Raw genomic sequence first — 55,876 nt, 5'->3', positions numbered from 1 at the left:
AAATGAAAATCTTGTAATTAATAAAATAGCAAACAATGTTATACCGACAGGGAAGCCACCATAAAGCGTACCTACTATAACCGGTATTTGTCTTAAATCATGAATACAATTTTCATCCATATAGATAGGATAGCGCATACATAAAATAAGAGGGATACTCGTACAAAGTATAATAAGTAGTTTTTTATATTTCTTCAAATTGCGCCCGCTATCATATATAAAATAAAAAATAAATATGCTACTTAAAATGTATAGAAGGTTATTTAACACGTGTTGATTGATATACACAAAGTTCATAATATTTGCCTCGTTATTTTTAATTTCCTTTTCATATATATTATCATGATAATAGTATAAACTATATATTTGTTTGAATAATATAGATTTATATCTTTTTAGTATTCGACACGTTTACCCACTCTTCATAAAATTCTTTAACTGATGCATATCGTTCGGTTCGATTTTCATTTACTGCGCGATACGCTATTTCATATAAATCCCTACTTGCTTCCCATTTTGTAAAGGAGCGATCTTTTCCACCACCTAAAATCGCGAAAGCCATTGCCCCCATATTAAATACATTTGTTCTCGAATCAATTATAGCGTTTAGCTCAAATTCTTCAGGAGACATAAAACGTGAGGAACCCCATAATCTTCCCATTTTATTTACGTATGGTTTTTTAGAATATAAATCAATATCACAAATTTTCGTTTCATTTGTATTAAAATTATACATAATACTACCATCATAAAAATCTATCGCTACATATTTTTTCTTTTCGACATATGTATGGAAAGAAAAAATGGAATTTAAGGATTGAACTCGTTTTCTAACAGGTAAATGCTTAAATTTATAAAATGGAGAGTTTGGATTTTTATATTTTTCAGGAGGCGGGAAACTCCAGTGCGAATGAAGACATTCACCATCAAACCAATCGAAAATTAATACATATCCAGATTGAACTGGAAAGTGTTCAATTAGTTTTATAAGCGAGTTGTGTTTTAATTCCTCGTATAGGAAAACTGAATTTTTCAAACGTTCAATAGCGTCGTTTATTGTTCCTTCGTATGCAATTGTTTGTGCCCCTGCGTATTTAATGAATTTTTTATGGCCATTTTTTTCAACACCAAAACTTATATTACCTGAATCTTGCTGGTCAAAAACTGCAAATACGGTTCCTAATTTCAATAGCCAATCAAAATTATGATGTTCTTTTAACTGGAATGTAACTTGATTTAACTGAATTTCAACTGGAATATCTTTCATATTATACCTCGCATTTATTATAATTAAGTTATATATTTCAGTATTCGACACGTTTTGTAAAAATCCTATGTGAATCACATGAAATTTATATAAATATAATAATAAATAATTATAAAAAGGTGGATAAAATGGAACAACAAATCGTTATTAAACCATATGAAAAAGAGTGGCACGAAGAGTATTTAATAGAAAAAGAGAAATTTATTTCTTTATTCGGGGAAGATTGTATTGCTATTGAACATATAGGGAGCACATCTGTACAAGGGTTAGGAGCGAAACCTTTAATTGATATGATGATTGGCGTAACAGATTTGCAAATTATCGAAAAGTGGATTGATGATCTATTAAAAATCGGATATGAGTATGTTCCAAAAGAAACACCTAATTGGCGTTTTTTTAGAAAGGGAAAATGGAGAGCAGGTACTCATCATTTACATGTTTATATTTATAATAGTGACGAATGGAAAAACAATCTTTTATTTCGAGACTTTCTAATAAAGCATGAATGGGCACGTAAAGAATATAGAGAACTAAAAGAGAGACTTGCAGCTACATATCCTTTTGATCGTGTTTCTTATACAAATGCAAAAGCACCATTTATTCAAAAGATATTAGAATTAGCTAAAACTCAAAAGAATTAACATTACAGATTTTTATCTGAAAAAATTTAAAAAATCCCTTCCTGCGTTATTTATAGGGAGGGATTTTTTCTTTTGTCATAACGATATACATCTAATTATTAGAGACAGATTAGTTTATTTATTTCGATATTTCTAGTACATTGAAAATATTAAGGGGGAATGAAGCAATGAAAGCTATTGTACATCAATATAAAAAAGGGGTAGAGGGATTAGAATATAAACTTTCATCTGAAACAAATCCTAATGCCGGGGAAGTAAAAGTAAAGTTAAAAGCAGCAGGATTAAATCATAGGGATTTATTTATTATAAACAATAGAAAAGAAATGGATCTACCGTTAGTAATAGGGTCAGATGGTGCAGGTATTGTTACAGAAATAGGAGAAGGTGTTTCAGCTGATTTATTACAAACCGAGGTCATTATTAATCCTAGTATTGGATGGGATAATATTGCCGAAGTACCAGAGTTACCAGAGGTGTTAGGGGGACCAAAAGATGGAACGTTTGCTGAATATGTAATAGTGCCCGCTGAAAATGTAGTAGGAAAACCGTCATATCTTACTTGGGAAGAGTCTGGCGTTCTATCTTTATCGGCACTAACTGCATATAGAGCGCTTTTTACAAAGGGTAGATTAAAGCGTGGGGAACATGTTTTAATTCCTGGGATAGGCGGCGGTGTAGCGACATTTGCTATGTTATTTGCAAAAGCAATTGGCGCAAAAGTAAGTGTTACTTCAAGGGTAGAGAACAAAAGAAAATTTGCCGAAGCATATGGCGCAGATTTTTCTTTTAATAGTTCTGGAAATTGGGAAGAGAGTTTATGCGAAAGAAAAGTAGATTTAATAATTGATAGTATAGGTCCAGCAACATTCTTAAAATACTTTGATGTATTAAAACCGAATGGGAGAATTGTTAATTTTGGTGCAAGCTCCGGAGATAAAATTGAATTACCTTTACGAGCGTTATTTTATAATCAAATCGATATTATGGGGACATCTATGGGTAGCAGTGAAGAATTTAATGAAATGATTAAGTTTATAGAGAAATATAAGATTAAACCAATTATGGATAAAGTTTATTCGTTGGAAGAAGCGATTCAAGCGTTAAGACGTATGGAGCAGGGAGAACAGTTTGGTAATATCGCTCTACGTATGGAATAAAAATATGATTTAATAACCTATGTTTTTATATGTATATGTTATGTAATATATACACTTTTAGTTAGTGGGTTATATGATTTTAAAGGTTTTTCCATCATATATATTTTTAATGCGTGTAAATAGTTACATAATTGTCAAATGAAAAATAGTAACATGAATAAAGTGAAAATCTAAATGTGTGTAAATGTTGTATACTGTGTAAATCAAGTAAACTTGTATCTTAATTTCAAGTGAAATAAGAAATTATAAGGAGAGAGTAATGTGAATTACCAGTATTTCAATGGATAAACAATTTAGCAGGTACATCTGTACTCTTAGATAAGGTAATGATTGCTATTACAAATAGTGCTGCATATGTGGCTATTCTATTCATGCTTATCTTATGGTTTCATAACGGAAAGAAAGAGAATGCGATAAGAAAACAATATACAGTGTTGTATACGACACTTTCAGTAATAATTGCATTGCTAGTAAATGTTTTTATTCATTTAGTATACTATCATCCACGTCCTTTTGTATCATATGATGTGAATCAATTAGTACCCCACGCAGAAAACTCATCCTTTGTTAGTGATCATTCTGTACTTGTATTATCGATTGCATTCATGTTTATTCTTAGAGGAGAAAAGTTAAGATATATCGCACTTTTGTGGGCAGTATTAGTTTGTATATCACGTTTGTATGTAGGTGTTCATTTTCCTTTAGATGTAATGGGTGCGGCTGTCATAACGATTTTAACAAGCTGTTTATTATTGCAGAAAAAACGTATTTTTGAACCAATAGCAAAACTTGTTTTCAAAATGTATGCATTCGTAGCGAAACGAATTCGTTTTTTAGAGAAATATAACCATGTAGCTTAAATTTCATAACTAGCCTTTTATAGTTTAGGAAAAAATCCCCCTTTGGAAATTCAGAGGAGGATTTTTTGTTGTATACAAGTGAATAGATTACTTGCAATAACAATTTGAGTGTTATGCAAAAAAAGAATGAATATTCTTAAATTTCACGTACTGTATTTTAAGTATTTAAATAACTGACAATAACTATAACTAGTTTCACACTGTTTTAAAGGAATTCATACGAAAACTTCGAAACATATAGTATTGAAAGTAAAAACTACATATTTTGTAGCACATCTTTGTAGTAATTAATGGTGAAAGAAAGGAGCGAAATATGCATAAACTTCAAACGAATAAAGGCGCGCGGTATTTTATGATTGCTTTTATTGTTTTGTTTCTTATTATGCTTTTGCGTTTTTTCTATATTCAAGCAGTAGGGGTCGTGCATAATGTGAATGTAAAGGATCTTGCAACTGAACAACATAATAAAAATGGTGTTTTGGAAGCGAATCGTGGCACGATTTATGATCAAACTGGAAAAGTGCTCGTTCAAGATTCAACAACGTATCGTGTTGTTGTGAATTTGAAAGGTAATGGCAAATTGAAAAATAAAGATGAAACCGCAGCGCAATTAGCTGATGCGCTTGAAATTAATAAAGAAGATGTGTTAAAGAATTTCCATGAAGGGCGTACGCAAGTTGAAATCGGAAAAGTTGGCCGGAATTTGTCTAGGGAAAAGAAAGAACAAATTAAAAAATTGAAAATCCCAGGTGTTTCTTTTATGCCTGAGAAAGCAAGAGTGTATCCAAATGAAGATTTTGCATCTTATATACTTGGTTTTGCTAGACCAGACGATAAAGGAAATACAGAAGGGAAGTTTGGGCTTGAAAAAAGTTTAGATAAATATTTGCGCTCGACAAATGGGAATATAGAATATGTGGGAGCGCGAGGAAGTATCCCGCTTACAAATGATATAGGAAAAATTGAACCCGCTAAACATGGAAATAACGTATATCTTACGCTCGATAAACAAATTAATAGTTTTTTAGAAGAAGCGATGAATAAGGCGCAAGAGCACTATGACCCTTCTATGTTAGTAGGTATTATAGCGGATCCAAAGACGGGGAAAGTTTTAGCTATGTCTAGTAAACCTAGTTTTAATCCTAATAAAGGGGATATTGAATACTTTTTAAATGATCCAATCGCAAATGCATATGAACCAGGTTCAACGATGAAAGTATTTACGTTAGCTGCAGCAATCAATGAAGGTGTATATAACGGGAAAGAATATTTTCAATCCGGCAAGTATTCAGTAGGTTCATCGGATATAAAAGATCATAATGGTGGGTTTGGATGGGGATCTATAACATTTGATGAAGGTTTTGAAAGGTCATCAAACGTAGCTTTTTCTATTTTAGAAGATCAGTTATTAAAACCAAATAAATTTAAGCAATATATGAATAAATTTGGTTTTAACCAAAAAACGGGAATAGATTTACCTGGTGAAAGTAAAAATACTTTATTATTAAATACACAAATTCAACAAGTAACAACTTCTTTCGGACAAGGTTCTACAGTAACTCCAATTCAATTAATCCAAGCTGCAACCGCTATAGCAAATGACGGGAAAATGATGCAACCATATATCGTTGACAAAGTTGTAAATCCAACAAACAAGCAAGTTATTATGGAAAATCAACCGAAAGAAGTTGGCAATCCGATAAAAAAAGAGACTGCGGACAAGGTAAGAGACTTAATGGAGCGTGTTATTACGTCTTCAAAAGGTACAGGTACAATGTATAAAGTCGATGGTTACCCAATAGGAGGCAAGACAGGAACAGCGCAAATTCCGAATCCTGAAAATGGACGATATATGGAAGGAAAAGAAAATTATATTTTTTCATTTTTAGGTATGGCTCCAATTGATGACCCAGAGTTAATTGTATACTTAGCTATTAAGCAGCCAAAGTTAAAGGGAGATGAATATGGAGCTCAGCCGCTCGCTGAAATATTTAAACCAGTTGTGAAAAATAGCCTTGAATATTTAAAGGTGAAACCATATACAGAACAACAAATGACCGATGCAACGAAAAAATCCCAATTAAAAGTGCAAAACTATGTGAATCAATCAATAGATACGGTAGAGAATAATGTAAAAAAAGAGAAACTCCAACCGATAATTTTAGGAGAAGGAAAAATTAAAAAACAATATCCGCAGTCTGGTGAAGTAATGAGTGAAGGTGATCGTATATTTTTATTAGGAAACAACGCAACAATGCCCAATTTACAAGGTTGGTCCATGCGTGATGTTATGTATTTTTCTAAACTATTAAAATTAGATTTAAAAACTTCAGGTACGGGTTATGTAACAAATCAAAGTATTGAAAAAGGACAAGCTATACAAGAAGGCGATATATTAGAACTAGAATTAGAACCACCGTTACAACCGTTAGCAGAGGCAAATACAAATTAATTCAGGAAATATGAAGGGTCTATATATAATAGACTCTTTTTTATGATTCAAGTAATTTCACGCACCGTAATTTTTAGGAGAAATAATAAACTTAACAGTTACTAAAACAGAAAAACCTACATATATTGAAATTAGAACGACTGTTCAAATTTTTGTATGAAACGACGGAAGGAGTCTACATTGAATAAAAGACGATACGATAGCGATTTAGCCAAAGAAATAATAGCAGAGAAGGCGACAGAATTATTTTCCTTAAAAGGATATACAAGAACTTCAATTGATAACATTGCAAAAGCCTCTGGTTATAGTAAAGGACATATATATTACCATTATAAAAATAAAGAAGAATTATTTGTTTATTTAGCTAAAGACAGTATGAGAAATTGGCACGATAAATGGGAAATAGCAGAAAAACAGTATACAAACGCTACTGGGAAATTATATGGGATAGCTAAATTTGTACTTTATAATTACAAAACGCCATTATTAAGAGCAGGACAAGAACTTGCCTCTGATCCGAGCGCGAACCCTTCTACAATTCAACAACTCTATGGTTTAGCTGTTATCCCTTTAAAAACATATCAAAAAATTTTGGATGAAGGTATACAAAGTGGTGAATTTTATATAGAAAATGTTGAGGATTCAAGTCTTTTATTAGGTTCATGGCTAGGTGGATTATGTCAATTCATTCATTCATTTGAAACAGAGAAATTAGAAGTTTTATTTAATGAAGCCATTACGATTTTTTTACTTTCTATTTCAAACAAACATGCGTAGCATTACAAGCGAATTAGAACGATTGTTCAAATCTTTACACTCGTCCGTTTTCATTATATGTATTAACAACAGGAGGTTTTTTATATGGGTGAACAAAGAGTCGCAATTATAACTGGCGGAGCTTCTGGTATCGGTAAAGCTTTAGCTATTCAATTAGCAAATAAAGATATATTTGTAATTATCGCAGATATTAATGAAACAAGTGGTCAAGAGCTTGTGAATAATATAAAAAATAATAATCAACTAGCTAGGTTCGAATATTTAGATGTTACTAACGCTGAATCCGTAGAGGAACTTATTATAAAAATAGTTAATGAGTTTGGTAGAATTGATTATATGTTTAATAATGCTGGGATTGCTATGTATGGAGAAGTATTCGATATGTCTTTAGATAATTGGAAACATATTATTGAAATAAATTTATTAGGAGTAATTTACGGGACACAATTGGCTTACCAATTCATGAAAAAACAAGGATTTGGTCATATCATTAATACTGCGTCTGCAACAGGTTTAGGACCTGCTCCACTTTGTACCGCGTACGCAACAACAAAACATGCTATCGTCGGTTTAACAACGTCATTACATTATGAGGCAGAAGAATACGGTGTAAATGTAAGTGTACTTTGTCCAACTTTTGTAGATACACCCATATTTGAAAAATCAATTGCAATTAATATGAATAAGGGCCAAATTATAAAACAACTAAAAACAAATAAGCCGATTTCAGCAGACAAGTTTGCTGAAATTGCACTGAAAGCTATTCATAAAAATAAATTAGTTATATGTCCAATGCCGTTTAAAAAAACAATGGACGTATTCTTTACCTTATTTCCTTATCTTCATAAAAAGCTAATGCGTTTCATATGCCGAATTGGTCGAAAAGCAAAAATGAGGCAACTATAAATATCTGATTATTTTGTATTTACAGTTAAAGTAAATTGTGATAATATGGAAAAAATCAAATGCAGTGAAGAGAAGAGTAAATAAGATGAATTTTTCACAGAGAGCTCCATTTAGCTGAAAAGGAGTAAAAATTCTTTATTGAACCAAGCCTCTGAGCAGCGCATCGGAATCTATTAATAGAGGGTGGTGTGACGGGAGCTCCCGTTATAGAGCTATGGTATAAGCATGAATGAAAATGCAGTACCAGATAAGGTTAATATGGTGACATATTAACAAACTAGGGTGGCACCGCGATAATAAATCTCGTCCCTAAGATTAAAAGTCTTGGGGGTGGGATTTTTTTATTGGTTTAAAACAATTTGGAAAGCGGGGGCCAAAAATGAAAAACTTACTTAAAGATTGGAAATATCCTTTATTACTACTGTCCGGAGTTGGTATTGCAAATTTAGGGGCATGGATTTACTTAATAGCACTGAATGTACTTGTCTATCATATGGGTGGCTCAGCCTTAGCTGTTGCTACTTTATATGTAATTAAACCATTAGCTACTCTATTTACAAACGCTTGGTCAGGAAGTATGATTGATCGTTTAAATAAACGAAAATTAATGATTCACCTCGATATATATCGCGCGGTATTTATCGCTATTTTACCATTACTTCCATCACTTTGGATCGTTTATGTATTCGTATTCTTTATTAGTATGCCCAATGCAATTTATGAGCCAACTGCGATGACGTATATGACGAAATTAATACCAGTTGAACAAAGACAACGTTTCAACTCATTGCGTAGTTTAATAGGGTCTGGTGCCTCTGTAATTGGTCCATCGATAGCGGGAGCATTGTTAATAGCAAGTACACCAGAGTTTGCTATATATATGAATGCCATAGCATTTCTCTTATCAGGAGTAATTACCTTGCTACTACCTAATCTTGATAAAAAACCTGATATTCATACATCAAATGACAGGTTGTCTCTAGCTGTACTAAAAAAAGATTGGACCATCGTTTTAAATTTCAGTAAAAAATCTTTGTATATCGTTTTCGTGTACTTCTTATTTCAAGGGATGATAGTGTTAACTGCCGCAAATGATTCACTTGAATTGTCATTTGCGAAAGAAGTTTTATTGTTAACAGATAGTGAATATGGTTTTTTAGTTAGTATTGCTGGAGCCGGATTTATTTTAGGAGCAATAACAAATACAATTTTATCAAAAAAATTAACACCTTCATTTTTAATTGGAATAGGATCATTTTTCATCGCAATCGGTTATATAATTTATGCTTTTTCAAATGGGTTTTTAATAGCTGCTATCGGATTTTTTATTTTATCTTTCTCTATGGCATATGCAAATACAGGGTTTAATACCTTTTATCAAAATAATGTCCCTGTCCATATAATGGGACGGATTGGGAGCATATATGGATTATTTATTGCAGGTATCACCATTTTAATTACGATTTTGTTCGGAGTTGCCACTCAATTTATTTCTATACAACTTGTGGTTATTATAGGTTCTTTAGTAATGTTATTTATTACTATCATCTTGTGTGTGTTTACTTTATTGCCATCACATTCTAAAGTGCATTCTTCTGAATCAATACATTCGAAATAATTCTCTTAGTTTTGATTTAAATCTTACGATGTTCAATAGGAGGGTTATCCCTCCTATATATGGAAATATAAGAAAGGAGAACAATATTGATAAACGAGGGTGATTTTTGTAATGAAAACAAAAGATCAAATAGATAACATTGTAAAAGAAACATATCGTCATATAGATTTCTCTGGGGTAATTTTAGTGAAAGAAAAAAAGGGCATAGTTTATGAAGAAGCGTTTGGTTATGCAAATCGAAATGAGTGTATAAACAATACGCTACAAACTAGGTTTGGAATTGCCTCTGGGTGTAAAATATTCACAGCTATCGGTGTCTGTCAACTTGTTGAAAATGGGGTAATTACTTTTCAAACAAAGTTAAAAGAGTGTTTAAGTGTTAACTTTCCAAACTTTAATGAAGATATTACAATACATCACCTTTTGACGCATAGTTCGGGTATTCCAGATTATTTTGATGAAAGTATTATGGATAACTTCGAAGATCTTTGGAAACAAACACCTATGTATTTATTAAAAAGTTTAAAAGACTTTTTACCATTATTTCAAAACAGAGATATGATGTATGCACCAGGAAGTAAGTTTCACTACAACAATGCAGGTTTTATCATACTGGGATTAATAATCGAAGAACAGACAGGACTTAAATTTACGGAGTATATAGAAAAAAACATATTTAATCCAATTGGTATGAATCATTCGGGCTATTTTTCTTTAGATAGATTACCAAGGCAGACAGCTCTCGGATATATAAAAGATGAAATTAGCCAGACATGGAGAACAAATGCTTACTCTATTCCGATAAAAGGTGGTTCGGATGGTGGAGCTTTTATTACTGCGTCAGACATGCTGAAGTTTTGGGAAGCGTTATTTAACTATGAAATTATAAGCCAAGAATATACAAAAATACTTTTAACTCCTCACATCCAAGTAAATAATAATCAATCTTATGGCTATGGAATATGGATTGAAACAAGAGAAAACAAGATATTCAAATATCATGTAATGGGATATGACCCAGGCGTCAGTTTTCGTTCGGCCGTATATCCAGACTTAGGAATTACATTAGTTATTCCATCAAATAAAGAAGCAGGACCCGAAAAATTAATGATAGAAATAGAAGGAGGTTTTTAATTATATGGATATAGAAATTAGAGCGTATAGAAAAGAGGATGAAACCGGTTGGGTACGTTGCCGTGTGTTATCTTTTTTAGATACAGCTTATTACGATAATGTATTTAGAGAAAAGGAAAGATATGAACATCCGGCTATTGAACTAGTAGCTGTATATGAAAATCAAATTGTAGGTTTAATAGATATCGAATATGAATTAGAAGAACGTACAGTTTGTTCAAGAGGAACTGGTCTTGGTGGTATGATTTGGCATATTGCAGTTCATCCGGATTTCCGTAGAATGAAAATTGGTAATCAGCTATTAAAGGAAGCGGAGAAGTTAGCGAATGAACGTAACCTAAATCGCCTAGAAGCATGGACTAGGGACAATCTATGGGTACATGGATGGTATGAAAAGAACGGATTTGTAAAAGTAGATTCCTATTTACACGTATATAGCGATCATACAGACGAGATAAAAGGTGTAATGAAAAGTAATATAGATCAGTTATATCCAGTTCAAACATTTGCTCATTATACAGGTGAAAATAAAGAAGACATAAGAAAACAATTTAAACGAGTGCATGATTGTTTTTGTTTTGAAAAGTATTTTAGTTAACGAGAAACCCTTTATTTACTAAATAAAGGGTTTTCTAATTCTGTACGATTACATATGGATATATGGATTTTTAAATTAAAAAACATTACTATATAGTTATAAATTTTAATTATTAATTCATATGAAAGGATGTGTTAACAATTTGTATATGATCAACGGTAGCTTGTTTATTATTTTAGGGGTTATTTGTTATTTAATTGTACGTGGAATATTAATTGGTATCAAAAATAAAAAACATGTGATTTGGTGGAAAGAAATAATAAGTTTTTTATTCTTGGTCTACATTTGTATGGTTGTTGCAGTAACTTTATTCCCTTTACCAATCGGTTTTCCTTCTAATATTGAAAATCTGAATCGCTCGGTCAATATAATACCATTTGCATCAATTATTAAAGACATCAATCAAATTGGTAGTGCTTATGATGGAGATGCCCTATTTATGATTGGTCTAATTATAAGAAATGTAGGCGGAAATATTTTATTATTAATGCCTTTAGGATTTTTAGCACCAATCCTATGGGATAAATATAAAAAATTCAAAAATACAATTTTATTAGGATTTTCTATATCAACTAGTATTGAATTGCTACAATTAATTCAGTCTTTATTTAGTGGAGTGGGACGAGTTACTGATATTGATGATGTAATATGTAACGTTATAGGTTGTATTCTTGGATACTTTATTTATAAAATCACTATTATGCTAGCTGCTAAATTTAAAATTCAAGTATTTAATGAGACGGATTCTAAAAGAATAGAAACTATTGATAACTAACAATTCATACGTGTTAAAGTATACATTTATTTTGAATAAAGATGATAAAAGACGTACGAGTCAAAAGTACGTCTTTTTACTTTTATAAATAAGCTTATGGCTATTACATGGTGTAACATAATAAATAGACAATAGTATAATCGGAAATGAATAATACATTAATAAAAAAGTATAAATACATTCATCCCTTGTTTATCAATGCTGTGAACGGTAATACTAAATAACATTGAACTTTTATAACAAGGGATGATCATATGATATTCATTTACACGGATTTCGGCGGAACGCATTCAACTGCACTTGCAGCAGCTTATCATTTAAATAAATTACCAACGGATCGTAAGCTAACAAAAGAAGAAATATTAAATGTGGATTACTTTAATAAATTGAAAACTGAAGATATGGGGAAAATTATTTTTCATGGAGTAGATGAAAATGGTAACCCGGTTTATACGATTGGATGCGGCGCATCAAAAATCGTTGTACCTGCGATGAAGCATTTAGGAGAGATTCTGCAAAAACATTATCAAAGTCATGAAAAGATTGTTTTTTCTAATACATCACCAACAGTACCTTTACCAATGACTTTTGGCGGTCTGTTTTCTAGAAGGTTTCACATCGACTTTATCGGTGTACCATTACTCGTATGGGGTGCAAAACTTAGCTGTGATAATGTACAAAGACTTGTTAGTTATACGAAAGAAGCCGGACGATTAACAAATGATTATGTTGTGATTTTAGATAATGAAACTTTTAAATAATGTAGGATAAAAGGAAAATCAAGCTAATTTCTTGATTTTCTTTTTAATTTGTGAAAAAGACAAGAAATATTCACATTTATCATCTATCTACTATAGCCAAAACAATAAAGTCCTGTTACTATTACAGGGATATTCTCTTTTCATAACATAAATATATAGAAAAATTAGAAAAGAGGAATTGAATTAAGGGAGGAACAACATGAAGCGTGTTGCTTGGATTACTGATAGTACAACTGCGAGTTTTACAACAGAAGGAGATAACTTTGTTATCCCAATTGAAGTTATTATTGATGGTGTGTCGTACAAAGATTGTGAAGAAGGTGTGCGTGAGCGCGTTTATAATGCTTTAAACGAAGGTAAAACTGTCACTACATCACAACCTAACATAGGGGAAATGGTAGAGTTATTTTCGAAATGCAAAGAAGAATATGAAGAAGGATTTGCAGTTGCTATTAGCGGAAAAGTAAGTGGAACCTATCAAAACATGAAGTTAGCTGCAGAAATGGCAGGTTTCCCATTAACGGTATTAGATAGTGAAACAACAAGTTATCCAATGGACGAACTAATTAGAAAAGCAAAATCGTTATACAATGATGGTATGACTTTACAAGATATACACACAACATTAGTAGATGAAAAAAGAAGACCTTTCCACGTATTCCCGAAAAGTTTAAAAGGCCTTTATGCAAGTGGACGTGTAAAGGGAGTTCAATTTTTACTTGGAAGTTTATTAAGTGTCAACTTAATATTAGAAGTAAAAGGTGGAGAGCTTTTACTTGAAAAGAAAGTACGTAAAATCCAAAAATGTCGAGAATACATTAAAAATGAACTTGAAAAAGAATTACCAAAAGTACTTCACATGTTCCATGCTAACGATAAAGATGGAGCTGAAGAATGGATTTCAGATATTAGACAAGCATTCCCTGAAATGGATTTCAAATTATATCCATTACCAATTTCATTTGCGGTACATGCAGGTGAAGGTACAATAGCAATTAGTTATTAAGAAGAAAACCCGTGAATGATACGCGGGTTTTTTTATTTATAAATGGTGCATACCACGCCACCATCAAGTTGAAGTTTTATAGCACTCTAGAACGAAATTTGTGTTAACTCGAAACAAAAATCTTATTTTATCATTTTTGGGGAGCAACCACAATTTCTTGACTTGATTTGAGATTAAAAATATAAACCTTTTCCTACTGGCTGAACAGTTTCTAGTACAATATCAACCATTTCTTCATTAAGTAGGGTCCTTATAATCCAAGCCGATAGTTCTTGAGCAGCAAAACAACTCGCAGCAGTCGATATATTTCCTTCGTTTACGAAACTTTTCTCAATAACGTCTACACCAAATTCTTTTAGCTGTTCTACTGCTGAGGGATATGTAGTAGCTTTTTTACCAGTTAGTAATTTTTTAGCTCCTAATAGTAGTGAACCAGAACACATAGATCCTATTAATTGTCTTTGAGGATCTACATGAATGCTATTAATATATTGTTGATTTTTATATAAATCCTTTACACCTTTACCACTCGCAAAAATTACAGCGTCGGCAAAAGGGATATCAGATATGCTTCCTGTCATGGGAATACGCAAGCCAGACATAGATATATGAGATTGTTCCGTCCCTAAAAGCTGGACATCCCAATCGGAAATACCACCGACTAAACGTACACGATTTAATAAATCCCATGGTAGAAAAACATCTATATCGGTAAAGTTATCGAAACAGACTATTGCAATTTTCATTTTCTAACCCTCCACTTATGTATATCATTTTATTAATAATATAAACATCTCTTTTTTATGTTCTATATCCAGTTATAAATCCCTGTATATTACACGTATATGAAGGAGGTGTAGTAATTTTTTAACGCCTCTAAACATAAAAAGATATAAAATCTTTTTCTTGGTTTCTATCGGTTTTTTGTACAAAACCAAGATCTGTAGCAATAACTCGTAAGGTATTGGGGATGAGAATCTTTAAAATTCTCAAGGAAATAGGTGTAATTTATTACACATACAAATAGAAATAAAAACGTCATTATTTTTTATAAATTCTCAGATAGAAACACGTTTTTCGGTTTTAGGAGGGCATTTTTTCATTAGCTTGTTAATCTATATATAATATGATTTTTATAATTTCCCTAAAATAATTTTGACGTATTTATTTTTTCAATATAAAATAATATTCATCCAAATTTAACCAATACCATATAAAAGATGTATCTTTTTATATGCATAGGTATAAATCTCTTTAGTTTTAAGGGGAAAGGTTAATATGAAAGTAAAGAAACTAGTTACGCTTGTAGTACCATTTACACTATTATACGTGTCAGTTCAATTAACCGAAATTCTTCAAGGCCATTTCAGCAACTGAACGAAATCGGAATGGATATTAATTTGAAGGAAAAGTCCCCAGAGAAACGAAAGATTGTAAGAAACCCCCAAAAATGTTACATGGTATACAAGAAGGTGACATCATTTATGTTACGGACTTAACTCGAATTACTCGTAGTACAAAAGATTTATTTGAATTAATCGATAACATACGGAGTAAAAAGGCAAATTTAATATCCTTAAAAGATACATGGCTAGATTTATCAGAAGATAATCCCTACAGCTAATTCTTAATTACTGTTATGGCGGGTGTAAACCGATTAGAACGTGATCTTATCCGTATGCGATAGCGCGAAGGAATTGAACGAAAGAAAGTTTAAAGGTCGGTCAAAGAAGTACCATAAAAATCATGCAGGAATGAATTATGCAGTAAAGCTTTATAAAGAGGGAGATATGACTGTAAATAAAAAACTTATGAAATTACAAATGTGTCTAGGGCTTATTATATAGAAAGCTATCGGAAAGGAACAGTTGATGAGTTATACCAAAGATCGGAAATATATAATAGAAAATAAGTTTCATATAGAGGTGAAATTATATGCCTAAAATTGACAATATGCTAGCAATTCTATGGATGCTTCGTTCAGGTGAAAAAATCACTGCAAAACAAATTTCAGAAAAGTTAGAGATAAATATAAGGACTGTGTATCGTTATATTGATACAATTTCAACTAGTGGCGTACCTATAATTTCAGAACCAGGACATAACGGTGGATACACTTTATTGAACAATTTTGTAGAGGCTCCTCTTTTTTTGATTTTGAGGAGCAAACTTCACTATTTCACGCTGCTGTTTTTGCAGAAGAAGCCGGATATTATGGAGGTGAAGCATTAAATAGGGCCATTTCAAAACTAAGTAAATACTCAAATCAAGATCAAGAAACAAAGATAAACCAACATTTAACTAGTCTTGAAGTAATAAGTCGATTAAGTTCACTTTCTATAAAAACTTTTTTGAAGGAGTTGGAGCAGGCCGTAGCTAACGGGTATTCAGTAAAAATTCTTTACCATAAAAGTGGCGAAAAGCAATTAAATTATAGATCGGTCGATCCATACAGAATTATCTATTGGAATAATAAATGGTATGTAATTGGATTTTGTCATCTTAGGAATGATATCCGTAGTTTTAAAGTAGATCGAATTGAAAGTTTAATACAAACCGAAAATAAGTTTAACCGGCCAGACAATTTTTCAGCAAGTGATTTTTTTATAAAAAGTCTTCTTCCAACTATAGAAGATAAGGAAAGTATTATTTCTTTGGTTATTAATGGGGATAAAAATGTATTGGCTGATATTTGCCAACATTGGTTTTTAGGACATTATTTACAAGAACGGACTTCAAATCAAGCAGTTTTTCTTCTTGAAAAAGATATGATACATAAATATGTACCTTATTTACTTTTACCGTACAATAAATCTATTAAAGTTATTGAGCCAGTAAGTCTTAAGAATAGAATTATTGAAGTTCTGTCTGAATTAATAAAATTTCATCAAGTATGATAACTTCCCTGACGTTAACTGTCAGGGAAGTTATATTATAATAGCTATATAAATTGTGATTGGAGTGTTATTAGATGCAAACAAAAAAAGCTTTTTTATATGTATTTAATACAATGTCGGACTGGGAATATGGATATTTAATTGCTGAACTAAACTCAGGAAGATATTTCAAAAAAGATTTAGCACCTTTAAAAGTAATTACAGTAGGAGCTAATAAAGAAATGATAACTACTATGGGAGGACTGAGGATAAAACCAGATATTTCCCTTGATGAATGTACTCTTGAGAGTAAAGATCTTTTAATTTTACCAGGAGGGACTACTTGGAGTGAAGAAATTCATCAACCTATCTTGGAAAAAATTGACCAAGCTTTAAAGCGTGGCACTATTGTTGCTGCAATTTGTGGTGCAACTGATGCCCTTGCGAATATGGGATACTTGGATACTAGAAAGCATACAAGTAATAACTTAGAATATACTAAAATGGTATGTCCTAACTATAAAGGAGAAAAGTTCTATGAGTTGGGACCAGCGGTATCTGATGCGAATTTAGTTACTGCCTCAGGAATAGCTCCTCTGGAATTTGCAAGGGAGGTACTGAAAAAAATAGATGTATTTACACCAGATACATTACATTCATGGTATAACCTAAATAAGACTCATAAACCTAAATACTTCTTCCAGTTAATGAATTCAATAAAAAAATGAAATAACTAAAAAGCTCAATTTCTCTATTTTGATTTGCAGAGAAGTTAGGCTTTTTAATTTGGAATTCCCTTATCGATAACGATAAAAATGAACTTCGGTGTTATAAAAAACAAAATTCCCGTTTAGAGGATACGATAAAATCTTAGCTTGATAGGTATGTATTTGTACCCCTAGTATGTCAATTTTAATCTGTTATGAGAAAACACACGGATTTGTATCATCTTATGGTAAAATAAAGTTAAATATTCAGAAAATTCATTGTTTAAAACAAGCAGGATGATAATTAAATAAGATTTAAGTGATGGGGGTATAGTTAATACATGAGTAATGTACATTTTAGAGATATAGATGATACTAATGAATTCAAAGTTAGAAATATAAAATTAAGGTCTGGACAAGAAAAATTTATTGAAACCATAGATGAATGTTTAAATGAAGCTAATACCTATCATGAATGGCATCCGGTAGCTATATATTATGATGAAGAAATTATCGGATTTGCTATGTACGGTTCTTTTGGTCCTAATAAGGATACTTGGATTGATAGAATAATGATAGATGAAAAATATCAAGGCAAAGGCTATGGGAAAATTGCTATGATGAAACTTATTAATATAGTTTCAAAAGAATATGGGGTAAACGTTATATATTTAAGTGTCACTGAGGAAAACAGAACAGCTTATAACTTATACGAAAGTATAGGATTCGAGTTTATGAATGAAAGAGACCTAAATAATGGAGAACTCTTATTTAAGTACGCAATTAAATGAGAGCCATTTGAAATCGATTATTTCTTTACCAAAAGGTAAAGAAATGTTTACTATTCAACTCTTATAGGAGTAGCTCCCCATTGCTATTAAGATAGCAGAACAAAATTTCCTTAAATTAAAAATTACGCTATTCTATTTTTAGAATCATAGGAAAGGATGGCGTTTTTGTATGTTTATTCCTGTATCTGATGAATTACAATTATTTGCACAGGAGATTCAAAGTTTTTTATCTCCAAATGCCTTACGGGATCTTGCTAGAGATGTTGGTTTTGTATAACGAACCAGTAAGTATCCTTTGGTTAGTGGTTTATTAAGAATAAGCTTTTTATACAGAATATCTTTGATGTTCGAGATAATATATTTAGATTTATTTAATTCTAAAGAGTCCATTTCCCACCTCATAAATTATAAAATAAAGTAAATTCCCACTTAATTATATCATCATCCTAATTGAAGATTTCGCCTTTTCCTTGCTACCGATAATGAGACGTTATGTGAGCATTATACAACCTAAAATACAGAACATATCACTTTTCACTTTACCCCTATGTAATCTTCTACAGTAATCCTACTCCAATAGTTCACCGTTTATAGGTACATTTCATTAAGTAGAAATTAATAAATTTATTGAGGTTTAATAATTCTAATACTGATAATTTGACATACATTAAACCAAAAGTTGCATGTTATATTACTAGGCACAACAATATAAATGATACCATTTGTTTATTCCGTAAATATTGTTGATAAAAAAGGTGAAAGGATTTTTAAAGATAAAAATAGAAATCTATATAAAAAAATATTTAAATGGTAGGGATACTATGAAAATCAGTAAGTTTGGAGAAGTAAATAACTTAAGTATTGATACAATTAGACATTATATGGATCTCAGTCTCATTATTCCTGAAAAAAAGGGGGGACACTATTTTTTTGATGAGTATTGTCAAACAGATTTAGAACTTATTTTACATTACAAAGATTTAGAATTTAGTTTGAATGAAATTAAAGAACTATTTTTTTATAAAAATTTAGCAAAATCTATGAATTACGAAAAAGATACTTTTTACCAATCTTTATTTAAAATGAAATATGACAAGGTGGAACAGGAAATAAAACTTTTGGAGAAGAAACGGAATAAATTAAAGGCAGTGCTACATGATTTATTAGTAACAAATGAAACTTCTAATTCAATTATTGGGGTAGATTTAAGTATATTACATTTACTTATATGTTCTAAGTGCAGCAAAAAATTAATTCTTCAAGATGGAATTATTAATAACAATCAAATTACCGAGGGAAAGTTAATTTGTAATTGTGGAGAAGAATACATTATTACTTCAGGAATTATATCTGCTGGTAAATTATTTAAAGCAAATGAGCAAACGTCACTTGAAAATATTATTTCGGATTATATTCATGAAACTGATAATGCATATTTGGAAAATATGCATAGAGAAGGGGAATGGGCGAAAAAGAAACTAATACATTTAGATTTAAATAACAAATTAATACTAGATATAGGATCAGGGCTTGGGTTCTTTTTGAGGAGCATTTATGAAGAACTACCCGAAGATTGCCTATACATCGCAGTAGATAGAGATTTCAATAAACTTTTATTTTTAAAAGACGTATTAGCGAGAAAAAATCCGAGAAGAAATATTCTCTTTATCTGTGCGGATTTTTTACTTCACGAATTAAACCCACTTTTTAAATCCAATTGTTATTTATTAAGTTTATTTATTTTATTTAAAAATTTCAGCTTAAATAGCCAAATTACAAATAATTTTCGAGCAAATTTTACACTTTCAAAAATAAAGAAAGAACTCCAAAATCTACAGTTTCAATCCATTGATGAAAGTACTTCAAATTATTTGAAACGAGGCGGAAAGTACGAGGATTTCTTTGTTCAAGGTGAAGAAATTTATACATATTCATTTTTCGGAAAAAGATGGGGTTAACCCCATCTTTTATTTATTTCCCCTTAAAATTATTCAAATCGTACATATTGCGATTGGGTTGACCCAAGAACTTACAATGTACGTAACACAAAATTAGGCAGGGGGAAAAGTTATGACAAGTTTACGGTTACATATAGAAAATAAAAAAAGAAACCAAGAACTAAGGAATATTTGTTTATATTCAATTGCAAAAACAGTATCAATATTCGGTAGCTCTATTTATAGTTTCGCATTAGGATTGTATGTATTACAAATAACCGGATCTGCTTTAAATTTCGCGATTACGCTTATTTTAGGAACGATTCCAATGATTGTTATGAATCCATTTGCCGGTGTAATTGTTGATAAGGTTGATAAAAAGAAACTCGTCGTTTGTATGGATGTACTAAGCGGATGCTTATTAATAACTGTTTATATAGTAAGCAACTATTATGGGTTAAACTTATTCATCATTTATACTACTACCTTTCTGATGACAGTATTTACAACATTTTTTGTAATAGGTTTAGAGGCTGCAAAACCAAATATCGTCTCTAAAGAGAGACTAATGAGTCTTAACTCTATAAGCAAAATTATCGATTCTATATCTTTAATTCTAGGGCCTATGTTAGGGGGCATTGTTTTTGCAGTCTTTGAGATGAACACTTTTATAATCATTAACGGTATTTCATTTATCCTTTCGGCTATATCCATATTGTTTATCAACTTTAAATTGTGCGAGCAATACATAAATAAGGAATGTTCAATAAGGGAAATTAATTTTATGAAAGATATAAAGGCGGGATACTCTTACTTAATGGAGCGGGAGAGCTTAAAAAATACGTTTCGTATTTTAATTTCACTTAATTTTTTTCTAGGATTTTCTGTAACTGTTCCATTGCCATACATTATGAATACAGTTCTCAACATTAGTTCTAAACAATTTGGTTTGATCCAAGGGACTTTTCCAATAGGTATGATAGTTGGTGCAATAATAGTAAAAAAGATAACGAATCGTTTTTCTTATTCCTATCTATTGAAAAAAACAAGTTTTATGATGGCAATTTTTATGATAGTTTCAGGTGCACCTGTTCTATTCAAAAGTATTGAAGTGAATAAAATTGTATTTGTGACCATGTACTGCGCCATTATGTTCTTTTTAGGGTTAATGATAGCATTAATCGATATCCCTTTAATTTATTTTATGCAAAGAGAGATTCCAGATGAATATAGGGGCAGAGTGCTTAGTATTGGATTAAGTTTAGGTAAAATGATGCAGCCGATAGCACTGGCATTATCAGGTCTATTATTAAATCATATTCCATCCTACACGCTTCCAATTGGAGGAGGAATCGTATTTCTTATTTTAAATCAGGCTTACTCAAATAAATTGAATTTAGAAATTCATTCAAAAGGGTATAGTGTTGAACGTAATTAAATAATATCGAAATAGCGCAGGATCATCATCCTGCGCTTATCTATCGTAATTCAGCTGTTTTTCTAATAACAATCTTATCAATATCGTCTTCTTCATCACCAATAAATAACCCGCGTTCTTTTAAATACGCCTCAAAATATAAATCTGCTTCTGCACGTTCATCATATGGTTTTACAGATAGAACGAAACCTAATTTGTTTTGTTCCTCTAGATGAGAAGTGGAAATGTATGCCGGTACATTGTGGCGTAAAAAGAGTTCTTTAACCGGAATAATCATATCTTTCATTAATTTCGTTAACATACCCATTTCAAACTCGAAATTAAAACGATCTATACTACATAAATCGGCGAATACTACACCAATAAAACCTGTATTATATACTTCTTGATATTCTACTTCCTCGTTACCGTAAAAATTCTTTTCGATTAAATAATTTATAAAGTAAGCAACACCGTCACTTTGTTCAAAAGGCTTCGTTGAAAGAACAAATCCGATTTTCTTTTGTTTATGTAAATATACACATGACATGTATGCTGAAATGTTATGCTCTTTAAATAGAGAGCTTGTTGCCCCAGATAGACCATCTAATACGTGATGAACAATTTGAAGTTTTTTACGGGCGAAATAATAGGATTTCTTTTGTAACTCCAATGTATCAATAAAGACAGAGCCGATAAAGCCTGTATTTGAAATAATAGGTGTTTGCTTTTTTCTTCCTCTGCGCTTTGCTTGAGCCATTGTAAAAATCATCCCTTCATGTACAAGTAAAATAAAAAGAACGTTTGTTCGTATATTTATATTTTACTATTAAAACGCTATAAAGTAAAGGGTTTTTGACGAAAAAAACAACAAAAAAGACACCTGTAAAAGGTGTCTTAAACGCTGTAGGGAAGAGGGTTCATCCATACAATTTATATTATGATACAGAAACAATTTCTTCTGTATCTTCTACATCTAAATGACAGTCCATTGTACGAACATCTTGATCTTCATGACTTCCGAAATAAATAGTAATTTTCATATGTATCGCTCCTTTATTCTAGGAATACCTAAAATAATTACTAGTAATGTTAATATTTATTATATACCACTTTTTTCATTCCGACAACGTTATATCATATTTAATTCTTTAAGGAGACAAAGAGTGATTTATAGAGATATTTTTATAGAAATAGGTATATTTCTTATATGTTATATTTAATACTGAAAGATTCGAATTTGAATTTTTATGAAAGGGGCAAAATGAATGAATTTTAAAAAGTTACTAATAGATAATTTTACATATAAAACTTCATATATTGCGCGGCAGGCACAGGGAATGAATGTAAAAGAAACGAAGGGTTACATTGCTGTTGACTGTGGTTTACCTGCAGATACATTTAATATCATTACTTTACTAAACAATAATGTAACGGAAAATATCGAGAAATTATATAAGGAGGTAGCGTACTATAATCAAAAGAAATATCCAATGAGTGTTTGGTTTTGGGATGAGAAGCTAGAGGGTAATATAAAGAATGAATTAATAAAGCTTGGATTAAAAGAAGCAGAACAAAATATCGCGATGGTAGCAAACTTACATACAATACATCCAACAACAAACTTGCCAGAAGGTTTTACGATACAAAAAGCATCTTCGTCAGGACAAATTAAAAAGTTTGGAGAAGCGTTAGCTAGTCTATTTGGTACATCCGAGGAAGGTATACATGTACAAGCATTCTACAATCAAACTGCTTCTTTCCATTTATGGAATAGTGAAAATATGAAACTATACTTAGGGTTTTATAAAGATGAAGTCGTATCGGTTGGTTCATTAGTGTGTACACAAGATAGTATTGGTATTTATGATATAGCAACGAAAGAAGAAATGAGAGGAAAAGGATTTGGTTCTACTATGTTTCATTACTTGCTGCAAGAAGCAAAGGAATTAAACGTTGCTCAATGTGTATTACAAGCTTCACCTGATGGGATTACTATTTATAAAAAGGCTGGTTTTCAATCTGTTGGACAAATGACGGTATTTGAAAATCGACATTTATTTGAATAAATTATCCAAGCCAAATTGCTTTCATGTAGGGGTTAATACATTATTATGAAAAAGATATATATCGTTACAATCATTTGTACATTTATAGTAATAGGTACTTTTGTTTTTCATAAAGTAAATGAACTTAAGTACACAAAAGCTATTAATCAATCGAATTATATAAAAAACATTGCACATAGAGGGGCTTCGGCGTATGCACCGGAACATACAATTGCTGCGTATAAATTGGGACAACAATTAAAAGGCGATTATATAGAAATAGATCTTCAAATGACAAAAGATGGACATTTAGTAGCTATGCATGATGAAACAGTAAATCGTACTACAAACGGTACGGGGCTAGTTAAGGAACATACATTAGAGGAATTAAAGCAATTAAATGCAGGTTCTACTTACAATAAAAAGTATCCAAATTTAGCAAAGAAAGAATATGAAAATGCTAAAGTTCCAACACTCGAAGAAGTAATTGAAGTGTTTGGGCATGACGCGAACTATTATATTGAAACAAAATCACCTGATGAATATTCAGGAATGGAAGAAAAGTTATTAGAAATTATCAATCACTATGAAATACAGGATAAAGTTATTATTCAATCATTTAGTGAAGAAAGTTTGCAAAAGCTACATAGTTTACATGTTAATATACCTCTAGTCCAATTACTATCTTACAAAAAAGCAGTTCAATTAACTGAATCAGAAATAGAGAAGTATAGTACATATTGCATAGGTCTTGGTATGAACTACAAATATATTGATGCAGCTTATGTAAAGAAAATAAAGAAACACGGATTAGAAGTTCATCCATTTACTGTAGATAATGAAGCAGACATGAAAAAGTTAATATTATGGGGAGTTGACGGGATGTTTACGAATTATCCGGATCGATTACATTCAGTTTTGAAGTTTAATTAAAAGATACTATTTTTAACGTAATAGTTTATAGAAATTTTCGATTAATATATAATTAATCTAGTTAAAATAAAAAGGAGTGTAAGTAGGATGAATATATTAGCTGTTGTTCCACGCCTCTATGTTTCAGACTTACAAACTCATCTAGAATTTTACAAAATACTATTAAAGCAAGAAAAACCACAGGAATTTCAAATGAATGGAACGCATGTAATTAGATTTACAAATTTACTTTTAATTGAAGAATTAAATGAAACAATTAAGAATCATGTTGCTGCAACGATCGTAATTGATGATCTCAACGAAGTAAAAGAACTAATCTTAAACTATAACGGCGTAATGATTACTGAACCAATACAAGTACCTACAGGTATGAAAATGATAATTCGTCATCCGGATGGTAACATTATTGAATACATAGAGCCTACATTAAAATGAAATTCGAAAAAGAATCCAATACTTTATTGGATTCTTTTTATTTAGCTATAAGTGACTAACTTAAAGCAGTACAATTTTGAATTTATTAATAAAATATTACATTGAGTATAATGTTTTATAATAATCATCAGAAAGTAACGAAAATGTAATGAATTTTAACTACGCTTTTTATATTTTTTTGATACACTGGCTACGAGAGGAATACCGATTAATGTAGGTAAAAACCAAAACCATATAGGTGGCAGTAAATTAATTAAGGGGATATGAATGCCGACGTTTACTAAAAGTGCGGTTACCGCACCTATATAAGAACCTAACATACCTCTAATATGGTGGTGGATCCAATTTTTCCAGCGTTTTTTTCGTGCTAGGTATCCATAAATCGCAAAAGCATAAGAGAAAATTGCTACATAAAATAAATATGCGATTTTATCCCAGTTTATAATGGATAATATAATTGCAGTGAGGGTAATGACAACATAGGATGCATGATATATTTCGCCCCATTCCGTATGTTTCCCTTTCTTCTTTTGAGCAACCATCGCTACAATACCGGTAATTAAACATATTGTTCCAAATAAAATGTGGATGGTTAAAAGAACATTGAAAATACTCATAATAATTCCTCCTTTTTTATTTTTATAGTATTGCAGTATAGGAGAAAAGTTGAAACATATCGTTTATTCGTCTTAATATATTGAAATAAAGGTACTCTTAGAACAAATTTTCTTGAATTTAGTGAGTCACGTATTACGTGAAATGAAGGAGAGACTTCCATGTTTACATCTATTACATATTTACAATCAGGGAATGACAAGCAACAAAAGGTTTATGATGTTTTGAATAAACTAAACATCATGGAGGATTTAGCTTTATATAATCCCGTTCTTTGTGGGACTATACCTATAAGAATTGATACGCTTCAATCTGACTTAGATATAGTAATGGAAGTACATAACTTTGATGTTTTTGAACAAGAAATGAGATCTTTATATGGCTCTTATGAAGGATTCAAAATAAAAAAGAAAAAAATTAAAAATACTGAATCGATAAAAGTAAATTTTGAATTTGAAGGTTTTAAATTTGAATTATTTGCTCAGCCTAAGCCAGTGCGCAACCAAAATGCATATAGACATATGATAGTAGAGCACATGTTATTAATGCAACATCCACATATAAGAGAAGAAATTATTCGCTTAAAAGAGAACGGTTTAAAAACAGAACCTGCTTTTGCTCAAGTATTAAACATTGACGGGGATCCTTATGAAGGACTTATTGTGTTGGGGCAGGAAATGCGGTTGTGGTAAATAAAATACACAAAAACTCCTCTATGGAAAAAGAGGAGTTTTTATTATGTCATTAACTTACGAATTAATTCGCTTAACAATTTAATACCGTTAGTCATTTGCTCTGGAGAAGCATATCCATATGATAAACGAATGTATCGATCTGTTTCTTCTTCATAGATACGTCCCGGGTTTAATAGAATCCCTTTTGATAGTGCCTTTGAAAATAATTTCTTCATCGGAATGCTAGGTACTACCTTTAGCCATATAAAAAATCCACCACTAGGAATATCCCAGGTGGCAATATCTGCACAATACTTATCTAAAGCTTGTATCATTATTTGTCTTCGTTCTTTTAGTTTAATTCTTACGTTTGCAACATGTTCCTCATAAAAACCTTTATTTATCCATTCAGCAGCAACTCTTTGGGATAAGGAGCTTGATCCATAATCTATTTGCATTTTTATATCTGACAATCTATCAATAACAGGTTCAGGACCTATGATCCATCCAATTCTAAGCCCAGGACTAAGTGTTTTAGATAGGCTACCAATATATAATACATGTCCATGTTTATCTATTGACTTTAAAGGAACTGGTGGTGGTTCCTCAATCCATAACTCTCGATAAATATCATCTTCAATAATAGGTAACTGTTCCTTTTCGCATATTTTTAATATTTCTTTTCTTCGCTCCTCAGACATTAATACCCCTGTTGGATTTTGAAAACAAGGGATTGAATATAAAATATTTTTCTTCTGACTGTATTTAATTCGTTTTAATAACTCGTTAGGTAATATACCGTGAGGATCCATTGATATACCAGATAGATTTATATTTGCTGATTGAAATACATGAAGTGAATATAAGTAAGAAGGTTGTTCAAGTAAAACGGTTGACTCTCTATGTAAAAGACCAATTGATATTAATTGTAATGCTTGTAATGCACCCGAGACGATTAATATGGAACTTGGTGATGCATGTATTCCAAATGATTTTACGTATTTACTTATTGCTTCACGTAACGGATAAAACCCTTTTTGTTCCTCATATCCAAAATAATCTAATTCCTCACTTACTTTTTTTATAATGGACTGCATCGTTTCTAACGGAAAAAGATGAGGAGAAAGTTCGCCTTTACTAAGATGGATAAGTTTGTTATTTGCTTCTGCTTCATTTATTTCTCGTACCATTAACTTGCTTGGTTTATGAATACCAGCCTTTACATATTCACTCCAATCAGGTGGTGGATTCGTTGCTAATAATGACCATGTATTATTTATTACAATTGTTCCTGCTCCAATTTTCCCTTGAATCAATCCATCAGCCATAAGTTCATCTAGTGCAGTTATTACAGTGCTGCGATTTACTTGAAATAATTTCGCTAACTGCCTTTGACTAGGGATCTTACTTCCAATTGGCCATTCTCCATTTTCAATTTTTTCTTTCATATAATCTACTATTTGCTGATACTTAGGTAGTTTTTTACTAGTGGTCATCAAAAAACTCCTTCGCTCACTTGAAAAATGCCAAGTGGTTGGTTTTTACGATAAAAAACTGGTTGAAGACATTGTATCAACTATTAAATATGATGGGAAGAAATAATTGGTAATTATAAAGTGGTTGGTTTGAAGGGGGAGAGAAAACATGAATTATAAAAAATGGGATTATCGAATTATATGTGCTCATTCTTTTACAATTTTAATTTGGGGAACGGCCTTTCCGGCAATTCGTATGGGTCTTGAATCTTACACACCTGAACATCTTACTTTACTTCGTTTGTTAATCGCTTCATTCATACTTCTTTTGTTTTCGTTTATATACAAACTACGATTACCTGATCTAAAAGATATTCCAGCGATTTTTTTATTTGGTGCTTTAGGATTTACTTTTTATCACATCGCATTAAACCATGGTGAAAAAACAGTAAATGCTGGATCGGCAAGTTTAATCGTTTCAGTTACTCCTATAGTAACGGCAATTCTTGCTTTTGTTTTTTTAAATGAAAAAATGAAAGCAAATGGATGGATCGGTGGTGTAATTAGCTTTATAGGAATTGCTTTCATATCATTTAGTCAAGGGGGGTCTATTCAATTTAATAGCGGGGGATTATTTATATTATTAGCAGCCGTTTCAGAAAGTCTATTTTTCGTTTTTCAAACATCGTACTTAAAAAAGTACGGCTTCTTGCCATTTACCATATATACAATTTTATCTAGTACGGTATGTATGCTTATTTTCTTACCGGGAATGTATCAAGAAATACTGGTGGCTCCTCTTGAAGTGAATTTGAGCGTTATATATTTAGGTTTATTTCCAACAGTACTCCCGTATATTGCATTGGCCTATATTATATCTCATACTGGTGCTTCCGAGGCAACAAGCTCTCTATATTTAACGCCAGTAATTGCTTGTTTTATAGCTTGGGTATGGTTAGGTGAAGTACCTACTTTTATTTCGGTAGTTGGTGGAGTAATTACTATACTTGGAGTTTTAATAGCGTATGTATCATTAAAGAAAGATATTCGAAGTGAAAAGTACAGCGATATAACTGGATAGATTTTTTAGAAGTGATAATTCCCTGTTTCTTAAAATTAAGAAACAGGGAATTATTTTACTGCGTTGAATATATAAATACATTCTTTTTATAAAGGAGCTTACCATATTGAATATCCAGTTAAAGGTTGTTACGAGAGAGAATTGGGAAGATGCATTAAAGTTACAAGTTAAAGAAAATCAAAGAAAATTTGTTCCGGCTGTAGCAGTTTCACTTGCTAAAGTATATATAAAACCAGATGGGGACGCTGTAGAATACCAACCATTTGCGATATACAATGGCGATCTAATGGTTGGTTTTGTTATGCATGCTGTTGTAAAAGAAACAACTGATATGTATTGGATAAACGGATTTATTATCGATCAAAAGCAGCAAGGTAACGGTTATGGAAAAGCAGCATTACAAGAAAGTATATATTTAATAAAAAATACGTTTAAGGCGTGTAAAGAAATTAGATTAACAGTACATAAAGATAATATCTCTGCAAAGAAACTATATGAAAGTTACGGTTTTCAGTCATTGGGACATGATTATGATGGCGAGCAAGTATATCGCTTATTCGTTTAATTATTATGTAGCAAAGGTGTGAAATGAATTATGCAATTTACTGAAGTGAAAATTGAAGTATTTATCCCTGAAGAATACATTGAAATGTTGAGGAATGAGTTAAATAAAATTGGTGCTTGTAAAACGGGAGAATATGATCATTGTCTGTCCTATAGTTCTGTGAAAGGATACTGGAGACCGTTAAAAGGCGCATCACCTTTTAACGGGGAAATTGGTCAGATTTGTGAAGGGCAAGAATGTAAAATTGAAATAAAGTGCAAACGGGATCTTGTAAAGGATGCACTTGAAGTTATTAACGAAATTCATCCGTATGAAACACCTATGATTTATATTATCCCGATATTAAATGACTATTTTAATCAAATATAAAATAAATGAATGGGAGGAATAACAATTGAGCAATAAATTTCATCATATTGTACGAGCTGTTATGATTAAGGATAAAAAATTGTTAATGGCTGAATATATTGGCCATCATTATTTTTTACCAGGTGGTCATGTTGAAGTTGGCGAATCAGCTGAGAATGCATTAATAAGAGAACTAAGGGAAGAGCTCGGAGTAAATTGTAGTATAAAACAATTTTTAGGAGTCATAGAAAACCGATGGCAAGATCGAGAAGTTCTTCACCATGAAATCAATCATATTTTTGAGATAGATTCACAAGAGCTACATATTGATTTCATACCAAAATCTAAAGAATCTCATTTGGCGTTTCACTGGATAGATTATAATCAAGAAGCTTTACATACTTATAAAATCATGCCAGAACCTTCAGTTAAAGAGTTACTAGAAAGAAAATTAAGTGATGAACTACTAAACTGTTGGATTAGTAATTTTTAAAAACCTCTATTAATAATAAATTCGTCCAGCAAAAAGAGATTAAGAAAATAGGCTGAAAAACAAGGTACATCACCTAGTGTAAGTTCATATTTTGTTGATGTACGTATTCAAGTATATAGCCATTTGTTTCTACTTTGTTTATTAAAATTTATTAACTTCAATATGTGGACGGAATTTATATTTATAAATGGAGGGGTTTCATAATGAATCAGTTTCAACAAGAACTACAATCATTAAACCTTAATGATTATCAAACTGGTAATGTTGTGTATTGGGATCAACAACAAAGTCAATATCCATACTACTACATTCAAGACGATGCACGTCGTTGCGGCGGATGCGGAGGTTGTGGTGGACGCTGTGGCGGATGTGGCGGCAGATGTGGTGGTTGTGCAGGTCGTTGCGGCGGATGCATAGGATGCGCTGGATGTTTCGGTTGCTTTAATTGCTGGAACTGGTGGATCATTTAAGTATAGAACATCAAAGATATTTTGCTTGAAGGAAAGGTGTGAAAACTATTTTGCACTTTTCTTTCAAGCTGTAATTTTTATGTGTATTAAGGGGGAGTTATTTGTATACATATGATAAGTTGATTTCTTGGGTAGAAAATATAAAAGAACAAAACCATAGCTCTGCAGCAGCGCTTTGCATAATGAAAGATAACAAAATTGTACTGGAGCATTATAGTGGCTATCACTCAAATACATCTACAAGCAAGAAAGTAACAGCATCTTCACAATTTAACGTTGCTTCTGCTAGAAAAAGTTATTTAGGATTAATGATAGCGTATGCGCTTTACGAGGGGAAAATAAACTCTATTGATGATGAAGCGATAAAATATTTTAAAGACTTTGATCCTGTATTGCTTAGTAAAACGACGATAAGACATTTAGTAACACATTCGCACGGATTAGAAGAAACGAATGGCGGGATAATTTTTCGTGAATTTGAACCGGGGCAAGGATGGGCGTATAGAGATATTAATGTAAGAATGATGACACGTCTTATTTATCAGCTATATAACAAAAGTTTTCCTGAATTGTTAAAAGAGCGTGTGTTTAAACCTGCTAATTTCCAAGAAACAGGATGGAGAATACAGCAAGATGATAATTTAGTTGCAGTTGTTGATGATCCAAATAAAGACGCAATTAGTGAAATTGGTACAGTAGATGACGGTACTGAAAAAAATCTGTTTGTCTCCGCTAGAGAATTTGCACAGTGGGGCAATCTTCATTTAAATCAAGGTATGATACATGATAAACAAATTGTTCCAAAAGAAGTTATAAAAATCGCTACGAGTTTGCAGAGTCCAACATATGCAAATAAAGAGCTACCACAAAATGGCTTGTTTTGGTTCGTTCAAAATGAACCTGCACAATTAAGTGAACTAGGTGAACGCGTACCAAAAGGCTCGTATCAAATATTAGGAATTACGGGACCAACTATATTAGTAATACCTGAATATAATGTAGTTGTTGCGAAAATGTATAATAAAAGATACAACTACGGCGGTGATAATTATTTATATTATTTACGTGAATTTAGTAATTTAGTCGTTGATACATTTCGTAACAGTAATAGGGCATAATTACTCCTATAACAAAAAGGAGTGATTGAAAGTGAAAGATAAAGTGAACAAAAATAAAAAGCAAAACATTAAGGATGTAAATACAGAACAAAATGCAATTTATAGCGATCCAAAAGATGCAGCTAATATGCAAACGGTACCGCAGCCGAAAGATTTTGATGAAATTGAATATTAATTTTTCGTTTATCCGACTATATGATGAATGAAAAATACATCTTAAGTCCCATCTCATGACAGAAATCTTTTGGTATTCTATATACATAAGCATTTGAAAATGTCTTATCTTAACAAAGCTTTCTTTAAGTAAATCTAATATAACCTGCAGAAAGACACTTCATAATGGAGTGTCTTTTTGTGTACATGAATTCAATTTCCATTTTTCATGCAGTATCTTGCTTTTTATGGTGGTTATACTAACTGTGAAAATTCATGTCACGATAAAAGAAGGGGACAGTTAGTATGAAACAAACTTCTATAAATCCGTTACTAATTGTTCTAGGTACAATCATTGTTCAAATTGGCCTTGGAACAATTTATACATGGAGTTTATTTAATCAGCCCCTTGTAAGTAAGTTTGGATGGAACCTTAATTCAGTTGCTATAACTTTCTCCATTACAAGCTTCTCTTTATCATTTTCAACATTATTTGCAGGAAAGTTACAGCAAAAATTAGGGCTTCGAAAACTCATCGCTACTGCAGGGATTGTGCTGGGACTCGGTTTAATACTAAGTTCACAAGTTTCCTCCTTACCATTACTATATTTATTAGCTGGTGTAGTAGTTGGTTATGCCGATGGAACTGCTTATATCACATCATTATCTAATTTAATTAAATGGTTTCCGAATCGGAAAGGGCTTATTTCAGGTATATCTGTATCAGCATATGGAATGGGCAGCTTAATCTTTAGATATATAAACGGAAATCTGATCGACAGCCTTGGTGTATCACAAGCCTTTTTATATTGGGGGATTATCGTCTTACTTTTAGTATTAATCGGATCGTTCTTCTTACGTGAAGCAATAGTAAGTAACACTGTAGCTGAGACTTTACACAATGATTATACACCTCGTGAAATGATGCGAACGAAACAAGTATACCTTTTGTTTTTTATGCTATTCACATCGTGTATGGGCGGTCTATATTTAATCGGTATGGTCAAAGATATCGGAGTGCAGCTCGTTGGACTTAGCGCAGCAACTGCCGCTAACGCCGTTGCAATGATTGCAATTTTTAATACAGTAGGTCGTATTGTTCTTGGAACGTTATCAGATAAAATAGGTCGAATGAAAATCGTTTCTGCAACGTTTATTATCATTGGATTGTCAGTCTTTACATTAAGTTTCATTCCGCTAAATTACGGCATATATTTCGCATGTGTAGCAAGTGTTGCCTTTTGCTTTGGCGGTAATATCACTATATTCCCAGCTATTGTTGGAGATTTCTTCGGATTAAAAAACCATAGTACAAATTATGGGATTGTATACCAAGGTTTCGGATTCGGTGCACTTACAGGATCATTCATCGGGGCGCTTCTTGGAGGATTTGAACCAACCTTTATTATAATCGGCGTTCTTTCTATTATCTCTTTCATTATATCTATTTTAATTCGTCCACCAAAAGCAGAAAAGAAAAAAGAAACACAACATTTATATCGAAAAGTAGCTTAAGTTTAAAAAGAGTCCTCATAAAGGGCTCTTTTTATATTACACAACATTTAATTTTCCCTTTTTAGCCATTGTGTAGGAAGAATACACTTACTTAATTTAAAATGAAATGATTTGAGAAGCAATAAAGTAGTTTATTTATTAACGAATCAAGTAGCAGATAAGTAAAATATTCATATTGTTTTATAAAAGAATCAAAATATTGATAAAAAACTACAGTTAATCCGCTTCGCTAGTAGGCATACATTTCATTATAAAGGTAGTTGGCTTATTTTGGTTACAACTATAATTTCTTCTTTTATTGCATTTACTTCAACAAATATTGATGATATTTTTATACTCCTTGTTTTATTTTCACAAGTAAAGACAGGAGTATGTAAGGAAGAAGATAGAACTTTCCAGGGAAAAACTAAGATAAAAGAACTTTATATTGTTATTGGACAATATTTGGGGTTTAGTGTAATTATTTTTCTAAGTATTATTGGTTCCTTAAGCTCTTTTTTCATTCCTATATCGTGGATTGGATTATTAGGATTCGTGCCAATTTATATGGGGATTAAAGGACTATTCTCACTTCGTTCTAACAAAAGTAATGAAGTCATTGATAAAGCTTCTAGTTCATTATTTAAAGTAGCTGCGATTACATTAGCTAATGGAGCTGATAATATCTCAATTTATATACCAATGTTCACTAGTCAATCCTTGGAAGCAAATATCGTTACATTAATTATCTTTTTTTGCATGATAGCAATATGGTGTTTGATTAGCTACACATTGTTAAGAGCTCCTATTTTAGCTAAAGTACTTGAGAGAAATTGTCATATTATCGTTCCAATTGTTCTAATTGGTTTAGGAATGTTCATTCTTTTTCGCAGTAATACAATTGAATTATTGTACTAATACGTTCAAACTAACGGAAGTTTTAAGTAAAAAGAATCAAACGCGGTAAAAAGCTGTACTACAAATAAAATGTAGTACGGCTTTTTTAAATTTTAGTGAAATGAAACATTGCACTACGACAATTAAGTTAGACAGGATATTACGATTATTAAATTGAATAGATACTTTAAAAGGAGCGTGATAATTAAAATGAAAATAGTAAAACAATGGGTCCAAGAAGATAGTGATTACATAAGAGAAAAAGTAATTGAATATAATCAAAAACATATTTCAGATGAAGAGAAAAAGCCTTCAGAAAAAATTAGTTTTATAGTGAAAAATGAAAATGAAGAAATAGTAGGCGGAATAACTGGAATTACATTTTGGCACCACGTACATGTTGATTTCTTATGGGTTTCTGAAGAATATAGACACGAAGGTTATGGAACCAAGTTAATAAAACTTATTGAAGAATTTGCAATTGAAAAAGAGTGTAGCCTAATCAATTTAGATACTTTTAGCTTTCAGGCACCTGCTTTTTATAAAAAACATGGATATAAAGTAATTGGAGTAAGTGAAGATCACCCTAAAGGACATAATCGATACTATTTGGAAAAAAGGTTAGAAAATATATAGAATCCCAAAATGAATCAATCAAATCATAAAGAGCGTACGTTGAATAATTACTTTCAAAATACGTTCTTTTTATTTAGAAATGAAGGGGGATCAATTATTACCTTTACTAAGGATAGATAAATGAAATACTCTATTAATTTTTTTATATTTTAAAACGATTAAATGGTAGAATGTAACAAAGACAGAAAATTCTCGTTATTGAAGGTGGACTTAGATGAAAAAAGTAAATGTTACATATGCGCTTTTATACGATAAAACAAATGAAAAGATCTTAATGGTAAAAAACAAAGGGAAGAATGGTTCTTATTACACACTACCAGGTGGTGCAGTTAAATTAGGAGAAACGTTAGAGGAGGCAGTCATTCGAGAAGTGAAAGAAGAAACCGGTCTACATATAACTGTAAATGGTATTTGTTACATTAGCGAAGCTTTTTTTGAAGAGAGAGGACATCATGCAATATTCTTTAATTTTTTAGGAGAAATAATTGGAGGGGAAACAAATATAACAAGGCCAAAAGAAATTGAAGAGATTACTTGGATGGAATTACATAGAGCAGAACCGCATTTACGTATACCAGAACACTTATTAAATATATTACAAAGGAAAGAAACAGTACCTTACTTTTTTAACGGAACAATCATTCATCAATCTTCATAAAACTATCATTTCATGTAAGGCGGGGAAAAAATGGAGTTTATCGTTAATCATAAACATTTCACTCAAGCACTTTCAGAAGTAAGTAAAGCAATATCTACCAAAGCTATAATTCCTATACTATCCGGTATAAAAATAACTGCAGATCAATCTGGAATTACTTTAATCGCAAGTAATTCAAATATTTTCATCGAAAAATTCATCCCTAGTTCCATGGATGACGAACAAATTACGACTACCTTAAAAGCAGGAACAATTGTTGTACCTGCAAAATACTTCATTGAAATTATAAAGAAAATGCCAAGCGATATAGTAATAAAAAGTAAGAATGAGCAAACAATTACCATACAATCAGAAGAAATCACATTAAACTTAAATGGCTTTCCAGCGAATGAATTTCCTAACGTACCACAAATAGACGATCATGCAGAAATACAAATAGAAACAAAACAATTGATTGATGCGTTTAAACAAACAGTCTTTGCAGTAGCGAAAAATGAATCTAGACCCGTTCTTACTGGAGTACATATCAAGTTAGACCACAACAAATTAATATGCGCTGCAACTGACTCTCATAGACTAGCTATACGTGAAACATTAATTTCTACTAATGTGAAAGCGAATTGTATTGTACCAAGTGCAACCATTAATGAACTTTTAAAATTAATGAACAGCAATTTAGAATTCGTTTCTATTTATCTATCAGAAAGCCACATTATTTTTACATTCGGCACAATTACATTATATTCAAGATTAATTGAAGGGAAATATCCTAATATATCTAGTTTAATTCCAAATGAATTTCAAACAGTCATTAACATAGATAGACAAAGAATGTTACAAGGGGTAGATCGATCAAGCTTATTAGCAAGTGAATGGGCAAATAACAATGTTAACTTAGAAATTGTAAATGAATCTACAATTAAAGTTTCTTCTAATGCTTCTCAGATTGGAAAAATATCTGAGACACAACAGATAGATGTAATTCAAGGTGAAAAACAATTCAATATATCTTTCGATGGACGATTTATGTTGGATGCTTTAAGGGCAATAAAAGAAGAAACGGTTACTTTAAGTTTCAGCGGTTCTATGAGACCGATATTAGTTGAAGCAGGGACACACTCTGCAGCAATCCATCTTATATCTCCAGTAAGAGCTTATTAAAAACGGAGGAAGGAATCACGTTATGTACAAGCACACTTTATGTTTTATAAAAAGAAATGAAGAGATACTTATGTTAAATAGAGAATATGATCCGGTAAAAGGATTATGGAATGGTGTAGGAGGAAAGATAGAAAAGGGCGAAACACCTTTAGAAAATGCGATTCGTGAAATAAAAGAAGAGACTAATATAAAAGTTACGTATGACCAAATTCAATTTAAAGGCATTATTACATGGGAGGATTCTTCATATTCTGGCGGTATGTATGTTTATCTAGTAGAGTTACTTCATGAATTTATATATCACACTCCAAAAAAAGTCTCAGAAGGAATTCTAGATTGGAAAGAGATTTCTTGGATTCTTAGTGATTATAATTACGGCGTAGGAGAGATGATACCTAAATTTTTAGTTGAAGTGCTCCACAATGAATTCATATTAGAGCATAATTTTATTTTATCTAATCATAAATTAATAAATTATAGGAATCAGAAATTGGTTAAGCAGGATAGGTTACTTACTTCTTTATATAATACTATTCGCTTATAAATAACAAACTAAGAGAAAATGAAAATTTCAGATAGGAGATTCGATATGTGGACAACAAATATTATCAAAACTCCAAGAGGAAAGTTTGAATATTTTCTAAAGGGAGAAGGACCTCCACTTTGCGTTACTCATTTGTATAGTGAGTATAATGATAATGGAAATACTTTTGCAAACCCATTTACTGACCATTATAGCGTATATTTAGTTAACTTAAAAGGATGTGGCAATTCAGATTTGGCTAAAACTGATTCTGAATATAGTATGACCGAAACGATTAAAGATTTAGAAGCGATTCGAGAAGCTTTATATATTAATAAGTGGGGGTTTGCTGGTCATTCGACAGGAGGGATGTTAGCTCTTGTATATGCGACTGAAGCACAAGAAAGTTTAACGAAAATAATTGTTGGTGGCGCAGCGGCGAGCAAGGAATATGCATCTCATAAAGATAGTATATATTGTAGTGAAAATGTAAAATTTAATAGAATCGTATCAATTATGAATGCATTAAATGATGATAGTACAGTACAAGAAGAAAGAAAAGCATTAAGTAGAGAGTGGGCACTTATGTCTTTTTATTCTGAAGAAAAGCTTGAAGAGGCATTAAAATTGCCGAATAGCGGAAAGACAGTTGGCAATCGGTTAAATTATTTTAGACAAGTTGAATATAAAGATTATGATGTTCGTCAGAAACTTAAATTCGTAAAAATCCCAAGTTTTATATACTGTGGTAAGCATGATGTACAATGTCCCTACATATTTTCTCGTGAAATAGCAAATTTAATCCCGAACGCAACATTAACTAAATTTGAAGAAAGTAATCATAATCCATTCGTTGAAGAAATAGACAAGTTTAATCAGTTTGTAAAAAATACATTATAATTAATAAGAAAAAAAGCGAATCTTCTATATGAGACAGATTCGCTTTTTATTATAATTAGACTTTTTGCCACCAAGCATACCTAGGATAGTCTGTAGATTTTAACGTAATAGATTCCCCAATTTGAGGTGTTGTAATTTTAACTCCTAAACGGTTAGCTTCTTTCGTAACACGTTCTATCGGGTCACTCCATTCGTGTAATGCTAATGTAAAAGCACCCCAATGAATCGGAAGAAGTAATTCTCCTTGTACATCAATATGAGCTTGTACTGTTTCTTCAGGCAACATATGAATTGCAGACCACCTTGGATCATATTGCCCGCATTCCATTAACGTAAGATCGAATGGACCGTATTTTGCATCAATCTCTTGAAGATCTTCATGCTCTAAAGAAAAAGCACCACTATAACGTTTACTATTAAACAGAGGAAACGGGGAAGAGGCATCTCCAAACTGTGGCTATTTGTAGTTTAAACGAAATCATTTTACCTTTCACCGTAATTGCAGTACATTTAATAAATTTGTCAAATTCATTATTCTTATATACAAAATAAAAACCATGCAGCAGCAGATAAAACGAATACTAAGTAAATGTAAATTGTTTTAATTTAGTAAATTTCTTCTTACAAGTAACAAAGAACATACGTTTTGTTATATGTTATAGAAGAAAATATGTCCCTAATTATTAAAAGGAAGGGGAGGATGTAAGTGCAAATAGAGAGAAAAAAGAAATCAAAATGTAAACTATCGAAATCTGAAATAACGCAGCTATATACAGAAGGGAAGAGTACCTCAGAAATAGCTACGCTTGCTAATGTGTCTGCGAGGTATATTCGGATGGTTCTATCAGATAGCAACGTACCAAGGCGCGCTATAGGCAGTTGGAAGAGAAAATATGACATAACAGAAAATTATTTTAAAATGTGGTCAAATAATATGGCTTATATTTTAGGATTTATAGCAGCGGATGGTGTTATACAAAAAGAAAGTTATATTTTAGAAGATATAAAAAAAGAACTAAAAACAAATCAGCCGCTATACCAAAACAAAAAAACAGGTGTATATATGCTAAATATTAATAGCAAAACAATAAAATATAACCTTATGAACATACATGGAATTATGCCATGTAAATCTTTTAACATTGAATTCCCTTTCGTACCAGAAGAATATTTACATCATTTTGTTCGTGAATATTTTGATGGGGATGGTTACGTCAAGTATGAAACTTATACAGTAAGCTTTGTAGGAGGATCATATAGCTTTATGAATTCTTTAAATCAGGTACTACAAAATCATAATTTACCAGCCGAATTACTAAATCAAAATAAACATTTTAAAAAAGACTATGAAAGAATTCATTCATTATAAAAATGTAAGGAACCTTAGTATATCTATGCTAAGGTTTTTAATTTGAGATTATTAGAGGACACTCATTTTCGTTTATAGAACTTAATAAATACATAGATTTTATAATGAATTTATTAGTAAGGGAGAGAATATGAAATGTTCACTAATAATAGTCCGGAGAATATATTACATACAGCTTATGAAGCAAAAATGATTTCGTCTGGAGATAATTCGCCATCTATAAAAATAAAAGGAACGAAACTTCAATATTTACTTGTATTGATTCATCTTGGTTTTGAGTCAAATGCTATAAAAATGATGTTAAATTGGACGAATGATGAATTTGAAAAGCGTGTTAATTTATTAGAAGCAGAGGGGCTATTGAAACAAATAGGAGGGAGGTACTATCCAACGTGTATGATTATAACAGTTTGTGAAGGAGAAAAGCTTTATAATCTTTGTGAACCTCTAATTAAACCAACACTTAAGATTTTTGAAAACTATTCAAGTCATATTGAAGATATTTCAAAAAGAATCGACACGTTTAATCATTTATCTAGAGAATCTTATAGTCTTTTATTGTATAGTGGTGTGTTATTAGATTTTGGACAAATAAATTACATTGAAGAAAACTATTTAAAAAAGAAACGACCTTTAAGAAATAAGAAACGATATTATTATGCTATTCAAGAACAAGAACTAACAGATATAGAGGCTTTCGGGATGTATGGTAATACGTATTTAGATTTAGGAGAAGTTCAAATTGGTCTTTATGGAAATTCTCGATATTCAACATTAAATTTAATAACAGCAGATAACGAAACATTTAAAGAATATTTTCAAAACAATAGTACCGATATTAATTATAAGAAAAAACAATTAGTAAAAGGTTTCGTAGCAGCAGATAGACAAAAAGACTTACATTTAAACGTAGTTTACGAAAAATTAGGCTTATATCAAAATTCACAACCTGTTATCCCTGTATTTAAATCAACAGACTTATTTATACTTACCGAAATTGCAAACACAATCAGTGAAGATTTAGTCTTATTATTCAATGAAAACGATAAACCTTTAAAACAATACTTTGCCAGCAGCAGATACTCAAAAGAAATTACTTATGAAGAGTTTTTTATCTGGTGGTATCACTTTTTCTATACAAAAGTAACTGAAGAATTAATAAAACAAGGTGTAATTATAACAAGCACACAAAAAAATCAAACGTACATAATCCATCAATAACTTTAAATTAAAGTGTTAATATACATTTACAAATGTAGCAGCTGAACGGTAAAATCTGAATTTAAAATCTAATATAAAGAAAATAAGATATTCAAAGAGGAGAAGAGCCATGCAAAAGAAATTTATCAATCCAGAAACGATGCCACCAACTTTTGGATACTCACATGTAGTGGAAGTTAGTAACGCTAAACGAACGATTTACATATCTGGACAAGTAGCAATTAATATAGACGGTCAAATTGTTGGAATTAATGATTTAGCTACACAAACACGACAAGTATTTGAAAATATTAAAATCGCATTAGAAGCGTCAGACTTAAATTTCAATGATGTAGTAAAATTAACATTTTTCTTAACAGACATTTCTCAAATGGCCGTTGTTAGAGATATTCGAGATCAATACATTGACACTAATAATCCGCCAGCAAGTTCAGCTGTCGAAGTTAGAAAGTTAATTAACGATAACTTATTAATTGAAATCGAAGCAATTGCTGTAGCAAACTAATTTTAAAAACTTATTATGAATCATATCCATGCAATTCGTTTAATGTGTTCATTTAAAACGAATTGCATTTTTTATTGTCTTAAATATAATTTATATCTGGAGACATTATCATCAACAACTCATAAAACAACAACAAATAAGCACACAATTGATTACACAGAATGAATCTGATGAAAAGGGAAGCGTAACAATACAAACTAACGTATAATAAGTTTATTACTTTTATCCAGTTAACATAATATATATTATAGGCAGTTATAGAACCAAAGTAATATCAGGTATCAAAATACAAGTAAACTATACTTAATGAGACGAAACAGAGATTTTTAGTGAGATTCACATAAAATCTTCTTTAAACGAATTTATACAGTTTTTGTCGTTTTTTAGTTATAAATTCATCACAGCAAATCTTAATCGATTATTGATTAAGATTTAACGAATCAAAAACATTTTTTGATCAGTAACAATTTTTTTATGCAGAAAAATCTTTTTACAAAATATAAATTAATAATTTTATTTTATGTTGTACTTTATAAATTTATTGCTATTTACACACGTTTTACAACTTTACATTATTTCTTGTTATTTCTGTTATTTACGCTTGACTTTTATTATTCGTATTATCTTACACTCTAGTTAACATAACGTTTATTTTTAACATAAAAAAATCTCCCTCACCTTCAGGAAGATTTTTTAGCTTGCTAGTATTTCATTTATATCTTTTTAGTAGCAATCCCAGTTGTAAATAACATTGGAAAAATCTAGATTTAACAAATCTTCTTTTTTAATAAAGAAATTAGCAACACCAGAATCTCCCCACATAATATTTAATGAGTCGTCTGTATCGATTTGTAGTAATAATATATCATGTTGTTGGTATTTTTCTTCCCATTCCCTTGGATCTGTCTGTGTAAAAAATGGATAACCACCAATTTTATGTCCGAAATCTTTACATAAATCATCATACAGTTCGCCTAATTCTGTATTATTTTCTTCATCAACAATTTCTTCCCAATCAATATCCTCACTAAACATCTTTTCAAATCGATAATCTCTAGATGTTATGGGTTGATAATCTAATTCAAATTGTAATTTTGCTGCTTCAGGTATGATAAAGTCTTCTATTTCTAAAATGTTTAAATAACTAAAATCAGTAATTACCTTATTTAAATCTTCAGTAATTGTAGAATGATAAATAATTCGAAAGTCTTTTTGGATTGTTGGGTGATCAAAATCTGCTCCATAAAGCTCATCATCAGTACTTACGAAAAACTGCAATATTCCTTTTTGGGGCATATATTCAACATGCGGAATTTCTTCAAAGTTTAATTGCGCAAGTAACATCATAGGTTGTCCATTTGAATCTTTAGGATGCTCTTGATCTATAGGTAAATACGGATAACCACCAAACTTACTCTCAAAAAGAGTTGTCTCTGCTTTCGTTCCAGTCACTTTAATATACGGTTTTACACTTTCTTCTAAAATAGTACGATACTGTTCTAGTTCTTTCGGAATTTGAAGTTGATACGTATTTTTCATCACATTTGCCTCCCTTTCATAATGAATTGAAAATGCCTTACTTAATTATATAGCAAGAGATAGCTTCATGAAAAATTGTTAAAAGTCCGTTTTCACCCTCGTTTTTTGCGCACTTGCTGGACAAAGTAAATTATGTTCTAAAACCTTTTTATTAATAGTTCGAATTAAATTCGCTGCTTCTGCAGTATTTGTATTTTCTTTTAGTTTTTCTTTTAAGTCATCAATTTCCTTTGAAATCTCAATCCATCTAGGTAAAACATGATTATTTTTCAAAGTTCTATACAGTTGTTTTTCAGGATTGTACGAAAGATCTTTATCAAGATTCAGTGGTTTCCCTTTACCAGGTAAATTATCAAAAGACCCTTTCTTTTCTGCTTCTTTAACGATAGAACTAATATGATCCTCATACGTATAGGACCAAACTTTCTCATCTTTTACTAAAATCTCTTGCTTTTTTAGTTTTTTATCTAGTTCTTCTTGATTCATAGATTCTCTCTCCTTTTTATTTTTTAGTGTCGTTTTTGTAAGTTCTAATGCCCTTAATCCATCGAATAGCTTTTCTCGCCACCACACGCTATCATGTCCGCCTTGAAACTCTTCATAAGTGGTTTGGTATTTCTTTTCTTCTAAAGCTCTATATAGCCGTTTATTAGCCGTTAAAAGAGGTTCGTTTTCAAGTTCACCTACTGCTATGTAAGAATTGAGATGAGTCGTATTAAAATCTATTGATGAAATTTGATTTTCAATCCAAGGAATTGTATTTTCGTAATTATCCTTTTCCCAATGTACGGATCCAGACATTGACAACACATTTCCGAAAATATATGGATTTTGAAGTGCTGCATAAAAAGCTGCTAGGCCACCAAGACTGAAACCTGCAATTGTTGTATGTTTCGCTTCTTTATGCACACGATACTTAGCCTGAATCCACAGAAGTAATTCCTTCGTTAAAAATGTATTCATTTTATCGTTATAAGTTAGCTCTTCTAATCGATCAACAGGATCTATAGCAACAGCAATACACGATGGGATTTCTTTTTCGTAAATTAAATAATTAAGTGTTTTTGTGATTGAAAGGTCATTAATGAATGAATTCCCATCAAATACAATGAGAAGTTCTTGAAGATGTGAAGTGTGAGAATAATCATGAGGCGTATAAATATGAATTTTACGTGTGTTATTTAAAATCGAACTATAAAAAGAATATGTTTCAATCTTTCCGGATGGATAATCATTTGAAGGAAAACGACTGCTATACTGCACTTCCATATCTATTTTTAACACAGACGCTTTATTGGCACCTTCTCCAAATACATTTTCATTGAATGGGTCTAGTCGGTACTGTTCACTACGCTTTCTCCAATCATTTTTGAAAAAATCATTTACTGTAAAATAATAAGTTGAAATGAACCTTTTATTCGTCCTAAACGTAATATACCAAATATCTGTCTGTAACAATCGTTGTAATTGATTTACAGACAGATCCCAACCAGGAAAACTACCGACTACATAAACATTTTCAGTATTTTGATCACCTAACCATATATACGTTATAAGTTTATACTGATTATCTATAGGACATTGTTCTACTAGTGGTGTATGATTTGACTTGATTTCATCCAAAAAAGTATAAAGAGCTTTTTCGTTTCCATTCTTTAATTGATTTTTAAGCTTCTCTAACTTAGGACTGATTATTGTAGTCACCTCTCTTCCTCCTTTGTAGTATTCTATATGTAGTTTTTCATTAGAATCCCTATATAAAAGTAGTCGTAAGTTATGTGTTTAGAGAAGTTATTGATTAGAAAAATGATCAATTGCTTGAATAGAAAGTTCCAATGATTTTATTCTTCTTTCTAAAAGAGTTCTTTGAGGACTCCCGAGCTTTGACTTAACATAAATCTTTTCAATTGATGGAAGCAAACCAATTAGAACATTTCGAGCGTCTGCTAAATCCTCTTGCGTGTAATGATGGGTTTCTTGATTCCAAATACTTTCTAACATAGCTAAGCCGATACTAGCTGCTTTGAGTCTTTTTTTCACTAAAGTAGTGTTTGAGCCTTTTTGAGTCATTTGAGATAGCGCATTTTCAAGTTTACGGATTGTTGACTGTAAAGATTTAATTGATTCTACTTTATCTACATTTGATATGTTTTCCATATTAAACCTGTCCCTTCTTCGTTTCTAAATTAGTTTTCTTGATATTTGATAATACCATTTAGAAGCGAATTTTACTCGAAATATTTGAGTTGGACATGAATTGAAAGGAAAACAGCTAACAAACTTCTATCTCCTCCCTCACACATTCTCTATATGTACTTCTTTTTTCTCGTTAAAATACCTACATGGACAAGTTGTTAATATTGAATATTTTATGAACAAAAAACGTACAAGTAGCACCGCTTGTACGTTTTTAATCAGTAAGGTAATAAAGTAATAACTTTCGAGTCTTTTCATAATTCATGAAATCTCTATACAAAATGGGATACTTCATAATCTCTGTTTCTAAAAAACGATATTGTGGAAACCACTCAAAAAACGATTTTCTTAACCACTTTATTTGTTGAAACGTAATGTTCTGTATGTTTCCATTTAGTATAGAATTTAAAGTAGCTGCTGTATGCATCCAATAATGATTAAAATCAGCGTTTATACAATCATCTTCGGTAAATTTACTTTTTAAGTCTCGCTGCAATTTTGCTGTAGCACGATAAGGAAACGGTTTATGCAGTGGACTATGCATTTTCTGCAATTCATTAAAAATAACCCTTTTTCCTAACTTCAACTTTCCACCCCTTTAGTTTTCTATCCAATTTAATAAGTTTTCATAATGATATTGAGCATCTGTATAGCCAAGATTATATAAATTAACGAGCTTTTCTTTACTTCTTTCTATTCCGCTTATTGGAAGCTGTACGCTAGGCTGAATAATATAAAAGTTGTCTTTTTGTTCTATTTGATTCATATAAGATATCGTCTCATTATAAAAACGATAATGTTCTACTAAAGATTGTGCGATATTCGGATATTTCCTATATAAAATTTTAGCTAGGCCAGAAAATTTATTTCGTTGCTTCTCATATCCTTCTGGTTTTGTCATAATTACAACGTTCTTTTCATAACCATCAGTTTGCGCTTTTAAAACCGGAATAGGATCTATAATTCCTCCATCTAGTAATTTTCGATTATCATATTCTACAGCAGGCGCTATAAACGGCACTGAGCTAGATGCACGAATGATTTTTAAAATATCATTTCCGTGTTCTGCTTTATTATAATAAATAGCTTGTCCTGATTCGCAGTCAGTCGTTCCTATAACAAACTGTTCATTTGAGTTTAAGAAAGTTTGAAAATCAAATGGTACAATTTTATTAGGTACTTCATCAAATAAAAAATCCATTCCGAATAATTCACGTTTTCGAATTAAATTTCGATAAGATATATAACGATGATCTGCTACTAACTCTGTATTTACTTTTTTATTTCTCCCTTTTTGACGTGATAAATAAGTTGCTCCCATACAAGCTCCAGCGGATACGCCCACTACATAAGGGAAAAATAAGTTCTTTTCCATAAAATATTCGAGTACGCCTGCAGTATATAAACCTTTCATTCCTCCGCCTTCTAATACTAAACCGATATTTTTCATGCTATATCCCTCTGCTTCTTTTTTCTTACTTACATATTAGCATAAGATATTAAGATGAGGTTATATAAAAGGATTACAACAATAGCCAGAAACTACTAATGTAATATCATAACTTCACACCGAGTTGCATGGTACAATATAAGTAACACATTCCACAAATAATGGAGGAGGAATTTCCTATGGGTTTATTTAGCGGTATTTTAGGAAATGCATCAAATACGAGTACAGAAAGTGTAGAACGTGATTTAGAGAAGATTATGTTAGACGATGAGAAAGTTGAACATGCTTATAAATTAATTCGTGATTTAATTGTATTCACAAATCGTCGTCTTATTTTAGTAGATAAACAAGGAATATCAGGTAAAAAAACTGAGTATCATTCAATCCCTTATAAAAGCATTACACAATTTAGCATTGAAACAGCTGGGCATTTTGATTTAGACGCTGAACTTAAAATTTGGGTATCTAGTTTGAGCACGCCAATTACGAAAGAATTTAAAGGTGACGATAGTGTTTTAAGCATTCAAAAAGCGTTGGTAACATATACGACGAAATAGTGTATTTTTGCATGTTTATTCATTTTAAAAATTACTAATCCGATTATTTTGGAAGAATATACATCAAAATTGTATATTTAATCTAAAATAACATAAAAAGGTAAAGTGTATTTTAAACGCTTTACCTTTCTTTTTTGTAATAAATAAGTGTAGTTTTATCATTTAATTTCTTAGTTACTTCTGTTCTTTTATATCCCATCTTTTCGTATAGAAAACAATTTCTTTCTTCTTCTAAAATCGTAGCAAGTTCAAAACTTCGTGCTTCTGGAAACATCTCTTCAATTAAAATAAGTACCTTCTGAGCAATTCCTTTCCCTTGATAGATTGGATGAATAAACATTGGACTGATCCAAAATTTATAAGGTAGTTCTTTTTGGGATATACATATCGCTCCAACAAGTTTCGAATCTATTATCATCTTATAAAAATTACTGCTGGGATTATTTATTCTAAATATAGTTTTTTCAATAGATTCATTTGCTGGGTTTGTTTCATAGTCTTTATATTTATGTAATAAAGGGTTAAATGAGTCTATTTGCATTTGAAATAAAACTGCTGCATCACTTTCTGTTGCCTTCTCTAATGTAATCTCCATGTTACCAATTTAGTCGTTTTCTTAATGAAGTTATATGAGCTGTATGATGACGACCATGCCATGCATATAGTCCAATTGCAGCAGCAAGTTTTGTTTCACCAGTATCTGGATGGTTAAATGTCTTTTCTAAATCTTCAAGTTCTAAAGAATATAAAAGGTTAACCCATCTTTTATGTAATGACTCTAACATTACTAATGAAACATCTACTGGTAATTTAGAATCAGGTAATTCTGCCCACTTTTCTTCTTTATATGGTTTAATCGTTGGATTCTTTTCTGTTAGTGCTAATTTAAAGCGTATGTAGCTATTCATGTGGCTGTCAACAACGTGATGGACTACTTGACGAACTGTCCATCCACCAACGCGGTACGGTGTGTCTAACTGCTTCTGATCTAAATCTTTAATAGCTTTCGTTAGTTCATTAGGTAAATCTTCAATTTCTTGAATCCATGTATCTATCATGTCTTCCGTTATAGGACGTTTGTATGTAAATTGCCCAATTGGATATCGTAAATCATTCATGAATAAGTCCCCCTTCTTATAAGCGCGAAGTATTTCTCCAAATATAATGTACAAAATTCACCTGTTCCCCATTCAATTGTACAGATGTTGTATCTGCTTCGTTTTGATAAGAAGAAAACCTGCTTTTTTCTAGTACAATTTGTGATGCAAGATTATTAGAAGTTGTTTTAGCATGAACCTCATTAATTTCATTATTTTTTGCTACGTCTAAAATTAATTTTACGGCTGCAGTTGCAACTCCTTTTTTAGTAAATTTTTCTCCGACCCGATAACCTAACGAACTGATTCGAGTCTCCGAATCTATATCTATTAAATTTATTCTTCCTACAATTTCATTTTCTTCGTTACGAATTAAATAAAAATAAGATTCTCCATCCGCCTGTTCTATTAATAAATCATCTAGTAGTTTTTGAAAATATTCAAAATCAAAATATTGCGAGCCACGATTAGGTACCATTGTTTCAAAAAAAGACTTATTCGTAAGTTCAAACGTAAATAAATCCTTAGCATCGTGTTTCTTTAATTGTTCTATGTATATTTTCATTTCGATTACCCCTTCTATATCTACTAACTGTTATATATTCTTTTTTAATCAACTATTTTCCTGCTATTTCTTTCGTTTTAATAACACAGCAAGTAGCACTTTTGGATGAAATAGGTGAAATGGACTACGAATTAAATTCATCACTCGTACTAACCGAATATAAACATCAGAATTACTTGCGGATAGTCGATATATTTGTTTCGTGTACCATAGCTGAAATTTTTGTTTTGTAGTTAATTCTCTCTGTAGCTGCGGGTGACGTGATATTTCCGTTGTTGTCATATCCCAAGGGGTTTCTATTATAGTAGCTGCCTTTTTATAAAATTGTTTTGTAAATGTTTTATCAAGTTGTTTTCTACCTTGCAGAAGTAATTGCAACTGGTGAGCTTCCATAGCTGCAACGGAAACACCTTGACCGAAAACAGGATCAAAACGACAGTGTGCATCTCCAACGACTAATAATCCTTCTGGCATATTTGTAGTGAGATCAAATCTCCGACGTACTTGATAAGGAATTTTATACGTTTTGATATCTGAAATTGCCTCCGCTTTATTTAGGAAATCTGTAACATTGGAGATTGATAGATTTTCAGCAAAATTATAAAATTCCTCATCTGTTTGTGGTGCTTTCTCACTTGCATACCCGCTGAAAGTAACAAAATAACGATTATCCTCAATCGTTTGAATAAGAACACCATGCGGATTGTCAGGGAAACTTGGAGACATTAGCATATTACAGCAGTCTAACTCCTCATTTTCTTTAAGTTTAAACATTTTCGTTGCGTAAAATAAATTAATACGAACTTTCTCTTCTTGTACTTCAATTTCGTATTCTCGTAGCCACTCTATACTTTTTGAACTAAATCCACTTGCATCAACAACAATATCTGCATGTATTTCTTCTTGTATGCCTGTCTCTAAACATTTAACTTTTACTCCACATACTTTGTTAGCCTTTCTGTCTACTATTAACCCTTCCACTAGTGTTTTAAATTTACTGGTGATATTTGAAATTTGATGTATTCGTTTTTGAATATGCCATTCAAGCAAAAACCTACTTTGTTGAATCATATGTACTTCTCCTGTGAATGGCTGTTTCCATAAACCAAATTGATGCCATTTTAAATCGCGAGTAAAGTTATTTACGATACTACCTGCTTCTATTAATTCGTTCGTAATATTTGGAAACAATTCCTCAATGGCGTTTTCTCCGCCTTTTAATAACACATGAGGATGATTACTTTGTGGAACTCTTTTTCTCGAAGACTTTCCATCCCATCTTTCACCAGCTTCTATAATGATTATTTCTTTAAAAGAAGTTGATAATGCTTTTGCTGCGAACTTTCCTGCCATACTTCCACCAATAACGATAGCCTTATTAAACATGTTTTCCCCCTTAATAAAAAGAGATCCTGCCTTGTATGAATGAAACAGGATCTTAAACAAATTAACTTCTTTATCATTATACTTAAAATACATCAGTAAATTGCAACGTTAAAATTAAAATACCTAATCCCCATACGTAATACGCGAATACTTTTAAAGAGTGACGTTTTAAATATTGAATCATCCATGAAACGGCTATGTATCCAAAAAACGCTGCTGATAACGTTCCGACAATTAAAGATGTACTAGAAATAGATTCTGCTTTCCCTTGAAAAACATCTGCAAATTGCAAAATGATAGCTCCGACAATAGCTGGCGTTGATAATAAAAAGGAAAAGTAAGCAGCGGTTTCGCGGTCTAACTTCCTCCATAATGCAGCGACGATTGTCATACCAGAACGAGAAATAGCCGGAAAAATAGCCGCTGCTTGAAATGAACCAATGATAAATGCATCTTTATATGTAATGTCATCCATTTTTTTACGACCATTCTTTTGTTTATCCGCCATGTAGAGGAAGAATCCGGTCACTAAAAACTCCCAACCAATCGTAATACCTGTTTTTGAAATATCCTCAAAAAAGTCTTTAAATAACAACCCGATTACAACCGCAGGTATCGTCCCAACAATAAGTAGTAGCATTAGTTTTGAAAATGGATTTTTGATTAAATATATAAATTCTTTTTTGTAATAAATAAACACTGCAAGTAAAGTCCCAATGTGCAGCATCGTATCTAAAAACAATCCTGCTTCATCTAATTGAAACAAATGCCTTCCTAAATAAAGATGACCTGTACTACTTATCGGTAAAAACTCTGTTAAACCTTGTACGATCCCTAATATAAAAGCTTCTAACCAATTCATGATGGTCCCCTTTCTTGTTTGCTTGTACCAATATATGAAGGTTAAATTTTCGATATGAAAAAAACTGTATTTCTCTATGAATTTACTTTTAATTCATGGATATATATGTAAAAAGAGGTAAGGAGGCTTACTATGTGGCAACATACGAAATTCGGCAATGTATTACTGTGGGTAGGACCTATCCTTGTATTTGTAGGGTTATGTATGACAAATGTTATTTCTGATATTCCTTTCTTTTTTGGAAAACATAAAACAATTGGAATTGTACTTATATGTATAGGTGTAGTTTGTTTTATTGCTGCTAATCATTTAAAAAAAGGAGAAAAATATGGGGGCTAAATCTAAATAAAAAACAATCCCAGTATATGTGCTAGGATTGTTTTTTTATTGCTTATTTATAGAATACTTTATCAACGTTATATTTTGCTTTGTATTCATTAATGATATATGTTTCGTAAATTTCTCTTTCTGTTGGATCTTCTACGATACATGCATCAATGCGGTATACTTCATCACGGTGATTTTTAATTGGAGAAACATTGTCTTCGAAATGCTTCTTAATACGTTGTCTAATTTTACGAGCTTTACCTACGAAAAGTAGTTCGTCATTAATATTGTAAAACATAAAAATGCCGCCTTTATCTCTAGGGAACAAGTGGAAATCGATAAAACCATTGATTGGCGTAATTCTTGGCTCGTCTCCTCTAATAACTTGTTTACGTTCAGTAATTGTAACATCAACTTCAGGGATACTAATTTTAATCAAGTTCATTCACGTCCTCTTTTATTATAAAGATAAATAATAGCATACATATGTAAGAAAAGCTACGTTCATAGCCATATTTCATTTTATAATTCAAATATTATAGGTGTATCATATAAACTCTTCTTCCAAATTATATGATCACTTGATTCTCCCCAATAATCTTTCAGTACATAACTAGGCTCTCCAAACTTCTTCGTCCATATACTTTGTGCTTTTTTGTAGCCACTATCTAAACAGAATTCTGTTATTCCTCTGCTAAGTAACGTAAGAAACATTGTGTTTAGTAGCAAACTTCCAATACCCTTTCTTTGATACTCTGGCAGTATAAAAACAGTTCCTATTTCATACAAATCCTTAAGTACACCGCCTGTACAACTATTAATCAATGTACTTGCTGGACCAACTTCAATTGTACCAATGATTTTATCGTTATTTGTATCTATTGCTAATAAAAAGTAACGTTTTTCTCCATTACTATCAAAATCTGTTTTCAAATATTGCTTTTTCATGTCAATTTCATTTTCTATGTCATCCAATAGTTGTGATAATCCTTCGTCTTTATATGTATTCGTAATAACTATACGGAAAAATAAGTGTAGTTCCTCTAAATCATCCGAATTTGGTCTCCTAATTGCAACGTTATACATGTTTTAAGTCTCCATTCCATACAAGTGTTAAAACCATACTCTATATACTCTATTCAACAATATTCTACAAAGCCCTGCATAGATCCAGCAGTATAGAAAGCTCAGTATAAATATTGATAAAATAATTTTTATATCCATAGTTGTATGAATAGTAGGACCAAGTACTGGAAAACGGAAAATATCGAGAACTATCATAATTCCTATAAGTAGACAAATTGCAGAAAAGGAAACAACCCAAATTCTCCTCTTGAATTGTATAAAGGAAAGCCCTAAGGCTATACCTAATAAACCTGTAGTAAAAGGAAAAACAATTAGTTCACTTGGCTCAATAATAAATAATAGGAGAATAGTAAGGAAATAAGAAAGTACTCCCTCACGAATAGAGTAGCAAATCGCCAAAAAAATTGGTAACGTCGCAAAAGGGCTAATAAATAACCCTATACCAGGAATTAAGTTACCTGCTGCTTGAAACATGGTGGCCAAAGCACTCATTAAAGCTGTAATGACTACTTTATTTGCTAGGGATAATTTTCTTTTATGAACAAAGTCCCCATTATTCTTTATCATAAGTTGACACCAATAACGTACAAATCGATTCATCAAAATACCCCCTAAAGATATCTCATCCATCACTTTCTATCTTATTCATACACTAGTGGTTTATGAGCTGTGTTCTACTTGTAATGAGTTACTATACAATAAAAGGCTTTTAGGGGGAGAACTTGTACGTTTTAAAACAAAGGGAATTCCTTGTACGATTAAACTACGAGTGTATATCGTATTAAGGGATAATTTCAAAAATGGTACCTTTGTTAAAATCAGTTACTTTCATAGAACCGTAAACTCCTAAATATAACCTAGTTTGATCCAAATTTGTTCCTAAACTCATATAATAAGCTGATTGCGTACCAAAATCATAATCAGTTTCAATAACATGAAAATCAGTATGTTTACCATCTGTACCTGCTCTAGTATATGCTAATACACCTTTAACTGGCGGCCGAGACTCTTCTTTTCTAGCAAGGTCAGTAAACACAACACTACCATGTAAATTCGGGATTGCAGTTCCCATATATGGTTGAACGCCTGTTAGTGAAGTTCCTCCAAACTTATCCGGTCTTGGATCTTTATGAAAATAACTAATGAGTGGCTGAATTCGCTTCACTGATGTTTCTATTGTTTCATTATAATAAGCCATTGTTCTCTCATCAAAAGTAGGATTTTCAGAACAGTGTTTTATAAAAGAAGTAGGCAATTCTCCTTCCCATCCTCTCCAACCAAAATTAATAAATCCATCTTGATTTGAAGTGAGTCTCATTACATGCATTTGAACAAGTTCGGTAACCCGGATTGGTTTATATTGAACAAATGAAAAAATAGACTCTACAATATCCTGTCCGACATTACCTGCATATTTAATATACTGATTATAAAACCTTTGGAATGAAATACCGGTTATATTACGAACACCTTTCGCAATTACTGTAAGTGTTTCTTGTATAGATAGAGGAAGTTCATTAAAGCGTGTAACGACTGGAGGATTATTTATGAATGTATTTTTACTTACATCGATTTCAATAATTTTACCTGCTATTTCTAAATCATCTTGGCTTAAATTGAACGGATCATAACCCGAGCCGCCATCTCCATTTGTAAAAACAAGTTTCCCCGTCTCTGGAGAAAAGTTTAAAGTATTTACTCCATTATGATTAAAAAATGGGCGTTTTATATTAAGTAATGTTCTACGTTTTTGAGGGTGACCGTTTGATTGTAAAATCCATTCTTCAATTGTATCGATATGATCATATTGCGTATCTCTATTTAGCCATTTTAAATTTAAAGTTTTCGGGTCACAAGGATTCGGTTTAAATTGTTCAGAAAGTGCACTAGGTCCTTGAGTGCCAGCGACAGAATAATGAAGATAAAATAAACCGTTTTGATAAAATTGTGGATGAAATGCTAGTCCTAGCAATCCTCGTTCATCATAACCACTACTAGAGACACCTTCTTCAGATGTGCCTAATTTTATAATTCGCGGACGAATATTTAAAAATGTTTTTATGACGCCATCTCCTATGTAGAAAACCTCTCCTAATTGCGTTGCAATAAATAGCCTTTCAGCCGATTCACCTGGAAGAATTGCTGTTTTTATTACAGTGGGTAAATTGATGTTATGAACAATGGGTCGTAAACGAACTTTAACTTTTGTCAATTAACTTTACACCCCTTTATATTCTTTTTAATAGAAGAGTATGATTAGAGGGATCTTATTAGTATCAAAAAGAGAAATTCCTTTTTATTACAATTTTGTATATAATATAATTATAAATAAACTAGGAGGGCTACTTATGACACTTTTACTACAAATCATCTTACCGCTTATATTTGCACTATATTTATTTACCCTCTATCGTAATACAACTATTGGAAAAGCTGCTTTTCTTTTAGCGGTCATTATTGGGATTTTTGGATTAGAGAACATTTTTCAGCATGCTAATCTAACAGATCATGCTATTTATCCATATTGGGGCAGTTTGAAGGCTGTTGTTATTATTTTATCAGTCGTATTTCTATTTAAAAAAGATGGTTTAACAAGAAAATATTGATTTATAATGCTGTACATATTTTATTGTTAAACTGCTTTTAATTTATAAAAAAGAAATGTTTATGTAAAAACAAGAAGGGATGTGTTACATATGTCTATAAATATTATTTCTATAGTTTCTATAATAATATGGATTGTGTTGATTACAGAACTTATAAAACCTTCAAAAGAACAGAATGGACGAAAAATAGTAATGTTATTAACTGCTGGTTCCGCATCAACACTTATTTTGACGATTTCATTTATTCAAAATATCTCGTTTTGGGATTGATAGTGATATAACTAGCAAAAATATGTATGCATAAAAAAGATTAGGACCGTACATCTCTAATATGTACGGTCCTTTTGTTTACTAGCGGTTCACTTATAAGTATTACAACTTGAATTTCTTTTTAAGATTCTTATATTTTCTATACGAACGTCTAACAATGTTTAACATAAAATACGGAATTTTAACAGGGAAAGGCAATTTATAAATGAAAGGCAAATAAAATGTAAAATATGCCTTTTCTAGATCTCTCCACTTACTATCTTCATTTGTTTTTAAGAAATCAGATACATCGACTACATATCCCCTTCCTTTTTCCATCATCACATTTTTCCCGTGAACATCGCAGTGAAGCGGCGCACGAAAAACGCGAAAGCGTTTCACGATAAATGCGAAAACTAGAGAACGGACAATGAGAGGCTCGGTTAAATACCGGCTTGCACAACCGAACGAGTAGGTTACATAACCTAACCAGAAGTTACATAG

59 protein-coding genes, 6 pseudogenes and 1 other annotated feature are annotated in these 55,876 nt (G+C 31.4%); of the genes and pseudogenes, 43 read left to right on the top strand and 22 right to left on the bottom strand.

Features of this window, described 5'->3' with window-relative positions:
* The coding region (locus tag ACTT1L_RS16535) for a LytS/YhcK type 5TM receptor domain-containing protein (RefSeq protein WP_442821999.1) at nucleotides 1-297 on the bottom strand (297 nt) is incomplete at its 3' end.
* Between the two features lie 88 nt (nucleotides 298-385).
* The gene (locus ACTT1L_RS16530; protein WP_048557873.1) at nucleotides 386-1,267 is read right to left on the bottom strand and encodes a serine/threonine protein kinase; all 882 of its coding nucleotides are present in this window, start codon (nucleotides 1,265-1,267) and stop codon (nucleotides 386-388) included.
* 128 nt (nucleotides 1,268-1,395) lie between these two features.
* On the opposite strand from ACTT1L_RS16530, the gene ACTT1L_RS16525 reads away from it, so the two are divergent.
* From ACTT1L_RS16525 to ACTT1L_RS16470, 12 genes are all read left to right on the top strand, one after another.
* On the top strand, nucleotides 1,396-1,908 hold the full coding sequence (locus tag ACTT1L_RS16525; protein ID WP_000437685.1) for a GrpB family protein: 513 nt from the start codon (nucleotides 1,396-1,398) through the stop codon (nucleotides 1,906-1,908).
* Between the two features lie 167 nt (nucleotides 1,909-2,075).
* The gene (locus tag ACTT1L_RS16520; RefSeq protein WP_073541705.1) at nucleotides 2,076-3,065 is read left to right on the top strand and encodes a zinc-binding dehydrogenase; all 990 of its coding nucleotides are present in this window, start codon (nucleotides 2,076-2,078) and stop codon (nucleotides 3,063-3,065) included.
* Between the two features lie 326 nt (nucleotides 3,066-3,391).
* Complete coding sequence (locus ACTT1L_RS16515) at nucleotides 3,392-3,925, top strand: undecaprenyl-diphosphatase (protein WP_002027786.1); 534 nt, start codon at nucleotides 3,392-3,394, stop codon at nucleotides 3,923-3,925.
* 313 nt (nucleotides 3,926-4,238) lie between these two features.
* Complete coding sequence (locus ACTT1L_RS16510) at nucleotides 4,239-6,377, top strand: penicillin-binding protein (RefSeq protein WP_061130328.1); 2,139 nt, start codon at nucleotides 4,239-4,241, stop codon at nucleotides 6,375-6,377.
* 180 nt (nucleotides 6,378-6,557) lie between these two features.
* Nucleotides 6,558-7,154 (top strand): TetR family transcriptional regulator C-terminal domain-containing protein, encoded by a 597-nt coding sequence (locus ACTT1L_RS16505; RefSeq protein ID WP_001042679.1) that lies wholly within the window; start codon nucleotides 6,558-6,560, stop codon nucleotides 7,152-7,154.
* A gap of 84 nt (nucleotides 7,155-7,238) precedes the next feature.
* The gene (locus ACTT1L_RS16500; RefSeq protein ID WP_000504475.1) at nucleotides 7,239-8,060 is read left to right on the top strand and encodes an SDR family NAD(P)-dependent oxidoreductase; all 822 of its coding nucleotides are present in this window, start codon (nucleotides 7,239-7,241) and stop codon (nucleotides 8,058-8,060) included.
* A gap of 55 nt (nucleotides 8,061-8,115) precedes the next feature.
* Nucleotides 8,116-8,374, top strand: a binding site (T-box leader).
* 65 nt (nucleotides 8,375-8,439) lie between these two features.
* Nucleotides 8,440-9,678: an MFS transporter gene (locus ACTT1L_RS16495; protein ID WP_000793330.1), complete on the top strand. Its 1,239-nt coding sequence runs from the start codon at nucleotides 8,440-8,442 to the stop codon at nucleotides 9,676-9,678.
* A gap of 111 nt (nucleotides 9,679-9,789) precedes the next feature.
* Nucleotides 9,790-10,812: a serine hydrolase domain-containing protein gene (locus ACTT1L_RS16490; protein ID WP_000849933.1), complete on the top strand. Its 1,023-nt coding sequence runs from the start codon at nucleotides 9,790-9,792 to the stop codon at nucleotides 10,810-10,812.
* 4 nt (nucleotides 10,813-10,816) lie between these two features.
* Nucleotides 10,817-11,410, top strand: a complete 594-nt coding sequence (locus tag ACTT1L_RS16485) for a GNAT family N-acetyltransferase (protein WP_000350625.1) — start codon at nucleotides 10,817-10,819, stop codon at nucleotides 11,408-11,410.
* A gap of 142 nt (nucleotides 11,411-11,552) precedes the next feature.
* Complete coding sequence (locus ACTT1L_RS16480) at nucleotides 11,553-12,185, top strand: VanZ family protein (RefSeq protein ID WP_000281835.1); 633 nt, start codon at nucleotides 11,553-11,555, stop codon at nucleotides 12,183-12,185.
* Between the two features lie 254 nt (nucleotides 12,186-12,439).
* Nucleotides 12,440-12,946: a DUF3189 family protein gene (locus ACTT1L_RS16475; RefSeq protein ID WP_000576331.1), complete on the top strand. Its 507-nt coding sequence runs from the start codon at nucleotides 12,440-12,442 to the stop codon at nucleotides 12,944-12,946.
* A gap of 199 nt (nucleotides 12,947-13,145) precedes the next feature.
* The gene (locus ACTT1L_RS16470) at nucleotides 13,146-13,952 is read left to right on the top strand and encodes a DegV family protein (protein ID WP_061130275.1); all 807 of its coding nucleotides are present in this window, start codon (nucleotides 13,146-13,148) and stop codon (nucleotides 13,950-13,952) included.
* Between the two features lie 173 nt (nucleotides 13,953-14,125).
* Here ACTT1L_RS16470 and ACTT1L_RS16465 read toward each other — a convergent pair whose 3' ends face one another.
* Nucleotides 14,126-14,698 carry a DJ-1/PfpI family protein gene (locus tag ACTT1L_RS16465; RefSeq protein WP_000684440.1) on the bottom strand — a complete coding sequence of 191 codons (573 nt, stop codon included), beginning with the start codon at nucleotides 14,696-14,698 and terminating at the stop codon, nucleotides 14,126-14,128.
* Between the two features lie 594 nt (nucleotides 14,699-15,292).
* On the opposite strand from ACTT1L_RS16465, the pseudogene ACTT1L_RS16460 reads away from it, so the two are divergent.
* The 6 genes and pseudogenes from ACTT1L_RS16460 to ACTT1L_RS16435 all read left to right on the top strand — a co-directional run bounded on the left by ACTT1L_RS16460 (nucleotide 15,293) and on the right by ACTT1L_RS16435 (nucleotide 21,701).
* Nucleotides 15,293-15,824 (top strand): annotated as a pseudogene (locus ACTT1L_RS16460) (recombinase family protein).
* 63 nt (nucleotides 15,825-15,887) lie between these two features.
* Nucleotides 15,888-16,849 (top strand): annotated as a pseudogene (locus ACTT1L_RS16455) (helix-turn-helix transcriptional regulator).
* A 74-nt stretch (nucleotides 16,850-16,923) separates the two neighbouring features.
* Nucleotides 16,924-17,556 (top strand): type 1 glutamine amidotransferase family protein, encoded by a 633-nt coding sequence (locus ACTT1L_RS16450; RefSeq protein ID WP_001193573.1) that lies wholly within the window; start codon nucleotides 16,924-16,926, stop codon nucleotides 17,554-17,556.
* A 320-nt stretch (nucleotides 17,557-17,876) separates the two neighbouring features.
* Nucleotides 17,877-18,326, top strand: a complete 450-nt coding sequence (locus ACTT1L_RS16445; protein WP_000072998.1) for a GNAT family N-acetyltransferase — start codon at nucleotides 17,877-17,879, stop codon at nucleotides 18,324-18,326.
* Nucleotides 18,327-19,147: 821 nt separating this feature from the next.
* On the top strand, nucleotides 19,148-20,284 hold the full coding sequence (locus tag ACTT1L_RS16440) for a MerR family transcriptional regulator (protein WP_442822000.1): 1,137 nt from the start codon (nucleotides 19,148-19,150) through the stop codon (nucleotides 20,282-20,284).
* Between the two features lie 112 nt (nucleotides 20,285-20,396).
* Nucleotides 20,397-21,701 (top strand): MFS transporter, encoded by a 1,305-nt coding sequence (locus ACTT1L_RS16435; protein WP_000202838.1) that lies wholly within the window; start codon nucleotides 20,397-20,399, stop codon nucleotides 21,699-21,701.
* A gap of 40 nt (nucleotides 21,702-21,741) precedes the next feature.
* Here the strand turns inward: ACTT1L_RS16435 and ACTT1L_RS16430 are convergent, their stop codons facing one another.
* Nucleotides 21,742-22,440, bottom strand: coding sequence for a hypothetical protein (locus tag ACTT1L_RS16430; RefSeq protein ID WP_000035797.1), 699 nt, complete (start codon nucleotides 22,438-22,440; stop codon nucleotides 21,742-21,744).
* A gap of 508 nt (nucleotides 22,441-22,948) precedes the next feature.
* On the opposite strand from ACTT1L_RS16430, the gene ACTT1L_RS16425 reads away from it, so the two are divergent.
* From ACTT1L_RS16425 to ACTT1L_RS16415, 3 genes are all read left to right on the top strand, one after another.
* The gene (locus ACTT1L_RS16425; RefSeq protein WP_431078634.1) at nucleotides 22,949-23,749 is read left to right on the top strand and encodes a GNAT family N-acetyltransferase; all 801 of its coding nucleotides are present in this window, start codon (nucleotides 22,949-22,951) and stop codon (nucleotides 23,747-23,749) included.
* A gap of 45 nt (nucleotides 23,750-23,794) precedes the next feature.
* On the top strand, nucleotides 23,795-24,661 hold the full coding sequence (locus ACTT1L_RS16420) for a glycerophosphodiester phosphodiesterase (RefSeq protein ID WP_220779065.1): 867 nt from the start codon (nucleotides 23,795-23,797) through the stop codon (nucleotides 24,659-24,661).
* Between the two features lie 87 nt (nucleotides 24,662-24,748).
* A complete protein-coding gene (locus ACTT1L_RS16415) occupies nucleotides 24,749-25,096 on the top strand; it encodes a VOC family protein (protein WP_001022864.1) in 348 nt (115 codons plus the stop codon).
* Nucleotides 25,097-25,251: 155 nt separating this feature from the next.
* On the opposite strand, the gene ACTT1L_RS16410 is transcribed toward ACTT1L_RS16415, so the two are convergent.
* Nucleotides 25,252-25,713 carry a DUF2306 domain-containing protein gene (locus ACTT1L_RS16410; protein WP_000021777.1) on the bottom strand — a complete coding sequence of 154 codons (462 nt, stop codon included), beginning with the start codon at nucleotides 25,711-25,713 and terminating at the stop codon, nucleotides 25,252-25,254.
* Nucleotides 25,714-25,872: 159 nt separating this feature from the next.
* Between ACTT1L_RS16410 and ACTT1L_RS16405 the strand changes: the two genes are divergently transcribed.
* Complete coding sequence (locus ACTT1L_RS16405) at nucleotides 25,873-26,403, top strand: DUF4269 domain-containing protein (protein WP_000495173.1); 531 nt, start codon at nucleotides 25,873-25,875, stop codon at nucleotides 26,401-26,403.
* Nucleotides 26,404-26,447: 44 nt separating this feature from the next.
* Here the strand turns inward: ACTT1L_RS16405 and norG are convergent, their stop codons facing one another.
* On the bottom strand, nucleotides 26,448-27,884 hold the full coding sequence (gene norG, locus ACTT1L_RS16400; protein WP_442821998.1) for an efflux pump transcription regulator NorG: 1,437 nt from the start codon (nucleotides 27,882-27,884) through the stop codon (nucleotides 26,448-26,450).
* 145 nt (nucleotides 27,885-28,029) lie between these two features.
* Here norG and ACTT1L_RS16395 point away from each other — a divergent pair, with 145 nt between their 5' ends.
* From ACTT1L_RS16395 to ACTT1L_RS16330, 14 genes are all read left to right on the top strand, one after another.
* Nucleotides 28,030-28,941, top strand: coding sequence for a DMT family transporter (locus ACTT1L_RS16395; RefSeq protein ID WP_431078636.1), 912 nt, complete (start codon nucleotides 28,030-28,032; stop codon nucleotides 28,939-28,941).
* Nucleotides 28,942-29,047: 106 nt separating this feature from the next.
* The gene (locus tag ACTT1L_RS16390) at nucleotides 29,048-29,506 is read left to right on the top strand and encodes a GNAT family N-acetyltransferase (protein ID WP_001025608.1); all 459 of its coding nucleotides are present in this window, start codon (nucleotides 29,048-29,050) and stop codon (nucleotides 29,504-29,506) included.
* Between the two features lie 30 nt (nucleotides 29,507-29,536).
* Nucleotides 29,537-29,875: a divalent cation tolerance protein CutA gene (cutA, locus tag ACTT1L_RS16385; RefSeq protein WP_001160783.1), complete on the top strand. Its 339-nt coding sequence runs from the start codon at nucleotides 29,537-29,539 to the stop codon at nucleotides 29,873-29,875.
* A gap of 25 nt (nucleotides 29,876-29,900) precedes the next feature.
* Nucleotides 29,901-30,347, top strand: coding sequence for an NUDIX domain-containing protein (locus ACTT1L_RS16380; protein WP_431078638.1), 447 nt, complete (start codon nucleotides 29,901-29,903; stop codon nucleotides 30,345-30,347).
* 203 nt (nucleotides 30,348-30,550) lie between these two features.
* Nucleotides 30,551-30,817, top strand: coding sequence for a heterocycloanthracin/sonorensin family bacteriocin (locus tag ACTT1L_RS16375; protein WP_001071388.1), 267 nt, complete (start codon nucleotides 30,551-30,553; stop codon nucleotides 30,815-30,817).
* A gap of 101 nt (nucleotides 30,818-30,918) precedes the next feature.
* On the top strand, nucleotides 30,919-31,935 hold the full coding sequence (locus ACTT1L_RS16370; protein WP_000288912.1) for a serine hydrolase domain-containing protein: 1,017 nt from the start codon (nucleotides 30,919-30,921) through the stop codon (nucleotides 31,933-31,935).
* Nucleotides 31,936-31,966: 31 nt separating this feature from the next.
* Nucleotides 31,967-32,110 carry a hypothetical protein gene (locus tag ACTT1L_RS16365; RefSeq protein ID WP_000653680.1) on the top strand — a complete coding sequence of 48 codons (144 nt, stop codon included), beginning with the start codon at nucleotides 31,967-31,969 and terminating at the stop codon, nucleotides 32,108-32,110.
* A gap of 284 nt (nucleotides 32,111-32,394) precedes the next feature.
* Nucleotides 32,395-33,603 (top strand): L-lactate MFS transporter, encoded by a 1,209-nt coding sequence (locus tag ACTT1L_RS16360; RefSeq protein WP_442821997.1) that lies wholly within the window; start codon nucleotides 32,395-32,397, stop codon nucleotides 33,601-33,603.
* A gap of 270 nt (nucleotides 33,604-33,873) precedes the next feature.
* A complete protein-coding gene (locus tag ACTT1L_RS16355) occupies nucleotides 33,874-34,500 on the top strand; it encodes a cadmium resistance transporter (RefSeq protein ID WP_098671583.1) in 627 nt (208 codons plus the stop codon).
* A gap of 189 nt (nucleotides 34,501-34,689) precedes the next feature.
* Nucleotides 34,690-35,115: a GNAT family N-acetyltransferase gene (locus ACTT1L_RS16350; RefSeq protein WP_000706717.1), complete on the top strand. Its 426-nt coding sequence runs from the start codon at nucleotides 34,690-34,692 to the stop codon at nucleotides 35,113-35,115.
* Between the two features lie 214 nt (nucleotides 35,116-35,329).
* On the top strand, nucleotides 35,330-35,773 hold the full coding sequence (locus ACTT1L_RS16345) for an NUDIX hydrolase (RefSeq protein ID WP_000757640.1): 444 nt from the start codon (nucleotides 35,330-35,332) through the stop codon (nucleotides 35,771-35,773).
* A 30-nt stretch (nucleotides 35,774-35,803) separates the two neighbouring features.
* A complete protein-coding gene (dnaN, locus tag ACTT1L_RS16340) occupies nucleotides 35,804-36,934 on the top strand; it encodes a DNA polymerase III subunit beta (RefSeq protein WP_242231043.1) in 1,131 nt (376 codons plus the stop codon).
* A gap of 22 nt (nucleotides 36,935-36,956) precedes the next feature.
* On the top strand, nucleotides 36,957-37,478 hold the full coding sequence (locus tag ACTT1L_RS16335; protein WP_242231045.1) for an NUDIX hydrolase: 522 nt from the start codon (nucleotides 36,957-36,959) through the stop codon (nucleotides 37,476-37,478).
* A gap of 45 nt (nucleotides 37,479-37,523) precedes the next feature.
* Complete coding sequence (locus ACTT1L_RS16330; protein WP_262718172.1) at nucleotides 37,524-38,357, top strand: alpha/beta hydrolase; 834 nt, start codon at nucleotides 37,524-37,526, stop codon at nucleotides 38,355-38,357.
* A 55-nt stretch (nucleotides 38,358-38,412) separates the two neighbouring features.
* Here ACTT1L_RS16330 and ACTT1L_RS16325 read toward each other — a convergent pair.
* Nucleotides 38,413-38,814: pseudogene (locus tag ACTT1L_RS16325) on the bottom strand (MBL fold metallo-hydrolase); the annotation flags it as partial.
* Between the two features lie 249 nt (nucleotides 38,815-39,063).
* Here ACTT1L_RS16325 and ACTT1L_RS16320 point away from each other — a divergent pair.
* The 3 genes and pseudogenes from ACTT1L_RS16320 to ACTT1L_RS16310 all read left to right on the top strand — a co-directional run.
* A pseudogene (locus ACTT1L_RS16320) lies at nucleotides 39,064-39,696 on the top strand (endonuclease); the annotation flags it as partial.
* A 165-nt stretch (nucleotides 39,697-39,861) separates the two neighbouring features.
* Nucleotides 39,862-40,947 (top strand): hypothetical protein, encoded by a 1,086-nt coding sequence (locus ACTT1L_RS16315; RefSeq protein WP_442821996.1) that lies wholly within the window; start codon nucleotides 39,862-39,864, stop codon nucleotides 40,945-40,947.
* Between the two features lie 109 nt (nucleotides 40,948-41,056).
* Nucleotides 41,057-41,452, top strand: coding sequence for a RidA family protein (locus tag ACTT1L_RS16310; protein ID WP_047956312.1), 396 nt, complete (start codon nucleotides 41,057-41,059; stop codon nucleotides 41,450-41,452).
* 723 nt (nucleotides 41,453-42,175) lie between these two features.
* Here ACTT1L_RS16310 and ACTT1L_RS16305 read toward each other — a convergent pair.
* From ACTT1L_RS16305 to ACTT1L_RS16285, 5 genes are all read right to left on the bottom strand, one after another.
* Nucleotides 42,176-42,991 carry a YwqG family protein gene (locus ACTT1L_RS16305; RefSeq protein WP_000799819.1) on the bottom strand — a complete coding sequence of 272 codons (816 nt, stop codon included), beginning with the start codon at nucleotides 42,989-42,991 and terminating at the stop codon, nucleotides 42,176-42,178.
* Nucleotides 42,992-43,069: 78 nt separating this feature from the next.
* Complete coding sequence (locus ACTT1L_RS16300; RefSeq protein ID WP_071741651.1) at nucleotides 43,070-44,695, bottom strand: DnaJ family domain-containing protein; 1,626 nt, start codon at nucleotides 44,693-44,695, stop codon at nucleotides 43,070-43,072.
* An 87-nt stretch (nucleotides 44,696-44,782) separates the two neighbouring features.
* Nucleotides 44,783-45,148 carry a hypothetical protein gene (locus ACTT1L_RS16295; RefSeq protein WP_000428034.1) on the bottom strand — a complete coding sequence of 122 codons (366 nt, stop codon included), beginning with the start codon at nucleotides 45,146-45,148 and terminating at the stop codon, nucleotides 44,783-44,785.
* Nucleotides 45,149-45,401: 253 nt separating this feature from the next.
* Complete coding sequence (locus tag ACTT1L_RS16290; RefSeq protein ID WP_046199133.1) at nucleotides 45,402-45,773, bottom strand: YxiJ-like family protein; 372 nt, start codon at nucleotides 45,771-45,773, stop codon at nucleotides 45,402-45,404.
* Between the two features lie 12 nt (nucleotides 45,774-45,785).
* Nucleotides 45,786-46,637, bottom strand: coding sequence for a patatin-like phospholipase family protein (locus ACTT1L_RS16285; protein ID WP_000789269.1), 852 nt, complete (start codon nucleotides 46,635-46,637; stop codon nucleotides 45,786-45,788).
* 179 nt (nucleotides 46,638-46,816) lie between these two features.
* On the opposite strand from ACTT1L_RS16285, the gene ACTT1L_RS16280 reads away from it, so the two are divergent.
* Nucleotides 46,817-47,194 (top strand): PH domain-containing protein, encoded by a 378-nt coding sequence (locus tag ACTT1L_RS16280; RefSeq protein WP_000522480.1) that lies wholly within the window; start codon nucleotides 46,817-46,819, stop codon nucleotides 47,192-47,194.
* Nucleotides 47,195-47,315: 121 nt separating this feature from the next.
* On the opposite strand, the pseudogene ACTT1L_RS16275 reads toward ACTT1L_RS16280, so the two are convergent.
* From ACTT1L_RS16275 to ACTT1L_RS16255, 5 genes and pseudogenes are all read right to left on the bottom strand, one after another.
* A pseudogene (locus ACTT1L_RS16275) lies at nucleotides 47,316-47,789 on the bottom strand (GNAT family N-acetyltransferase); the annotation flags it as partial.
* 1 nt (nucleotide 47,790) lies between these two features.
* On the bottom strand, nucleotides 47,791-48,312 hold the full coding sequence (locus ACTT1L_RS16270) for a YfiT family bacillithiol transferase (RefSeq protein WP_000999059.1): 522 nt from the start codon (nucleotides 48,310-48,312) through the stop codon (nucleotides 47,791-47,793).
* A 16-nt stretch (nucleotides 48,313-48,328) separates the two neighbouring features.
* On the bottom strand, nucleotides 48,329-48,856 hold the full coding sequence (locus ACTT1L_RS16265) for a GNAT family N-acetyltransferase (RefSeq protein ID WP_242231050.1): 528 nt from the start codon (nucleotides 48,854-48,856) through the stop codon (nucleotides 48,329-48,331).
* Between the two features lie 63 nt (nucleotides 48,857-48,919).
* Nucleotides 48,920-50,242 (bottom strand): FAD-dependent monooxygenase, encoded by a 1,323-nt coding sequence (locus tag ACTT1L_RS16260; RefSeq protein WP_048557891.1) that lies wholly within the window; start codon nucleotides 50,240-50,242, stop codon nucleotides 48,920-48,922.
* 82 nt (nucleotides 50,243-50,324) lie between these two features.
* Nucleotides 50,325-51,104 carry an undecaprenyl-diphosphate phosphatase gene (locus tag ACTT1L_RS16255; RefSeq protein WP_076868892.1) on the bottom strand — a complete coding sequence of 260 codons (780 nt, stop codon included), beginning with the start codon at nucleotides 51,102-51,104 and terminating at the stop codon, nucleotides 50,325-50,327.
* Nucleotides 51,105-51,236: 132 nt separating this feature from the next.
* Between ACTT1L_RS16255 and ACTT1L_RS16250 the strand changes: the two genes are divergently transcribed.
* Nucleotides 51,237-51,443, top strand: a complete 207-nt coding sequence (locus ACTT1L_RS16250; protein WP_061130441.1) for a hypothetical protein — start codon at nucleotides 51,237-51,239, stop codon at nucleotides 51,441-51,443.
* 52 nt (nucleotides 51,444-51,495) lie between these two features.
* On the opposite strand, the gene ACTT1L_RS16245 is transcribed toward ACTT1L_RS16250, so the two are convergent.
* The 4 genes from ACTT1L_RS16245 to ACTT1L_RS16230 all read right to left on the bottom strand — a co-directional run bounded on the left by ACTT1L_RS16245 (nucleotide 51,496) and on the right by ACTT1L_RS16230 (nucleotide 54,729).
* Complete coding sequence (locus ACTT1L_RS16245) at nucleotides 51,496-51,876, bottom strand: nucleotide excision repair endonuclease (RefSeq protein WP_001048949.1); 381 nt, start codon at nucleotides 51,874-51,876, stop codon at nucleotides 51,496-51,498.
* 77 nt (nucleotides 51,877-51,953) lie between these two features.
* A complete protein-coding gene (locus ACTT1L_RS16240) occupies nucleotides 51,954-52,517 on the bottom strand; it encodes a GNAT family N-acetyltransferase (RefSeq protein ID WP_048557892.1) in 564 nt (187 codons plus the stop codon).
* Between the two features lie 27 nt (nucleotides 52,518-52,544).
* A complete protein-coding gene (locus tag ACTT1L_RS16235; protein ID WP_001079219.1) occupies nucleotides 52,545-53,117 on the bottom strand; it encodes a hypothetical protein in 573 nt (190 codons plus the stop codon).
* 181 nt (nucleotides 53,118-53,298) lie between these two features.
* The gene (locus tag ACTT1L_RS16230) at nucleotides 53,299-54,729 is read right to left on the bottom strand and encodes a PQQ-dependent sugar dehydrogenase (protein WP_257807759.1); all 1,431 of its coding nucleotides are present in this window, start codon (nucleotides 54,727-54,729) and stop codon (nucleotides 53,299-53,301) included.
* Nucleotides 54,730-54,865: 136 nt separating this feature from the next.
* On the opposite strand from ACTT1L_RS16230, the gene ACTT1L_RS16225 reads away from it, so the two are divergent.
* The gene (locus tag ACTT1L_RS16225; protein ID WP_071741648.1) at nucleotides 54,866-55,123 is read left to right on the top strand and encodes a hypothetical protein; all 258 of its coding nucleotides are present in this window, start codon (nucleotides 54,866-54,868) and stop codon (nucleotides 55,121-55,123) included.
* A gap of 90 nt (nucleotides 55,124-55,213) precedes the next feature.
* A complete protein-coding gene (locus tag ACTT1L_RS16220) occupies nucleotides 55,214-55,393 on the top strand; it encodes a hypothetical protein (RefSeq protein WP_000026321.1) in 180 nt (59 codons plus the stop codon).
* Nucleotides 55,394-55,495: 102 nt separating this feature from the next.
* Here ACTT1L_RS16220 and ACTT1L_RS16215 read toward each other — a convergent pair.
* A pseudogene (locus tag ACTT1L_RS16215) lies at nucleotides 55,496-55,876 on the bottom strand (hypothetical protein); the annotation flags it as partial.

The organism is Bacillus sp. FH (genome assembly GCF_052216825.1).
Classification (GTDB): Bacteria; Bacillota; Bacilli; order Bacillales; family Bacillaceae_G; genus Bacillus_A; species Bacillus_A paranthracis.
This window is presented reverse-complemented; position numbering and strand designations above follow the sequence as displayed.

Excerpts from the sequence above, each read along its gene's own strand:
- ACTT1L_RS16530 (WP_048557873.1), bottom strand. The coding sequence starts at position 1,267 with ATGAAAGATATTCCAGTTGAAATTCAGTTAAATCAAGTTACATTCCAG.
- ACTT1L_RS16525 (WP_000437685.1), top strand. The coding sequence starts at position 1,396 with ATGGAACAACAAATCGTTATTAAACCATATGAAAAAGAGTGGCACGAA.
- ACTT1L_RS16520 (WP_073541705.1), top strand. The coding sequence starts at position 2,076 with ATGAAAGCTATTGTACATCAATATAAAAAAGGGGTAGAGGGATTAGAA.
- ACTT1L_RS16515 (WP_002027786.1), top strand. The coding sequence starts at position 3,392 with ATGATTGCTATTACAAATAGTGCTGCATATGTGGCTATTCTATTCATG.
- ACTT1L_RS16510 (WP_061130328.1), top strand. The coding sequence starts at position 4,239 with ATGCATAAACTTCAAACGAATAAAGGCGCGCGGTATTTTATGATTGCT.
- ACTT1L_RS16500 (WP_000504475.1), top strand. The coding sequence starts at position 7,239 with ATGGGTGAACAAAGAGTCGCAATTATAACTGGCGGAGCTTCTGGTATC.
- ACTT1L_RS16495 (WP_000793330.1), top strand. The coding sequence starts at position 8,440 with ATGAAAAACTTACTTAAAGATTGGAAATATCCTTTATTACTACTGTCC.
- ACTT1L_RS16490 (WP_000849933.1), top strand. The coding sequence starts at position 9,790 with ATGAAAACAAAAGATCAAATAGATAACATTGTAAAAGAAACATATCGT.
- ACTT1L_RS16485 (WP_000350625.1), top strand. The coding sequence starts at position 10,817 with ATGGATATAGAAATTAGAGCGTATAGAAAAGAGGATGAAACCGGTTGG.
- ACTT1L_RS16475 (WP_000576331.1), top strand. The coding sequence starts at position 12,440 with ATGATATTCATTTACACGGATTTCGGCGGAACGCATTCAACTGCACTT.
- ACTT1L_RS16470 (WP_061130275.1), top strand. The coding sequence starts at position 13,146 with ATGAAGCGTGTTGCTTGGATTACTGATAGTACAACTGCGAGTTTTACA.
- ACTT1L_RS16465 (WP_000684440.1), bottom strand. The coding sequence starts at position 14,698 with ATGAAAATTGCAATAGTCTGTTTCGATAACTTTACCGATATAGATGTT.
- ACTT1L_RS16450 (WP_001193573.1), top strand. The coding sequence starts at position 16,924 with ATGCAAACAAAAAAAGCTTTTTTATATGTATTTAATACAATGTCGGAC.
- ACTT1L_RS16445 (WP_000072998.1), top strand. The coding sequence starts at position 17,877 with ATGAGTAATGTACATTTTAGAGATATAGATGATACTAATGAATTCAAA.
- ACTT1L_RS16440 (WP_442822000.1), top strand. The coding sequence starts at position 19,148 with ATGAAAATCAGTAAGTTTGGAGAAGTAAATAACTTAAGTATTGATACA.
- ACTT1L_RS16435 (WP_000202838.1), top strand. The coding sequence starts at position 20,397 with ATGACAAGTTTACGGTTACATATAGAAAATAAAAAAAGAAACCAAGAA.
- ACTT1L_RS16430 (WP_000035797.1), bottom strand. The coding sequence starts at position 22,440 with ATGGCTCAAGCAAAGCGCAGAGGAAGAAAAAAGCAAACACCTATTATT.
- ACTT1L_RS16425 (WP_431078634.1), top strand. The coding sequence starts at position 22,949 with ATGAATTTTAAAAAGTTACTAATAGATAATTTTACATATAAAACTTCA.
- ACTT1L_RS16420 (WP_220779065.1), top strand. The coding sequence starts at position 23,795 with ATGAAAAAGATATATATCGTTACAATCATTTGTACATTTATAGTAATA.
- ACTT1L_RS16415 (WP_001022864.1), top strand. The coding sequence starts at position 24,749 with ATGAATATATTAGCTGTTGTTCCACGCCTCTATGTTTCAGACTTACAA.
- ACTT1L_RS16410 (WP_000021777.1), bottom strand. The coding sequence starts at position 25,713 with ATGAGTATTTTCAATGTTCTTTTAACCATCCACATTTTATTTGGAACA.
- ACTT1L_RS16405 (WP_000495173.1), top strand. The coding sequence starts at position 25,873 with ATGTTTACATCTATTACATATTTACAATCAGGGAATGACAAGCAACAA.
- ACTT1L_RS16395 (WP_431078636.1), top strand. The coding sequence starts at position 28,030 with ATGAATTATAAAAAATGGGATTATCGAATTATATGTGCTCATTCTTTT.
- cutA (WP_001160783.1), top strand. The coding sequence starts at position 29,537 with ATGCAATTTACTGAAGTGAAAATTGAAGTATTTATCCCTGAAGAATAC.
- ACTT1L_RS16375 (WP_001071388.1), top strand. The coding sequence starts at position 30,551 with ATGAATCAGTTTCAACAAGAACTACAATCATTAAACCTTAATGATTAT.
- ACTT1L_RS16360 (WP_442821997.1), top strand. The coding sequence starts at position 32,395 with ATGAAACAAACTTCTATAAATCCGTTACTAATTGTTCTAGGTACAATC.
- ACTT1L_RS16350 (WP_000706717.1), top strand. The coding sequence starts at position 34,690 with ATGAAAATAGTAAAACAATGGGTCCAAGAAGATAGTGATTACATAAGA.
- ACTT1L_RS16345 (WP_000757640.1), top strand. The coding sequence starts at position 35,330 with ATGAAAAAAGTAAATGTTACATATGCGCTTTTATACGATAAAACAAAT.
- dnaN (WP_242231043.1), top strand. The coding sequence starts at position 35,804 with ATGGAGTTTATCGTTAATCATAAACATTTCACTCAAGCACTTTCAGAA.
- ACTT1L_RS16335 (WP_242231045.1), top strand. The coding sequence starts at position 36,957 with ATGTACAAGCACACTTTATGTTTTATAAAAAGAAATGAAGAGATACTT.
- ACTT1L_RS16330 (WP_262718172.1), top strand. The coding sequence starts at position 37,524 with ATGTGGACAACAAATATTATCAAAACTCCAAGAGGAAAGTTTGAATAT.
- ACTT1L_RS16315 (WP_442821996.1), top strand. The coding sequence starts at position 39,862 with ATGTTCACTAATAATAGTCCGGAGAATATATTACATACAGCTTATGAA.
- ACTT1L_RS16310 (WP_047956312.1), top strand. The coding sequence starts at position 41,057 with ATGCAAAAGAAATTTATCAATCCAGAAACGATGCCACCAACTTTTGGA.
- ACTT1L_RS16305 (WP_000799819.1), bottom strand. The coding sequence starts at position 42,991 with ATGAAAAATACGTATCAACTTCAAATTCCGAAAGAACTAGAACAGTAT.
- ACTT1L_RS16295 (WP_000428034.1), bottom strand. The coding sequence starts at position 45,148 with ATGGAAAACATATCAAATGTAGATAAAGTAGAATCAATTAAATCTTTA.
- ACTT1L_RS16285 (WP_000789269.1), bottom strand. The coding sequence starts at position 46,637 with ATGAAAAATATCGGTTTAGTATTAGAAGGCGGAGGAATGAAAGGTTTA.
- ACTT1L_RS16280 (WP_000522480.1), top strand. The coding sequence starts at position 46,817 with ATGGGTTTATTTAGCGGTATTTTAGGAAATGCATCAAATACGAGTACA.
- ACTT1L_RS16270 (WP_000999059.1), bottom strand. The coding sequence starts at position 48,312 with ATGAATGATTTACGATATCCAATTGGGCAATTTACATACAAACGTCCT.
- ACTT1L_RS16265 (WP_242231050.1), bottom strand. The coding sequence starts at position 48,856 with ATGAAAATATACATAGAACAATTAAAGAAACACGATGCTAAGGATTTA.
- ACTT1L_RS16260 (WP_048557891.1), bottom strand. The coding sequence starts at position 50,242 with ATGTTTAATAAGGCTATCGTTATTGGTGGAAGTATGGCAGGAAAGTTC.
- ACTT1L_RS16255 (WP_076868892.1), bottom strand. The coding sequence starts at position 51,104 with ATGAATTGGTTAGAAGCTTTTATATTAGGGATCGTACAAGGTTTAACA.
- ACTT1L_RS16250 (WP_061130441.1), top strand. The coding sequence starts at position 51,237 with ATGTGGCAACATACGAAATTCGGCAATGTATTACTGTGGGTAGGACCT.
- ACTT1L_RS16245 (WP_001048949.1), bottom strand. The coding sequence starts at position 51,876 with ATGAACTTGATTAAAATTAGTATCCCTGAAGTTGATGTTACAATTACT.
- ACTT1L_RS16240 (WP_048557892.1), bottom strand. The coding sequence starts at position 52,517 with ATGTATAACGTTGCAATTAGGAGACCAAATTCGGATGATTTAGAGGAA.
- ACTT1L_RS16235 (WP_001079219.1), bottom strand. The coding sequence starts at position 53,117 with ATGAATCGATTTGTACGTTATTGGTGTCAACTTATGATAAAGAATAAT.
- ACTT1L_RS16225 (WP_071741648.1), top strand. The coding sequence starts at position 54,866 with ATGACACTTTTACTACAAATCATCTTACCGCTTATATTTGCACTATAT.
- ACTT1L_RS16220 (WP_000026321.1), top strand. The coding sequence starts at position 55,214 with ATGTCTATAAATATTATTTCTATAGTTTCTATAATAATATGGATTGTG.